Source organism: Treponema primitia ZAS-1, from assembly GCF_000297095.1.
Classification (GTDB): Bacteria; Spirochaetota; Spirochaetia; order Treponematales; family Breznakiellaceae; genus Termitinema; species Termitinema primitia_A.
This window is the reverse complement of the sequence record NZ_AEEA01000129.1, coordinates 1-46640: the sequence shown is the minus strand read 5'-3', so window position 1 is coordinate 46640 and position 46640 is coordinate 1. Positions and strand designations below refer to the sequence as shown.

Here is a 46640-nt window from a genome sequence, read left to right as displayed (position 1 = left end):
TATCAACCTGGACGCCTTAACCTATGCGGGAAACGCCGCAAGCCTTGCAGACATTGAACGGCAGTTCGGTGGCAGTAGATATCTTTTTGAACACGGTGATATCGGTGACCGTGCTTTGGTAGCATCGCTGTTTGTGAAATACGAAATTGATACGGTGGTGCATTTTGCCGCGGAAAGCCATGTAGACCGTTCCATCCTGGGCCCCGAGACCTTTGTGAAAACCAATGTGATGGGAACCTTCACCCTGCTGGATGCTGCGCGCGCCGCCTGGAAAACCGCCGATGGCGCCCTGCGGCAGGATGTACTGTTTCATCATATCAGTACGGACGAAGTGTACGGGTCCCTGGGGGAAACGGGGTATTTTATCGAGACGACCCCCTACGACCCCCGCTCCCCCTATTCGGCGAGCAAGGCGTCGAGTGACCACTTGGCCATGGCCTATGCCCACACCTACGGGCTGCCGGTAACCCTGTCCAACTGTTCGAACAACTACGGTCCCTACCAGTTTCCGGAGAAGCTTATCCCCCTGATGATATTGAACATGCTGGAGGGGAAGCCCCTGCCGGTGTACGGGGACGGGAAGAACATCCGGGACTGGGTGTATGTGGAGGACCACAACAATGCGGTGTGGTCCATCATGCAGAAGAGCGGGGTTGGGGAGAAGTGGAACATAGGCGGGGAGAATGAGTGGGAGAACATCACGCTCCTACAGTCGCTGATAGACATCGTGTCGGAAAAAGCGAAGCTGGACCCGGCGAAGGTACGGGGTACCATCACGTATGTAACAGACCGGCCGGGACATGACCGGCGGTACGCGATAGACTGTGGCAAGCTGAAGCGGGAGCTGGGCTGGAAGCAGGGGGTGAGTTTTGCCGAAGGGCTGGAACGAACCGTGGACTGGTACCTGGGGAATACCGCGTGGGTAGAGGGTATCAGGAGCGGGGAGTACCAGAACTGGATTAAGCAGAACTATGGGACGCGGTAGAATTGGTTGACAAAACATAACACAATATGTTATGTTTTGTCAACCAATTATGCAGTCCATACAACGATTAAAAAGTACCTTGGAATCTCTGGCAAGTGCGGAGCATTATCTTTTTTCTGCCAGTGATTTTTATCAGATTTTTCCTGAAATGACCGCCCCGGCTCTGCGGGTGTTGCTGGGAAGAGCGGCGAAATCGGGTGTGCTGATACGGATTTGCCGGGGGATGTACCTGTATCCAAAGGCAGGATACCCAAAGGGCTGCGAGCTGTATCATACCGCTTCGCGGCTGCGGGAAGAGAGCTTTTGTTATCTAAGCCTGGAAAGCGCCCTTAGCGAAGAAGGGATGATATCCCAAATACCCTTAGGGTGGATAAGTCTGGTAACCGGCGGACGTTCCGGCATTATTGCCTGCGGCAAATGGGGTTCCATAGAATTTGTTCACACAAAAAAACATTTTGATGATATAAGCGCCCTGCTTATCTATGACCGGAGGTATAGATTATGGCGGGCGTCGGCGCAGCTTGCGTTACAGGATATGCGGGCGGCAAAACGATCCATGGAACTGATTAATCGGGATGCGGTCCGTGAATTTATTTGATCGGACCGTTGAAATTGCGTTGGAAGCGGATGGAACCTATGCTACCCTTCGTCCGGTTGTGGAAAAAGAAATACTGCATCACGATATATTACGGGAGATGAATAAAGCCGGCTACCTTCGGGACCTGACCTTTATCGGCGGAACCTGCCTTCGGAATTGTTACGGCTCCGAACGGTTGAGCGAAGATCTTGATTTTACCGGCGGATTTAACTTTAAAAAAGAGGACTTAACCAGCCTTGGGCAGGTATTAAAGGACGGGTTACAAAAAAAATATGAATTGCCGGTGTCAGTTTCCGAGCCTACAAAGGAGCAGGGAAATACCGATACCTGGAAGATAAAGATACTTACCCGCCCCGAGCGCCCGGATTTTCCGGCACAACGAATCAATATTGATATCTGTATACTTCCAAGTTATGATCGTAAACCGGCGCTATTAAAGAATTATTACGGCATAGAACTGGGAACATCGGGGATGATTCTGTATGCAGAAAGTCTTCCGGAAATACTGACCGATAAAATAATTGCCCTTGCCCTACGGCCCAATAGGGTAAAGAACCGCGATTTATGGGATATTTTTTGGCTGACAAGCCGTACTATTGCATGGTCCCATGATTTACTGGAAAAAAAGCTTGCCGATCGAAAAATCGATCCGGCATTGTTTCTCTCAAAATACCGGCAGCGGGTTGAAAAACTTGAAACCGGGCAAAGAGATTTTTTAGCGGAAATGCGCCGCTTCCTTGCCCCCACTGCGTTTAAAGACGATTTTACCGGGTCCCTCTGGTGGGAATATCTTTTGTCGTTGTTGCGGGACAATATTCTTGACCAATTTGATCAACGGCGGAATTAATCCGGACGGGCAGTAGGCGGAAAGTAACAGGATGGCAAAGCCGATAGTAAAGTTACTCGCCCTGTTTACCAAGCAGGAGCGGCGGCGGCTTGTTCCCATAACCTTTGCCATCCTGAGCGTTTCAGTACTGGAGATTGCGGGTGTCGGCTCCTTAGGGCCGTTTATGGCGGTGATCGCCGATCAGACCGTCATCCACCGCCAGCCCGTGCTGGCGTTTTTTTATCAGCTTTGGAATTTCCAAAGCGACCGGGCCTTTGTTATATTCCTGGGTATCGCTGTTTTTACCGTAATATTGGTCTCCACGGCTTTCAGGATGATCGTTTTGTACGGGATGTCCCGGTTTGTGGCGAACCGGCGGTATACCCTGGGGGTGCGGCTGTTCCGGCAGTATCTGTACCAGCCCTATCAGTTTTTTCTGCACCATAACAGCGGCGAGCTGTCAAAAAACCTCCTGGCCGAGGTAGACTCGGTTATCAACGGGGTTATGCGGCCCATCATCAATATTTTTATCCACGGGGCTTTATCTCTTGCCATTTTTATTCTCCTGGTGGTCATTAACCCGGTGGTGGCGGTCGCCAGTTTTGGTATATTCGGCTTGGCCTACGCGTTGCTTTACGGGGTGATACGGAAGCGGCTTTCCCGGCACGGCAAGGAAGTGCGGGAGGCAAACCGGCTGCGGTTTAAAACCGCCAACGAAGCCTTTGGGGGCATTAAGGATGTGAAGATCCTGGGGAAGGAACCCTTCTTCTCCTATGCGTACAGTGTTGCTGCAAAGCGGTATGCGTCGACCCAGGCGGCGAATCAGATATTGTCTACCATTCCGAGTCAGGCTATACAGTCGCTGGCAACGGGGTTTGCGATTGCGCTGGTTATTATACTCCTGATAGTACATGGCACCGTTGCGGAAGTATTGCCGCTTATAACGGTCTATGCCTATGCCATCATGCGGATGATGCCGAATTTGCGGGAAATATTTCACGATGCGGTGCAGATGCGTTACCACAGTTTTACGGTGGACGCCCTATTCCAGGATATGACGACCCTGCCGCAGCCGCCGCAGATGCCGGACAAGAAGGCGATGAAGGCAGCGCCTGAGGTGCTGCCCTTTGCCCGTGGGATAGTTTTACAGCAGCTTGAATATTCCTATCCCACATCCCGGGAGCCGGTGTTAAAGCAGCTTAATCTGAGTATTAACCGGAACAGTTCGGTTGCCTTTGTGGGCGCCACGGGCTGTGGTAAGACCACCCTGGTGGACGTTATCATGGGGCTTTTAAAGCCCACCGGCGGGGCGATTCTTGCTGATGAAACGCCGGTAACGTCTTTAACGGATGAGGACACCCGGAAGCGGGTCGCCGCTTGGCAGCGGAATTTTGGATATGTGCCCCAGCAGATATTCTTAAGCGACGATACGGTAGCGGCGAATATTGCCTTTGGTCTGCCGCAGGATATGCGGGAGAGTGCATCGATTGAACGGGCTGCCCGTGCGGCGAATCTGCATGAGTTTATAACCACGGAGCTGCCCGAGGGTTATGACACGGTGGTGGGGGAGCGTGGTATTAGGCTGTCCGGGGGACAGCGGCAGCGGGTGGGGATAGCCCGGGCTTTGTACCATGACCCGAATATCCTGGTGATGGACGAGGCTACCAGCGCCCTGGACTCGCTGACTGAGGACGCGGTCATGGAGGCTATACGTAACCTGACCCATACCAAGACGATACTACTGATAGCCCACCGGCTTACCACGGTGCAGGGATGCGATGTGATTTATCTGATGGAGAAAGGGCGGATTATAGCGCAGGGGAACTACGGGGAGTTGCTGGAGAATAGTCCGCAGTTCAGGGCGATGGCGAAGGTCAAGTAAGTTTTTACATAAGAATGAAGATTGTAAAAAAGGATCCGGAATACATTGTATGATAACTTGTTTGCCCCCCTCCCCAATACGGACTTCTGCTAAATTTATTTATTATTCTTATTTTCATACAATTAAATATGTTGTTTTACAAATATTGCCTCCATTTTTTAGATATTTGTCTTTTAAAGTGTTATTAGGCTCTTTAGGTAAAAATTGTTTAATTGATTATACTGTTGATTTTCGGGGAACAAAAAGGATATTTATAGGAAACCATGTTAGCATTAATCATGGCTGTAGATTTTTTTGTTCCCTGAGAGATAAAAATAATAGTATAAAACTTGAAAATCATATCGCTATTGGCCCACAGGTTACTTTTTTTGCCGCAGGGCATGATATTCGTTATTTAAATTTGCCAAATACTATGGGAAACATAACAGTGAAAGATAATGTTTGGATTGGTGGAAGAAGTATTATTTTACAGGGAGTAACAATTGGGGAGGGAAGCATTATTGCGGCAGGGTCTGTTGTAACTAAAGATGTTCCTCCCTGGACTGTAGTTGGTGGTTGTCCCGCCAAATTTATCAAGAAAAGGCTAATTCAAGTTATATAAGATTTGAAGGATCGCAATGATACCCTTTAACAGGCCTCCGTGTCTTGGAACAGAGCTAGAATATATCCGGCAAGTTCTTGAAAGCCGCAAGTTATGCGGTGACGGTCCTTTTACTAAAAATTGTCACCAGTGGTTTGAAGAAAATACCGATACCAGTCGCGCATTGTTGACTACTTCCTGCACCCACGCTCTTGAGATGGCTGCCATTCTTGTGGATATTAAACCGGGCGATGAAGTAATCATGCCGTCCTATACTTTTGTTTCTACTGCAAATGCCTTTGTATTACGGGGAGCAAAAATTGTTTTCGTTGATATCCGTCCGGATACCATGAACATTGATGAAAACCTGATAGAGGACGCTGTAACCAAAAGGACCAAGGCTATAGTGGTTGTCCATTATGCGGGGGTTGCCTGCGAAATGGATACTATCCTTGCGATTGCCCATACATATAAGCTCTTCGTCATTGAAGACGCAGCCCAGGGAATAGGGGCAAAATATAAGAGCAGGTCCCTTGGAACTGTTGGGAATATGGGATGCTATTCGTTTCATGAAACAAAAAATGTATCCTGTGGTGAAGGGGGCGCCCTTTTAATCCAGGACGAAGAGTTGGTTGAACGTGCGGAAATTCTCCGGGAGAAGGGCACCAACCGGAGTAAATTCTGGAGAGGTCAGGTTGATAAATACACTTGGCTGGATATCGGTTCTTCCTATTTACCCAGTGAGTTAAACGCGGCCTATCTTTATGCTCAATTGCAGAGTATTGATAAAATTAATGCTGACCGATTAAAGACCTGGAATCGGTATTATGAAGGTTTAAAACCATTAGCGGAAAAAGGACATATAGATTTGCCTCATATCCCGCAAGAGTGTGAACATAATACCCATATATTTTATATCAAGGTGAAGGATATAGAGGAAAGAAATAAACTAATAGATTATTTGAATGCGGCCAGTATTTTATCGGTTTTTCATTATATTCCGTTGCATACTTCTCCGGCGGGTAAGCAGTTTGGGCGTTTTCAGGGCATTGATCGATGGACAACGAAGGAAAGTGAACGGTTGTTACGGTTGCCGATGTATTATGGGATGGAAGAAATGGATAGGGAAACAATTTTGAATAATATAAAGGCATTTTTTTATGGAAAATAAATTGCAAGGGAAGAAACTTTTGGTATTAGGCGATAAACATATCACTTCATATGACATTGTTGCTTATGCTAGAAGCAAGGGGGTTTATACAATAGTAACAGACTATCTGCCCATAGATAAATCTCTGGCAAAACAAATTGCCGATGAATATTGGAATATTAGCACCGCAGAAGTTGATACGCTGGTCCAATTGGCAAAAGAGAATCATATTGATGGTGTATTCGCTGGAGTACCTGATTTTAACATATATAGAGCGATGGAAATATGTGAACGCTTGGGGCTTCCATTTTATGCAACACGAGAACAGTTGGAGATTACAACGGATAAGTCCTTGTTTAAAAAAACATGTAGAAAATATAACGTTCCTGTGGCCGAAGATTACTCCGATTATTACCCTGAGAATTGTGACAAAATTGCATACCCAGTAATTGTTAAACCAGAAGATAGTCACAGTGCCAGAGGGATTTCTATTTGCAATAACTATGAAGAATTAAAAATTGCTAGTGAATTTGCATTGAGTAATTCACAAAAAAAAGGAAATGTTGTTATTGAACAATTTATTAAGGGTGATCAGATAGCCGTTCGTTATTCAATTGCGGATGGAATTTATAAAATTTCCAGTGTTACAGATTTTTATCTTGATATTCCAAAAAATGGAGAACCACCAATTCCTTATCTCCTTTTCTGTCCATCAAAATATATTGATAGATATATTCGTGAATGCCATACTAACGTCTCCGAAATGTTTAAAGAATTAGGTGTGAAAAATGGTTTTTTTTGGTTTCAAATAATGGTAAATGATAGTGGATTTTATTTTGTTGATCCTGCTTATCGTTTTTCAGGAGGCGCTTCCTATAAATTTACAAAATCATTTAATGGTATTAGTCATTTGGAAATGATGGTCAACTACGCATTAACCGGAGAAATGGGAGATGATATTAAGTTGGAAAATCCGTATTTCAAAAAGATAGGTTATCAATTTAATATTATTTCAAGCGGAGGAGTGATAGATAAAATAATTGGGTATGAAGAAGCTAAAAAATATCCCTTTGTGATCGACAGTGACAAGCAATATGATATAGGCGATTGTATTCCTAAAAGAAGTGGTATACATTCGATTGTTTCACGTTTTTATTTAGCTGCGGATACGATAAAAGAAATGCAAAAAGCAATTCACGATATTCAGGGTACAATTAAGGTTCTTGATAAATATGGTAAAAATATACTTATAGAACCCTTTGATGTGAGCAAGTTGAAATAATAGTCTATTTTAAGGAGGAAGACGTGAAAAGAAAATTCGGAGTATTTTTGATATTAATAGTTTTTTTTGCCCTAGGTGGTTGTGGTGGTTCACGCATTACATCGGCTGTGACATCCGGGACACTGCGTATCGCTCGTGGAGTTGCTCTTAATTACGCTTCAATTTATGTTATGGAAAGGAAGGGGCTCTTAGAAAAGTATCTACCAGGTATACGTATAGATTGGATTGAACTAGGTAGTCCCAGTGCCATGAGTGAAGCATTCGCTGCTAATCGACTCGATATAAGTGTTATGGGTATACCACAAACAGCTATCGCTTGGGATAAGGGACTTAATATTGGTATACTTTCAGGGAACGTCAGCTCCCCATCAGAATTGATAGTAAGAGACTCGCGTATTAAAAGTCTCGCAGATTTTACCTCCTCCGACAAGATAGCCGTGAATGGGCTTGGAGCTAACTATCAGATTATGCTTTCCATAGCTAGCGAAAGAGAATTGGGCGATCCCCATGCATTGGATAACAACCTGGTGGTTATGGCCAATCCTGATGCTACAACGGCCCTTATTAAAGGTGGTGGAATTTCCGCTCATTTTGTGCCATTACCATATCTTGCACAGGAGAAAAACCTTGGATTCAAAACGATCTTAACAGGACCAGAAGCTTTTGGTGGTGATTACTCTGCGAGTGTTATTGTTGCATCCAAGACTCTCCATGATGAAAACCCAGCTATTATGGCTGGTTTTCTGGCTGCATTAAGTGAATCGATATCCTCTATTAATCAACGCCATTCTGATGTTCTATCCATTATCGCGGAGACAGAAAAGATTACAGTCGAAGAAGTTCGGCAGTATTTAGATTGGGATGGTATGAATTTTACAACCGTTGTTTACGGTTTGGATGTGTTTACTGACTATATGTTCAAGGAAAATTATATATCCAAAAAACCCACATTGGAAGACATCCTTTGGGAGCCCGCCTTAGCGGCCATCGGTAAACGTTCCGGGGAACCAGGGATTCTTGAGGTGGCCCAGAAGCGTGTTGCCCCCCCCCCCCCCCCCCCCCCCCAGATAGGAATACTAGGAAATAGTTTAGCTTCCCTGAATTCATCATGCAACATTGAGAAGACGGTGTAGCATGAAAAATATTAAACTCCAATCAAAACTTATTGTTTTGGGTTTAATTATTGGGTTAACCCTGACCGGATGCAGTGACGGTGTGCGTAATACGAAGAGTGTTATTACCAGTAAGTTGCGGATTGCAGTACAATATGGCATAGGGTATGCACCTATTTATGTTATGGAGCGGAAAGGTCTTTTGGAAAAGTATCTCCCTGGTATGGTAGTCGAAAAAATTGTTCTAGGTAATGCCGCAGCTATATCAGAGGCCCTTGCATCAAACCGGCTTGATATTGGTGCTATAGGCATACCACAGGTGCTCATTGCCTGGGATAAGGGCATTGAAATTGGTATTCTTGCAGGGTTCCCCATTACAGGGCTTTCGGAGTTACATAGTCGTGATTATATTAAAAGTCTTGCTGATTTTACTCCTACTGATAAGATAGCTGTGCCTGGGCTAACAAATAGTCATGGCCTTCTTTTTTTAATGGCTTGTGAAAAGGAACTGGGTAATGCCCACGCTCTGGATAATAATGTAGTATCTATGCCCCATCCCGATGCTGTCATGGCGTTGATGAGTGGTAGCATTTCCGCCCATTTTACATCGTCTGTTTATGGTAAACAGGAGGAAAAATCTGGGTTTGCGACTATTCTGAATACCCATGATATCGTGGGCGGAGATGTGACTGGTGCTGTTTTAGTTGCGACAAAAAAACTTCACGACACAAACCCCATAGCAATGGCAGGTATCTTGGCAGCTTTTAGTGAGGCAATAATCCTTATTCAACAGCATGATCCGGCGGTATTTTCTATTATTGCTGAAACAGAAAAAATGACTGAGAAAGAAGTACTGGAAAATCTGGAAGACTATTTAAATTTTACTACAACTATTTATGGACTTGAATTTTATAATGACTTCATGCTTAAAGAAGGTATGATCTCCAAAAAACCCGCATTGGAGGATATCCTTTGGGAGCCCGCCTTAGCTACCATTGGTAAACGGTCTGGAGAACCAGGGATTCTTGAGGAAGCACAAAAACGAAAATGAAATGGTTGATAAAAAATAAATATACTAAAACCATTTTATTTCTGTTGATCCTTCTGGTCACTTGGGAGATAGTCGTCCGGGCAAAAATATTTTCTCCGGTTATCTTTCCACCTCTTCATAACATTGCTAATTCTCTCGTCAAAGAGATAATAAATGGTGAAATGTTTATAAAAACAGGCTATACTTTATATCTGGTTTTGCTTGGGATTGGTGTTTCCATATTTATAGCGGCAATTTTGACGGTACTTTCGAGCCTGAACCAAACTGCGCGGGACATTATTGATTCCATCACAGCGTTGGTGAATCCCATCCCCAGCATTGCGCTCCTGCCGTTGGCAATCCTCTGGTTCGGCATTGGGGAAGCATCCATGATTTTTGTTATTATACATGCCGTGCTTTGGCCTATACTTTTGAACATAACGGCAGGCTTCCGTTCTGTCCCTCCTATTTTCACCGACATCGGACGGAATATTGGTCTTTCCAGCAGCCGTTTGGCCCTGGGCGTATTTCTGCCCGCTTCATTCCCCCATATCTTTGTCGGTCTTCGCACCGGCTGGGCTCGGGCATGGCGTGCTGCAATCAGTGCGGAAATGGTTTTTGGCGCAGTCGGTATTGTAGGCGGTCTAGGGTGGGATATTTATAAGAAGCGCAGTTTTTTGGATGTGCCAGGAATGTATGCAACCCTTGTGGTGATTATGTTGATAGGTCTCCTTATAGAGGAAGGCTTGTTTAAGGTACTGGAAACAAAAACAGTAAAAAAATGGGGGATGGTACAGTGAGTGCCCTGCTTGAAGTGCGGGATATATCTAAAAGGTTTATTTCCAGTGACCATGAATTGAATGTTTTAAAGGATCTATCCTTATCAATTGAAAAAGGTGAATTCGTTACTATTCTGGGGACATCAGGATGCGGAAAAACGACCCTGTTGCGTTGTATAGGCGGATTTGATGCGCTCGATAACGGAGAAGTGCTGTTGGATGGAAATCCGGTAACGGCGCCTACCCCGGCTATTACTATGGTGTTTCAAACCTTTGACCAGCTTTTCCCCTGGAAGACTGTTCACCAAAATTTATCCTGGCCGTTGAGGATAAAGAACCCTCATGAATCCAAGACCTCTGTTAAAGAGACGGTAAATAACTATCTGGAGCTGGTGAATTTGATCCGCTTTGCCAATTATTATCCCCATCAACTTTCAGGGGGCATGAAGCAGCGGGTCGCCATTGCGCGGGCTTTGTCGCTTGGATCGGAGGTAATCCTCATGGATGAGCCTTTTGCCAGCCTTGATGAAGAGGCCAGAACTACCCTGCAAATTGAAGTGCTCAGATTGTGGAAGAAGACAGGGGTAACCGTATTATTCGTTACTCACAATATCTGGGAAGCCATTATATTAGGGACCAGGATAATTGTTTTGTCCTCCCCTCCTGAGAACGTGAAGCTGGACATAACAAACCCGGTACAGCATTACGAAGGAGAAATTAGAACACCTTCTGATACAGGATTTGCCGAATCATGGAAAATGTTAAAAAAAGAATTGCAGCGGGAAGATGTGATAAAAATGGATATTTTAAGTGTTGAAACAAAAGCATGAAAAGGGTAGCTGTACTTCAATCAAATTATCTGCCCTGGAAAGGGTATTTTGATATCATCCATGATGTAGATATATTTATTTTTTATGATGATTTACAATATACAAAAAATGATTGGAGAAATCGTAATAAGGTTGTAACACCAAATGGCTTGAAATGGCTTACAATTCCTGTTGGCACAAACAAACATCGTCTTGTTATTGACGTGGTATTTACCGATGGAAAGTGGCAAAAGGATCATTTTAATAAAATATGTACCTGTTATGAAAAAGCGCCTTTTTTTAAAACCTATGAGAATTTTTTTAAGGAAATATATCTTGGGACAAGCTGGAAGTACCTTTATGAATTAAATCGTTATTTAATAAAGCAAATTGCGTGTGAATTTCTTGGAATAAAAACCAAATTTGCTGATAGCCGTGATTTTGAGGCACATGGAATTAAGCACGAGAAGTTATTAAATTTATTGATATCAGCTGATTGTACGACCTATGTTTCTGGGCCAGCTGCAAAGAATTATATTATCGAAGAAGACTACAAGAATGTAGGAATAGAAATAGTTTGGAAAGATTATTCAGGGTACCCTGAATATCCGCAGATAGGGAAGACATTTGAACCGTATGTATCAATTATCGATTTGCTTTTTAATGTTGGACCCGCAGCGCCATATTATATTTGGGGGTGGCGAAACAATAATACTGATGCCCATTCGATATGAATTATAAATCCTTACTAGTACTTCATGGAATGTATCTTTTTCATTCTCTTGGTGGAATATTTACTAAATTTGCATCAAAGCAGCCGTTTTTTTCTTTGCCCTTTTGCATATTTTATGGTGTAGTGTTATTAATTCTATTAATCTATGCAATCTTGTGGCAACGAATATTAAAAAACTTTGCGTTAACAGTAGCGTATTTAAATAAGGGTGTTACCATTATATGGAGTATAATGTGGGGAATATTGGTCTTTCATGAAAGAATAAAACTTGCGATGATAATCGGCTTATTATTTATTTTGTCAGGTATATTTATTATTGGTACTGGTAATAGTGAACATAAAATATAGTATACTCTACATATTAGGGGTATTTATAGCCGCGTATTCCCAAATACTTTTGAAAAAAAGTGCGGTGAATAATAAAAATACAGGCATCAGATTTTATTTAAATTTTTTTGTTCTATTTGCATATTTTTTATTTTTTGGTTGTACCCTGCTTTCAATAGTGGCATTGCGGGTTATTCCTTTGTCTTTAGGCGCATTTTATGGTGCCTTGGGGTATGTTTTTGTTCCTGTTTTAAGTTTTTTTCTTTTAAAAGAGTCATTAACAAAAAAACAGCTATTCGGTATAGGATTTATAATTACCGGTGTTATAATTACTTCGGTTTTTTAAGAGTGCCATGGAAATTATTTCTTTTATAATACCCTGTTACCGCTCAGAATTTACTATTGAACAGGTAGTGTCAGAAATTATCAGTCAATTTTCTGGTAAACAAGATTTTGATTATCAGATCATTTTGGTATGTGATGGATCGCCGGACAATACTTTTGGGGTCATCCGTGCCCTCTGTAAAAATGATGGGAAAATAATAGGTCTCAATCTCTCCCGTAATTTTGGTGGGGGATCAGCTAGAATGGCCGCATTGCCCTATGTGAAGGGTGCATATGTAGTCTATATGGACGATGATGGTCAGCATCCGGCGGAAGGTATTTTTCCTCTTATAGAAAAACTAAAAGAGGGATATGATATGGTTTATGCTCATTTCAAACATAAAAAGCATACACTTTTAAAACGTTTTGGCAGCTATGTAAATCGGGTGATGACTGAAATTCTTATTGGAAAACCCCGCCATATATTTATCTCTTCTTTTAATGCAAAGACTGCATTTGTGTCTCGGGAATTACAACGCTATAGCAGTCCGTCCCCGTATGGATTGGGATATTTGATGCAAATTACCCGGAATATCGCGAACGTAGAAATGGAGCACCGTACCCGCATCGCGGGGAAAAGTGGTTATACTTTTATAAAATCATTGCGCCTATGGATGAATGGGTTTGCGAGTTTTTCTGTTGTCCCCCTACGGATTTTTTCAATTTTTGGAAGCTTCTGTTCATTATTCGGTTTCATTTTTGGCATAGTTCTTATCATACAAAAGATATTGAATCCCCACATTGCCGCCGGTTATACCTCAACAATGGCATCATTATTTTTTATTGGTGGTGTACTTATGATGATGCTGGGGCTTCTTGGCGAATATGTGGGACGTATGTTTATGGTACTTAATAATCTGCCCCAGTATGTTGTTCGGGAAGTAATAAATAATGAAAATTAAAATAGCATTTTTTTTGATATTCCCACTCATTTTTATACTGCCGTTAATTATTTTTGGTGAAAATTCAATTATTACTGTCTTTGATAACCTTGATTCGAATATCCCTTTTAGCAAAATGATACGAGATAATCATTTGTTTTTCAAACTTGATGCCCCGACAAAAATTCTTGATGGGATGTCTTCTCAGTATTTAAGTCATAGTTTTTCATTTAAAGGCCTGACTTATTATCTTTTTGATACGTATGTCGCCTATGTAATCAATGCGTACCTGGGAACCGCATTAAGTCTTATATCAATGTATTTGCTTTTAAAAAGGCTTATTGGTATCCCAACCTCTTTATCTATACTTGTTTCTGCATGTTATTCAATTATACCGATTTTTCCTGGATGGAATATTGCAATCGGTGTTCTACCTTTAATAATACTGATCTTTCATTATTTTTCAAAGAACTATGAATTTTCATGGAAATCATTACTATTGTTATTCTTTCCTCTTTTTTCGTCATTTGTAGGTGTTGGCTGGTTTATTTTGGCTCTATGGTTTATGGCAACAATTATATTTTGTGTTAAAGATAAAAGAATAAACTTAAACTTACTTATAGGATTTATAGTACTCTGTATTGGATATATTTTGGTAGATTTTCGTCTTTTTTACCTTATGTTTGTTATAAAGGAACCTTTAAATCGTGTTGTTTGGGGCAATCGTTATCATACTGCCGATCTCATCCCCAGGTTTAAGATATTTATACGAAATATAAAAAGAATTTGTATTTCATCCGGTAACCCCATTGAGGCGCCTGCAATGCAACATGTTATTATTCTTCCAGTTGCCTTTTTGACAACATTAGTTTTTCTGGTTAAATATTTTGTTTCAATAAAAAAACGACCAAAAAAATTAATAACAAAATGAAATTAATTCGAATGGATAATAAAATAAAATTACTATTTGTTTTTGAAATATTTGTTTTTTTGATTGCTATTATTATTGCCTTATACCTTTCTGGTATCTTAAATGATTTCATTAAGAAGTTTGTACCCTTCTTAAGAGGATTCAATTTCAGCCGTGCGGTGATATTTAATCGTATTTTATGGTATACCATTTTTGCACTTTGTTTAAATATTATTTTAAAAGGAACTTTTTCGTATAAAAAAATCGGCAGAATACTTATTTCTATAATTATATTTCTACAGGTAATATATATTATAACATATCATATAAATTCAAGAACCATTTTCAATGATTCTGTGAAAACATGGTATAATGAAATAGTCCTAAAAAGGAATAACTCAGAGAAAATAAGATCGGAAGAAAAATATGATAAGTATATTTCATATAATGAATTTTTTTCGCCTTATTTATTCAACAGAATAAAAGAAGACATAGCATATACTGACGAAAAAGTTGTCGCATATGGTTATCACACTGGGGTACTTGTGTATAATGGATTTAATTGTATTGATGGTTATGTTGCCGCGTATCCTTTAAATTATTTTATAAAATTCAGTTTGTTAATTAAGCCAGAATTAGAACAGAATAAAAAGATAAATGATTATTTTATGAAAGCACCACGGCGGTTGTATTTGTATGGTTCTGAATTAAGTTTTGAAATAACTCGTAAAAAAGATTCGCCCCCTGCTGAACTACATATTGATATGGATATTTTTAAAAATGTTTTCGATGGGAAATATATTTTATCACGAGCTGAGATTTCTAATGCTGGTGAGCTTGGGTTGAACTTACTGAATATATATTATGATGACAAGAGTATTTATACAATTTATCTTTATGGTGTTTGAGACTCTTTAAATTCAAAATAGTATAGTGTTTTTATGAGGCAGTAAAAAATGACATTGCTGCCGTAGGTCAATTGGATTTTGAACCCTTGCCGAAAATTATATCGGTATTCTTGATTCTAGAATTATTGTAGATCATAATGATAACACACGTTCAAAGAATGTTTCAAAAAACAAGCGTGGGTTAAACATTGTAATCTATGACAGGGGTCCTCAATAGTGCAATAGATTCGGTCGTTTTTGATATTTATGCATCAAATGCAATGTTATCGTTAGTTTCTTTATTCCTATAAGGGAATGATAGGAAGGAGATGATGATTTATGTGTACTCCCCCATTCTTTTATAACTTAGGAAGTGTCAAAAAAAAAGTTAAGAAAATTTATACAAATATTATTTATTGTGGCAGAAATCGATATTGCCCTATATGTGGTAAACATTCACGCATATTTAGAGAATATGGAGTAATACCACGCAAAGATGCTCAATGTATATTTTGTGGTTCCCGTGAACGGCATCGGTTATTGTGGCTTTTTCTTCAAAGAAAGACCAATCTCTTTACTTCTGAATGTAAAAATAAGAAGATGCTTCATATAGCACCTGAGAAATATTTTAAGAATAAATTTAGGTTACTGCTAGGTGAAAACTATATAACCGCTGATTTATATAAGTCTAGCGCTATGGTTAAGATGGATATAACAAATATTGAATATCCTGAAAAATCTTTTGACATCATAGTTTGTAATCATGTGCTAGAACATGTTCTTGACGATATAAAGGCGATAAAAGAGTTTTTTCGGGTTCTTAAAGATGATGGTTGGGCTATTTTACTTGTTCCAATTACGAGTGAAAAGACGATAGAAGATCCCTTAATTGTATCACCACAAGAACGATTTAGAATTTTCGGTCAAAAAGATCATGTTAGGCGTTATGGTAAAGATTACATCGAACGGTTACGTTCTGCAGGGTTTCAAGTTGCCGTTACAAAGGCGAGCGAGATAGCTTCTGATAATGAAATAATTAAAATGGGATTAAGTGAATCGCCGGAAAGCGAATTTGAAGCAACCGAAATATATTGTTGTACCAAATAAATATATTGAAGGTATATTCAATATAACGGCTTGGATCGGCTTAAAGGATTTATGATACAATTTACAATAATAATTCCACATAAAATCATTCGCAACGCTGTTTGGATTCCATCCATCGCATTGAGAAAGAATTGCCTGAGTATTTATATCCCTTTGAAAATTATAAAGGTGTGAAAACACATCAAGGCAAAATATTTTTAGGAAAATCCCCGCTAAATAAAGGTTTATTATAATAGTGGATAAAACAATAGGTGTTTGTGGATTTATTTCGACCGGTTCAAGTGCGGTTAGTGATCTTTTAAAGGAATTTGATGAAAATATTGTATTGGATAAATTAGAATTTGAAATATCTTTTATTCCGGATGGTTTAGAGGATTTAGCCTATCATCTCCATGAAGGATCTTCAAAGATATTAAGCAGTTATATTGCAATAGAGCGATTTAAGAAATTATGTGATAGCGCACTTCTGAATAAACTTGAACGCAGTACAAACTATAAATTTAGGTCTTTGACTAAGAAATATCTCGAAGATATAATTCAATTAGAGTATTATGGAAAATTAGGAACAGATTATAAATATCCCTATTTGAGTAAAAATAGAGTAACAAGAAAGCTGACGAATTATTTGGTAAAGATGGTTGTAAAATTAGAAAAAAGATTCCATAAGCAAATTTATTTCTATCCTGCGCATAAAATATATTTTTCTTCTTTCCCGGAAAACTTTTATAATATTACGCGAAAGTACATAGATGAAATTTTAGTATCAATGGGAAAACGAGAAAATAAAAACATTGTACTCGATCAACCTTTCGCTGGCAATAATCCTGTGAAGAGTTTCAATTTTTTCAATAACCCAAAAGCGATAGTAGTAGATAGGGATCCCCGGGATCATTATTTGTTTTCAAAAGTATTTTTGCGGTCTAAAGGTATAAGTTATGTACCAACCAATAGGGTTGAAGATTATGTCATTTATTATAGAGAATCAAGGAAAGGGATGCCCTATTTGCAGCCGAATCAGGATATTTTGAATATTCGATTTGAAGATATGATATATGAATATGATAAAAGTATTCAGGAAATAATTAATTTCTTGGATTTAAAAAAGCATTCCAGGCCAAAAAGTATTTTTGATCCATTGCTCTCTATTAGTAATACCCAGATTTTTAAGGTTTATTCTGAATATAGAAATGATATTGAATATATCGAAAAAGAACTACCTGACTATTTATACCCTTTTGAAAATTATAAAGGTGTGAAAATTCATCAGGGTAAAATGTTTTCAGGAAAATCGCCATTAAATAAAAGTTTATAATAAAATGGATAAAATAATCGGATATACCAGTGGAGTATTTGATCTTTTTCATATAGGACATTTAAATATATTGAAAAGAGCGAAAGAACAGTGCGCTTATTTGATAGTTGCAGTAAGTACAGATGAATTGGTACAATCCTATAAAAATAAATTACCAGTTATTCCATTTAATGAACGGAAATCTATAGTTGAGTCGATAAAACATGTGGATAAAGTTGTTGCACAGGAAACAAGGAACAAAATAGAAGCATGGGTTAAATATAAATTTAATATAATGTTTGTTGGTGATGATTGGAAAGACAATGAATTATTTGTTGAAACAGAAAAAAGATTTAAGGAATTTGGTGTTAAAGTTATTTATTTACCATATACAAAAAATACATCATCAACGTTAATTAAAAAATATTTAGAAGATGAAACCCACGGATGATACAATTTTCGATAATCATTCCACACAAGAATACACCATTGTTATTGCGGCGTTGTCTTGATTCAATTCCCCGCAGGGAAGATATACAAATAATCGTGGTTGATGATAACAGCAGCCAGGATCAAGTCGATTTTGAACATTTTCCCGGATTAAATGATCCGTATGTTGAAATAGTCTTTACAAAAGAGGGGAAAGGCGCTGGGTATGCACGAAACATTGGCTTGAGTAAAGCAAAAGGGAAATGGCTTTTGTTTGCCGATGCAGATGATTTCTTTACCGAAAATGCGTTTGGCTATTTATTCGATTACATTGATTCTCCTCATGACATTGTTTTTTTTCAAGCGGTTAGTTGTCATTCTGAAACTTATGAACCTGCTAACAGAGCAAATCGTTATAATCGATTGGTGGATAATTTTCTAAAAAATGTCATAGATGCAGAAGATACACTTCGCTTCACATGGTGGGTCCCATGGGGTAAGATGATACGGGCGGAATTTATACAGAAGGAAAACATTCTTTTTGATGAAGTTATAGCAAGTAATGATGTAATGTTTTCAGCTATAACTGGTTTTTTTGCCAAGTCAATAGATGCGGTAGATTGTGTTATTTATTGTATAACATCAAGAATGGGTAGTCTTATAAAAACAAAAAGCGCGGAATACTTGACTAGCAGATATATTGTCCGTTTGTGGTATAATGCGTTTTTAAAGAAGATTAATAAAAAACATTTTCAATTTGCTAATATACGTTATTTGTATTTATCGTTAGTAAACTATGGTGCAAAATTGTTCTTTAATTTTTTTTATTTGGCTATAATATATCATGATAATCTATTTAGTGCAAAAAACAGGCTAATTTTGAAAAAAGCGTTTTTTGAAAAGACAAAGTCGTAAGTGCTATAACCCATGTTACAAGGATATTAAGTAATTATATTGTATTTGATAGTTGTAGTAAGCACAATGAAACTAAATAATGATACAATTTACAATACTAATACCACATAAAAACATTCCCCGTCTATTGCAGCGTTGTCTTGATTCAATTCCCCGCAGGGAAGATATACAAATAATTGTGATTGATGATAATAGCAGCCAGGATCAAGTCGATTTTGAACATTTTCCCGGATTAAATGATCCGTATGTTGAAATAGTCTTTACAAAAGAGGGGAAAGGCGCTGGGTATGCACGAAATATTGGCCTGAGTAAAGCAAAGGGTAAATGGCTTTTATTTGCCGATGCGGATGATTTCTATAATCCTTGTCTTGGAGATATATTATCAGAATATAAAGAAAATCCCGCTGATATCATTTATTTTAAAAATGATATAGTGAATACCATTACCTGTTCTTCTGTTAATTTTCAGAATAATTGGCGTAATAAACGAAATAATTATATTGACCTGTATAAGAGAAAACCAAGAAAAGCACAATTATTATTGAGATACCAGGCAGGTATGCCGTGGGGAAAAATAATAAAAAGGGAACTTGTAGAAAGGCATGAAATAAAATTTGATACGACAAGTGTTTGGAATGACGTCCGTTTTGGATATTTGACTGGTTTTTATGCATCGAATATAGCTGTAGATGAAAGGACAATTTATACGGTAACAATACGCGAGGGCAGTATCCAGAATAGTGAACTTAATATCGAAAAGAGGTTGGATTATATTTTTGTTGCCGGAAATTTAGGGATATTTTTAAAGGAACATCATATTCCAATTTTAATGACAAAGCATTTTGAGCAATTGCTCTGGATAAATATTCATAATAAGCCAGATTATTTTCGAGCAAAAAATGTTTTGTTTGATTTGGGTTATTGTAATGAAGAAATAATAGTACATTTACTAAAAATGAAAATAAAAGCAATGGAACGGAATATAAAAAAACGTCTTCTTTTTTATATTCCCCCGGTAATAATTAGTAATTACAGAAGATTCAAGCATATGCTCTTTGGATTATTGGCTTTATAGGTTTCAATATGCCCGGCATATCAATAATTATTCCTGTGTATAATATGGAGAAGTATTTACATAAATGTGTTGATAGTATTCTTGTACAAACATTTATGGATTTTGAGTGTATTCTTATTGATGATGGTTCTACCGATATTTGTCCTGAAATATGCGATGATTATGCCTTAAAAGATTGTCGTATAGTTATTATTCATCAGAAAAATGCGGGTGTTTCTGCGGCAAGAAATGCCGGATTAGAAATTGCTCGGGGAGAATGGATAGGATTTGTTGATAGTGACGATTGGTGTGATCCCGGTATGTTTGAATTTCTTATTAACAACGCTAGAGTGAATAATGCTGATATTTCTATTTGTGGTGCACGTAAAATCAATGAAAGTGGGAATGCATATTCGGTATTTAAAAAACATCCTGATCTTGTAATGAATAGTAATGAAGCCATCTTGAAAATGTTTTCCTTAACATATTTTGAAGGATATTCATGGAATAAACTTATTAATAGACGATGTTTTGAAAAAGATGAAAAAAAGATACGATTTGATGAATCCATAAAATATATGGAAGATAACCTTATTTTTTTTTATTTATTCAAAAATGCAAAAGTAATAATATATTCTTCAACACCATTTTATAATTATTTACATCGTGTTGATTCAGTGACAAAGACACCGCAAAAGAAGGGCATAACCGATGCTGCTTTGACCGTCTTTATAGCCTTTAAGAAAATGTTAGAGGAAGAAACCGATACTGGAGTAAGAAATAAATTAATGTCAGCTGAGGGTAATAAGGCAGTTTATTTTTGTTTGTATCATATAAAAAATGATATTACAGCATACGACGATAATTTTCAATTTTTGAAAAAAATAGTAAAAAAAACATTTGTTTTATAATAGCAGATAGATCTATTGCTATAAAAAGAAAAATATTTAGTTTTCTAATCTTTTTCCCGCCTATTATTTCGCAATACTATAAAATGAAGAGTTGCTTAAAAAGGTATAGAAGAAACTAAAGTCATGAATATAGATTTTGTAGTACCTTGGGTAGATGGATCTGATCCTGAATGGATAAATTTATTCAATAAATATTCTGAAAAAAAAATTATAAGCCCTAATAGCGCAATAGATACAAGCAAAAAACGATATACTGACAACGGCCTATTGCGTTATTGGTTTCGCGGTATTGAGGCAAATGCCCCATGGGTACGAAAGATATTTTTTATAACCAATGGGCAGAAACCTTCGTGGCTTAATACTAACCATGAAAAAATATGCTGGGTGAAGCATGAGGATTACATCCCCCAGGAATACCTTCCTGTTTTTAGTTCTCACCCAATTGAAATGCATTTACATCGTATAAAAGATCTTTCAAATACATTTGTTTACTTTAATGACGATACTTATTTAGTCAATCCAATAAAAGAATCCTTCTTTTTTAAACGCGGTTTGCCAACTGATTTTGCAATATTAAACACCTTAGCGCCGCGTTTTTGGGGGCATATTCTTATGAATAATATTATTGAAATCAACAGGCACTTTAATATGTATACGGTAATATGCAAGAATATAAGCAAATGGTTTAATATAAAATATGGAATAAATGGTATTCGAACTATGCTGCTGTTTCCCTGGAGAAAATTTAGTGGTTTTTTGGTTTCGCATTTACCGCAGGCGTATTTAAAAAAGACGTTTCTGGAAGTCTGGGAGTGCTGCGGCGAAACCCTGCGTAATACTTCAACCCATAGGTTTCGGAATATCGGCGATGTAAATCAATATATATTCCGTTATTGGCACCTTGTAAAAGGTGAATTTGCACCACACTCTCCGACCTATCGAAAGATGCATTCAGGAATTCAAAAAGAGGCCATAGGAAAAATACGGAAAGCGATTTTAAATACAACAATAAAAGAAATATGTCTTAATGACGGAGATGATTCGTATTTATATTATAACGAGATTCGGAATATTTTCGAACAGAAATTCCCGCAGAAATCAAGCTTTGAATTATCATGAAACGGATAATCACCTATGGGACTTTTGATCTTCTCCATTATGGGCACATCAATCTGTTAAAACGCGCCAAGTCGCTGGGCGATTATCTTATTGTGGCCTTATCCACCGATGAATTTAATCAATATGAAAAAAATAAACGGTGTTATTTCCCCTATGAAATTAGGAAGCAGTTTATAGAGTCCATACGGTATGTTGATCTGGTAATACCGGAAACCACATGGAAGCAAAAAGAAACAGATATAGCTGATTACAAGGTTGATGTTTTTGTTATGGGTGATGATTGGGATGGCAAATTTGATTATTTAAAGAACCTATGCGAAGTAGTCTATTTTGCAAGAACTCCGGAAATTTCGACTACCCAAATAAAAGAGGATGTGTATAGGTTAAAAAATGACTTTGCGTGACATCCAGCTTATTGAGCTTGCAATATTAAAACAAGTCTTAGCGATAATAAAAAGCAATAATTTAACTTATTTTCTGTTGGGTGGAACTTTGCTTGGCGCGGTACGGCACCAGGGATTTATACCCTGGGATGACGACATTGACATTGGCATGCCAAGGCCGGATTATGAAAAATTTATTGAGGTTGTCAATAAACTATTGCCCGGAAATTTACAATTAAAGCATTTTAAACTTGATGAAAAGTATAAAAAATATCCTATAAGGATTGAAGATATTCGATATCAGGTGCAACGGAATGACGCGATACAAAAAAGCATCTATAATGTTTGGATTGATATTTTCCCCCTTGATGGCATGCCCGGCAATCCTCTTGGGCGCTCAATCCATAAATTGAGGCTATTATTTAGAAGATTATTATTACAATATTCAAAATTTAACGATCAGGTTAATATTAAAAAAAAAGGAATTCTTTTATAGAATATGTGTTAATTATGATGGGATATCCGATTTCAAAAATAGTTAAAATTAACACACAAAAGCAATTAAATAAGATTGATGCGTTATTGAAAAAATATTCCTACAGTGAATCAAAATATGTAGTTAATTTTATGGGCGCGTATAAATTTAAAGAGATGTTTCCTAAGGACTATTATCTAGATTCTAAAACATATGAATTTGAAGACAGTGTTTTATGGGGTCCCCGGAATTATGATGCTGTTCTGACTCAGATATACGGGAATTATATGGCAGCGCCCCCTCTGAGCGAACGATTTAGCCATTCGATGGTTCTAGTGGAATAATATCCTATATGAGACTGTCAACCAATGGACGGCGGCTCCTTTTATTGATTACATCAGCTCCTTTCTTCTTAATTTCATTGTTTATAAAACGAAACGCCAATATAATATTCAGTGCGTTTCTCAATACAAGATTTAGTTCAAATTCAAAATATCTTTTTCTATGGTTTATTGAAAATATAAATGCGCGTAAATCATTCTTTGTCATTAATGACGATTGCTTGCGGGAAAAACTAAATTCCGATATAGGTAATTATTTTATTGAGACAAAAACGATAAAGGGGAAGGTGTTCGCATTACGAGCTTCAACTTGGTTTATTTCTTCGTTAGAAATGCCGGTTAATGGATTGTTTTTAAAATATAAAAGAACTATTATCCATTTAGGCCATGGGACGCCGCTAAAGAATATTGGATTATTGGAAAAGAATATTTCTTTGTTGAAAAAGATCTATTATGACATATTGCAAACAAATATTTCATATTCCATTGCCTCTTCTCCATTTTTTCAGGAGATAATTGCGAGTTTTCTTGGGATTCCAAGTAACCGTGTGTTGATTGCGGGTCAGGCAAGAAACGATCAATTATTAGTTCATTCAGAATCGCCTTTTCGAAATAATGAAAATATTGATGGATCTATAAACATCTTGTATGCGCCAACTTGGCGGCCATCAGGGAACATCGCATTATTCCCATTTGAAGATTTTTCAAGTCAGCTCTTATCAGAGTTCCTAATAGAAAAAAAAGTCAACATACATATAAGGGTCCACCCCTATGTGGAGGAGCAAATTGACAAAAGGCTTTTAGAGATTGGCCATGTCTTTCTTTTTCCTGAAGGCATGTATCCCGAGATAATGGATTCCCTGAATCAATTTGATATGTTAATAACTGATTATTCAAGCATTTATTTTGATTATCTGATCCTTAATCGCCCGATAATCTTTATCCCGTATGATTATGATAGATATAAGAAGGAAATAGGATTTACAGTACTGTACCATGATTTTACGCCGGGATATAAAGTGGCAACTCAGAAAGACCTTCTTAAAGCAATCGGCGGTTTGCTGCAAAATGATCCGCATACGTCTGAACGGGATCGGCTAAATAGCCTTTGTAATGTGTATCAAAAAGATAATTGCAAAGAGTTCGCAAGCCTTTTGTCTGAAATTGGTGTTTTGTAGACAACAATATGAAAATATCGCGGAAGAAACGGCAATTATTAATAGCGCTTATAGATATCATCCTGCTTATCGCAGCGATATATTTGGCTTTGCTGATACGGGACTGGAAAATACCCTCTTCCCACCGGTTCCAGCGTCACTTTGGTTATTTTATCCCGATTATTGCAGCCTGGGTTATCAGTCTGTATACCGCCGGGCTCTATTCACTAGAAGTGCCCTATACTGGATACCGGGCCTTATCTCGTATCGCCCTGTGCGCGCTTTTATGCCTCTTAATCGGTTTTGCATTCTTTTATCTGAATCTGCAGGCTCGGGTTGTGCCAAAAACAATTTTGGCAATTTATTCCACGGTTGCCTTTTTTCTTCTTGCAGTATGGCGCTGGATTTTCAACAAAGTTACGCTTACCTATTTTTCCAGCACTGACATTGCCTTTGCCGGCATAAATGATTCGGTAATTGATGTGCTGAACAATTCCCATAATTTTTCATACATGAGTTATACGGCGCGTTTTTTTTATGACGAAAATTACCCCGAAGACCGGTTCTGTAATGTTCCGGTTATACGGGACCCTGCAGTATTTGTCAGCAATATTAAGGAATATAAGATACAGACCGTGGTTATTCTTAATGAGAAGAATATATCATCGTCCATCCAAACTATCCTGTTTGATCTTTTGCAGCATCATATTACGTTTATCAGCCTGCCTGATTTTTATGAGTTGTATCTGCGGCGGATTCCGGTTGGCGCCATAAATGAGCTATGGTTTTTAAAAAGCATTGATTTTAACGCCAAGAATATATACCAATTTATTAAGCGGCTGGGTGATATTTTTTTAGCCCTTTGTCTGCTGACCGTTTCCCTGCCGTTCTGGCCATTCATTATGCTCATAATAAAACTTGAAAGCCCCGGTCCGGTATTTTTCAAGCAGACCCGTACGGGCTATTTGGGCAGGCAGTTTGGTATTGTGAAGTTCCGTACCATGAGCGTGGCCGATAACACCCACGAACCCACCAAGCGAAATGATTTGCGGGTAACCGTATTTGGCAGATTCCTGAGAAGAACGCGGATAGATGAAATCCCGCAGTTTTTCAACATATTAAAAGGTGAGATGAGCTTTATTGGCCCCCGCCCTGAGCGGCCGGAATTGATTGCGGAATTAGAGCAGGAAATACCGTTTTATCGCCAGCGTTTGTTGGTCAAACCGGGAGTGTCAGGGTGGGATCAGGTGTCCGGAGAATATCATTCGCCATCTAAAGGGGATACCTACAAAAAGCTGCAATACGACTTGTATTACATCAAAAATGTATCGTTCTTCCTGGATGTATCTATCTTCTTTAAAACATTGGTAATTGTGTGTGTCCAAGCGGGCGTATAAAGGGAAACTTGTCCCGGATCCTCCCCTATCAGATACTGTGTAATATTTAGATTATATTTTCGACGAGTTCCGCACTTATCCGTGATGCCTAAAAATAAAACCTAGCCGAAAAGCCGGATGCCTAAAAACTAAAAATCTAGCCCAAACTATAATTGCACCACCAAGAAGGTGGGGCTGGGTGAGGATAGATATGCATAGCAGACAAGAGGTGGTACGGGGAAGTTACCAGGAGTACCAGAAGGCAAGCAAGAAAGGGAAGAAGGAGTTGCTGGACCGGCTGATGGCCGTGACGGGGTTGAACCGGGACTACTTGGCGCATGCCCTGACCGGTGAAGCTGAAGGCCGCCGGAAAGAGGAAAACGCGGGAAGCGGGGAGGCCGACCGTCCGAGTATGGCACGGAGCCCTTTGTGAAGGCGCTGGCAGCCATCTGGGAGGATCACGGGTGGATGTGCGGGAAACTGCTGGCACCCCTGATCCGGTCAATGATTGAGTTTTTGGCGGCGTCGATAAAGCCGGACTACGGGATAAGCGAAGAGATTCGGGGGATGCTGTTGCGGGTAAGCCCGGCGGAAGTGGACATACTGCTGAAACCGGCGCGGAAGGCGCGGGAGATAAAGGGCATCAGCACGACTGAACAGCGGGCTTAACGAAGCGGTTGAACGGCTCTTGCACCTCAACCGGGGAAAAGTTTACGCTCAAGACGCCCCCTGTCAGGAGGCTGGTCAGGCCGGTGTGGTCTGATTTCGGCTAGGTTTTAGTTCCTGGGCAATCAGCCCTTTTCGGCTAGAAAATTTTTTAGGCAATGCGTTATCTTGACAAAAGGAAAATTTTTTGCATAATGAATCCAACAACAGCCAACAGTTTAGAAAGACAATCTAATTTTGAACTATTGAGATTATTATGCATGTTTTTTATACTCTTTTTACATGTATTTGGAGGAGCATTAGATATTGTAGGAACTTCCATCAGTGCAACAATTTTTGAAAGTTTTTTTGTTGTTGCAGTAAATTGTTTCGTACTTATTTCCGGATATTTTTCAATAAAAGCTAGTTGGAAAGGCTTTATTCACCTATATATATTTTGTACATCTTATTATTTAGGTTTTGGGATATTGGATTCATTAAATATAATTAATCCTCATTCATTTGGAATTGTTGAATTAAAAAGAATAATCATATCATTTTTCCCATTTACACATTCAGGAAATTGGTTTTTACAAGTATATTTTTGCCTTTTTGTAATATCTCCCTTATTGAATAAACTTATAAGTTTATTCAATAAATATAAGCACATTTCATGTTTAGTAATATTAACCATTGTAAATATATGGGTAGGTTTTTATGCCATTAATCCAATGCCTAACAATTCAAATCCGAATGCTAATGGATATAATATTATGCATTTTGTATATTTATATTTCATTGGAAGGTATATATATTTGTATTTATCAACTGAATACAAAATAAAATCATATTTACTAATTTATATTTTACTTTCATTGATATTGTCCGCCTTAATTTTATTAGTGAGCAAATTGGAAATTAATGATTGGTATGTTTTAAAATTAAATTCATTAAATTATAACAACCCTCTGATACTTTTATCTTCTATTTCATTATTTCTGGTATTTAGAAAATTTAAAGTAATGAATAAAAAAATAAATTGGTTGGCTAAATCTGCTTTAGCTGTGTTTATAATTCATACATCTATTCCCTATGGAAATATTTTTCAATATTTAAATAGTAAGTTTGGTTTAAATTGGTATAAATGGTTATTATATTTTTTAGCAGTGATAGTAGTATTTTTTATGTGTTTGCTTATTGATAAAATTAGAATGTTAATAACAAATCCAATTGAAAATATTTTGTCTAAGATAAACGTAGCTAAATATTACGACTTTTTTTTAAGAGGTTAAAATATTAATAAAGTATCGTGTACTAATGGAATGTTATATGAATAATCATTTAGTAGAAAATCCTAAAATAATAGAATTACCCAAAGTACTAGATAAACGTGGGAATCTATCGTTTTTTGAAAATGTCAATCAAATCCCCTTTGCAATAAAGAGAACTTATTGGATATACGATGTTCCCGGGGGAGAATCACGTGGCGGACATGCATATCACGAAAACGAAGAATTTATCGTAGCCCTATCAGGGAGTTTTGATGTTATTCTTGACGATGGAATTGAAAAGGAAACATACAGCCTGAACAGATCCTATTATGGATTATATGTTCCCCAATTATACTGGCGGGAAATGAATAATTTTTCAACTAATTCTTTAGCATTAATTGTGTCAAATACGCAATTTGAGGAAAACGATTATATCCGTGATTATGAAGTGTTCCTTCTAATAAAAAATGATAAATAAAGCCAATGTATACGATTGTTCGATTGTTGAACTACCGGTTAATCATCGGGAAAAAGGTAATTTAACTGTAATCGAAAATGTAAAAGATGTCCCTTTTGAAGTACAGCGAGTGTATTATTTATATGATATCCCCGGTGGGGAATCTCGTGGGGGTCATGCCCATAAAGAATTGCGGCAATTAATTGTCGCGGCATCCGGTAGTTTTGATGTCATATTAAATGATGGTAAGATAAAACGTATCTTTACATTGAATAGGCCATATCAGGGATTGTTGGTTTTTCCTGGAATCTGGCGGGAGCTTGATAATTTTTCATCCGGTTCTGTGTGCCTTGTCCTGGCATCACAAGTATATGATGAAATGGATTATCTGCGGGATTATGATCTTTTTTTAAAATGGAAATTTGAATGATACATTCTCTTGCGGACGTAAAAGCAACCAAAATCGGTATTAATACAAATATCTGGCAATTCTGTGTAATATTAGCCGGTGCAGAAATTGGAGAGAATTGCAATATATGCGCCCAGGTTTTGATAGAGAATGAAGTAAGAATTGGGAATAATGTTACGGTTAAATCGGGTGTGCAGCTTTGGAATGGTGTAATAATTGAGAATGATGTATTTGTAGGTCCAAATGTAACATTTACCAATGATTTAATACCAAGATCCAAACAATATCCGGAAACCTTTTTAAAAACTATTCTGAAGCAAGGGTGTTCAATAAGTGCAAATAGCACAATTATAGCTGGTCATACAGTAGGCGAATATGCTCTTGTCGGCGCAGGCAGTGTTGTGACAAAAGATATCCCTGCATATACGGTATGGTATGGAAACCCTGCTATTCAGAAAGGGTTTATTACTAAATCCGGTATATTAATTGATGAATGGTTTTATGATAACCTGGGTAAAAAATATAGCTTAGAGGAATAATATTTATGACAGTTTCATTTCTATCATTAAAAGATATAACAGATAAGTATTCTAAAGAAATTCATGGTGCAGTAACCCGTGTTATAGACTCCGGTTGGTATTTACAGGGTGAAGAAAACAAACTCTTTGAAACGAATTATTCTCAATACATCGGGACACAATATACTATCGGTGTTGCCAATGGACTCGATGCACTTATCTGGATATTGCGGGCATATATCGAGCTGGGTGTAATATCTCCCGATGATGAAGTAATTGTCCCGGCAAATACCTATATCGCTTCGATTTTGGCGATCACCGAGAACCGGCTTGTACCTATTTTGGTAGAGCCGGATATAAATACCTATCAAATTGACGATGCAAAAATAGAGGCTGCGATAACTAAAAGAACAAAGGCAATCATGATTGTGCACTTATATGGCCGTTGCGCGTATACCGAGAAGATAGGACAGCTTTGTAAACAGTATAATCTAAAGCTGATAGAAGATAATGCTCAATCTCATGGGTGCTTATATAATGGACAGAAAACCGGCTCTCTTGGAGATGCCGCAGGACATAGCTTTTATCCCGGAAAGAACCTTGGAGCTCTTGGGGATGGAGGCGCAGTAACGACTGACGATAAAGAACTTGCCGATACGATTCGGTCTCTTGCAAATTATGGTTCATCAAAAAAATATGTTTTTAAATACCAGGGAAGTAATAGCCGTCTTGATGAAATCCAGGCTGCAGTACTTACGGTTAAATTAAAATATCTTGATGAAGATAATAAATTACGAAAAGAAGTAGCTAGGAAATATATAGAAGGTATTAGGAATTCAAATGTAATACTTCCAAATGTTTTTGACTATAACAATAATGTATTCCATATATTCCCAATTCGGGTAAAAAAAAGGACTGAATTACAGAACTACCTTACAGAAAATGGACTACAAACAATAATTCATTACCCCATACCGCCCCATAGACAGGAATGTTATAAGGAATGGAATAATTTATCGTTCCCTATAACGGAACAAATCCATGATGAAGAGTTGAGTTTACCTATGAGTCCGGTATTAATAGACGATCAGATACATTATACAATTGATGTTATTAATAAATGGAATAATTAAATGGCAATTAAAGAATTTTTGGTGAAATTAAAAATCAAATGGAAAAAGCAAGAGCTATTATCGGCCTTATTTATTCGACTTAAAAAACCTTTTGTATATATCGTTGCAATGATTAAATATAATAAAGTTCAAAAACATTACATTGAAGTTATAAGTATTGTGCATGAGAAAGTTAAGTCAGAACGGAAGATAGTTGCTGGATTTTATGTAATATATGATTCAACTTTCTCTGCAAAACCTCTATTTGAACGGATGTTGCACGACGATCTGTTTGATCCCTACATCGTGGTAACTCCTGATACTCATAGGGGTAATGACAATATGTTAACCCAGTTACATAAAACATATAGTACATTTCTATCTTTGTATGATGAGAAAAAAATATTTTTTGGGTATAACGAAGATATAAATAAGTTTATCGATTATTCAGATAAATTCGACATTGTATGTTTTTTGAATCCTTACGATGAAATGACCCATAAATTTTTTAAGATGGAATATTATAAAGATAAAAATGTATTAACGATCCATGTTAACTATGGATTTTTATCATCAGAGAATTATTCCAAAAAAAATATAATTAATTTGCCATCAATGAATATGTTTTGGAAAGTATTCTCGGAAACTAAATTTTCATATAAGGAATACCAACGATATCAAGACATTAAAGGAAAGAATGTCAGCTTAACTGGGTATTGTAAAATGGATGATTTTGCAATACAACAAAAGTTGGAATTTTCACGTAAGCGTATTATTCTTGCACCTCATCATACAATAGCTAAAGATATACCGGATTATTTGCAATTTTCTAATTTTTTTCGATATGCTGATTTTTTTCAGGCATTACCTCTAAAATACCCTGATATTGATTTCATTTTTCGTCCGCACCCCCTATTGTTTGTCACTTTATCTAAAGAAGAAATATGGGGAGAGAAAAAAGCAAATGAATATCTAGAGAAATTGACTGTAAATCAAAATGTTATTTATTCTAGCGGAGGAACGTATTTTGATGTTTTTGTAAATTCCGATGCAATTATTCACGATTGCAGTTCATTTTTAGTGGAATATTTGTTTACCGGTAATCCATGTTGCTATATGTTAAAAAGTTATAAACAAATGAATACAATATTTACGAAATTTGGTAAAGAGTGTTTAGATGTTTATTATAAAGCATTTAGTGAAAAAGAAATATTAAATTTTATTGACGCTGTTGTAATTCCAAATAACGATGAATTGAAAAAAAATCGTGATGAATATGCTAATAGAAAACTTAAAATTAATTATCCCCATGTTGCGGATACTATATTAAAAGAAATAAAGGTGGCAATAGGTTATGAATACAAATAAAGCGGGCAATGTCTTTACTGCTGGGGTATTTGACCTTTTTCACGCTGGACATATGGAAAGCATAATAAAGATACTTGATTCATTTCCCGATCAAAATTTGATCGTTGGAGTTGCCACAGATAAATATACAGAATCTTTTAAGAGAACACCAATACAGTCATGCCTGGATCGTATAAAAACAATAGAAACAATATTTAAGTCAAATAAACGGGTAACGGTTATAGAAGATCCCTTGGAAACATATGTTGAAAATTACAAGCAATGGTTTTATGAAAAGTATAGTATAACTGACCATTGTCAAGGAACCGATTTTGACGAAAATCCAAAAGTATATGAATATATAAAATCAGTAAATGGATTTCATGTAATGGGCCGCAGTAGTCTTATGTCCACAACGGAATTGATTAACAAATTAACACCATCACATGCAATCAAATTGGGAGGTGACACCAATTTTAATATAAAACTTGGTAATATTGTTATTAAAAAAGTAGTTCATGGGGATATTAATTTTATTGACGATGCATATACTCAGTTGCTTGAAAGAAAATTGTTTGGGATCACAAGTTATCAGCGATTTGATAATATTGTATTGCTTCCCTATATTGAAGGATCTGTTACTGCACAAATAACAGCTAAAGAAATAGTAGATTTATCTGAAAAAATTAACAGATCAGGATTAAAACCAACAATTTCTATTCTTAATGTTTTTAAAAAATATGATTATTCTCCAGATGGTGGTCTGTATAAAGATTTGCTTAATGATATAAAATATGTAAGTCATGGTGACATGGCATATACAAATATTGTTAAAGGACAGAATGGCTTGGTCCCAATTGATTGGGAATTTCTTTGTTATTCAGTAAGATATTGGGATTTAGGCTGTTTCTTCGCTTCCCTATATATATATAAGCACGCCGATTGTATAGAAATTACTGAGAAACTTTCAGAAATACCTGATAAAAGACTTGCCACATTGGCGACTATGTTATTATGTGATTATTGGATCGCGTGGAGTATTTCAACAAACTATGATTTTTTTTCAAAAGAATTAAAAGAATTACGATCATATTTAAGTAATATATTGAAGGGATTGAATTAAATGGATATTAACGAAACCCAAGAAAAAAAACAGTTATCATATGCAAGAAAGGGAATTATTTGGGGATTAATTGGAGGTGCGCTTTATGGTTTTGTTTCTTTATTTCAAACTTTGGGAAGTTCAACCGAACCACTAAATTCCAGTATCGGATTAGGATTATTTGTCGTTCCCTTTGTCATAGGTTGCTTACAAGATACTATGGCAAGTATATGGATGCTTCTTATGAATCTGAAAAAAGGAAAAGGGAAGGAATATTTTAGAGTTCTCAGAACGAAGCCTGGAAGGTTAATTATTGTGGCATCTATATTTGGAGGAATGCTAGCGACTGCTTCCTTTGCGACAGGTGTATTTCTAGCAGGTCCTATATATCCTGTTGCAATAAGTGCTACCTGTCCGGCAGTAGGTGCAATATTATCCAGAACCTTTTTAAAAGAAAAAATATCTTTACGAGGGTGGATAGGAGTTTTTGTATGTGTGGCAGGAGCTATTATAATTAGCTGGATGATTACTCCAGGGGAATCGTATCCGCATTTTTATCTTGGTATTATAGCAGCTGGTGTTTCCTCTCTTGCTTGGGCACTTGAAGGGAATCTTGCCTGTTCTTGCATGGATTTTATTGATCCCGATATAGCGGTTGGTATTCGACAGTTTGTTTCTGCAATTATATTCTTTATAACTCTTTTATTCATTTCTGGTTATAACTTAAGTGCAATAAAATTACTAATAGCCACAATCCCTACAAGCGGTTTTTTATTCCTATGTGCTTCTGGTTTTGCATCAGGCTTTTCATGCCTCTATTATTATAAATCAAACTATGCTTGTGGAACTGCACGCGGTATGGCTTTGAATGTTACATATACCCTTGTTGCAGCGGTTATTGCGTTTTTATTTCTTGGCAGTAAATTAACTATAAATTTTATTATTGGTCTTATAACTTTGATTTTCGGTGTTGTCTTAATAGCTGGTAACCCTAAAGAGCTTTTTTCATTACGCAATATTATCAAATGAATATTGACTAATAAAGGAAAATAATATGGATGAATCTAATATTCCTATGCGTTATAATATTATACGGGTACTATTTCATCAAGAAGGCGGAATGACTGCACAAGAAATATATAAAAATTTTTTTAATATATATCAAGGAGAAATACAATGTAATATCAACGAAATAGATAAGCAATTAATGTCGCTTACAACGGTAGGTATATTAGAGGTATATGAAGAGGCTTTTGTTTTTAAATATAGGATTACAGAGTATGGAAGAAAAAGAGCAGATAAAAACATATCAAAATATTTGTAATATTCGGAAATTAAATAAGTGAAAAATTTTATTAAATCAAAAACAATCATTGGAATGTTATGGAATTTTTTTGAAAAAGCTTCAACGCAGATAGTTAGCTTTGTTATCGGGATTATATTAGCGCGCCTGTTATCACCGGATGATTATGGTATAATCGCGATGTTAACAATATTTATTGCACTATCACAAATTTTCATTGACAGCGGATTTTCAAATGCATTAATTCAACGCCAGGATCGAACGGAGACAGATTTTTCCACTGTATTTTTTTTCAATTTTGTAATTAGTATTGTTATTTATGTTATCTTATTTTTGTTTGCTCCTCTTATCGCGCACTTTTACCGCACTCCGATTCTTCTACAGTTAACAAGGGTTTTATTTCTCATAATTATTTTTAATTCGTTCACTGTTGTACAAAATGCACGCTTAATGATTGCCGTTGATTTTAAAAAAATTGCCCTGGTAAATTTTGTTTCTGTTGTAATTTCCGGTGTTATTGGGATTATCTCCGCTTATAATAATTACGGTGTATGGTCATTAGTTATTCAGTCGTTAGTTCGTTCTATTGTTAGTATGGTTTTGTTTTGGATTGTCGGGTGTTGGCGGCCAACACAAAAAATTTCTTTTCAATCCTTTAAAAGGCTTTTTAGTTTTGGTTCTAAGTTATTATTAGCGGGTACGTTAGCAACAATATTTAACAATATTTATTCTATCGTGATCGGAAAAATATACCAGTCAAAGCAACTAGGATTTTATACTCGGGCGCAACAATTCGCTCAATTACCATCGGGTCTAATTGCAAGTGTATTACAAACATCAACGTTTCCCTTACTAACATCATTACAAAATGATCGATCTAAACTACTGGAAGTATATAAAAGACTATTGAGGATAACCGCCATATTTGTTTTCCCGATCATGACCGGAATTGCTTTATTATCAAAGCACATTATTATCGTCCTTTTGACTGATAAATGGCTTCCAAGTGCTGATTTGTTGTTTTGGGCAGCATTAACCTATTTATTTTATCCATTAAGTGCCCTCAATCTAAATTTGGCAAATGCGATAGGAAGTTCCGGCCTTTTTTTAAAGTTGGATATGAGTAAAATGCCAATGATTTTAATAGCAATGATTATTACGTTTCCAATAAGTATAAAGGCAATAGTTATTGGAAATTTTATTACAGCTTTTATTTCTTATTTAATTAATGCTTATGTGCCGAAGTGCATATTTAGTTATGGAGTGTTGAAACAAACATTTGATGAAAAAAATATTATAATTTCTACATTTATTATGGCAGTATTTTTAATAATTTTTGTTAGAATGATAAGATCAAATATACTTGTACTTGTTTTTGGTATACCCTTGGGTATGTTTGTTTATGGTATAAGTCTCTTTTTATTAAAAGAAGAAGAAATGTGTAATATTATTACAAAATTTAATAAAAAAGATAGAGTATAGATATTGTTAAAAGAATGATAGGTCTTTCCACTAATGCCTTAGTGAATATTATAAAGACTGAAGAGATTGTTATTGAATTAATATTACGAATGATTTTCATGAAGAATCATGTTGTATATATCACAACTAAAATAATGATGAAAATTATTTATATTCAATCTGAAGAAGTAAAATGGATCAATTCTCTTTAGTTTCAATAGTTATTATTACATTTAATTCGTCTGAATATATTTCTGAAACTTTGGAAAGTGTAAAAGAACAAACTTATCAAAATATTGAATTAGTAATTTCAGATGACCATTCTTCTGATGACACTGTAGATATTTGCAATAAGTGGCTTGAAGAAAACAGAAAACTATTTAAAAATGTAAAAATAATTGTTCCAAATAAGAATACAGGTACTGCAATAAATCTCAATCGAGGTATTAATGCTTCAACCGGACAATGGATAAAAATATTAGCGGGGGATGATAAATTATTTCCTTTTTCTATAAATGAATTTGTAAATTTTGTTGCTATTAATAATTGTAATATTTGTTGTTGCAAATTGAAACTTTTTGGTGAAGATAGAGAGTTAATAGAAAAAGAAGAAAGTTCTTATGAAAAATGTTATAAAGAAATTAATACTGATTTAAAATGCCAAAAAAAAATGATTTTGAGGTGGTTATTTGTTCCAGGTCCTGGTTTGTTCTTTTCAAAAGAATTATTTAACTCGGTAGGTGGATATAATGAAGACTATCCATTTGCTGACGAATGGCCATTTACGACTAGTATAATAACTACTGGAAATAAAATATTTCTTGTAGATAAAGAGTTGTATTATTATCGAATACATTCTGGTTCTTTATGCCGTGATGAATTAGGAATGAATGAGCGAGTTTTTCATGACATGAGAAAATATTTTTACAAGGAAGGATTTTATAAATTAGTAAGAAATGGTGATTTATTTTATGCATGGCATTTATACTTAAATTATATTTTGTTAACACTAAATTATAAATCAAATAAAAGAGTTTTTTTAAAGTATTTTAAATTGATAATGATATTTTCACCAATGACATACCTAAATTTAATAAAAAAAGTTATTAAATTTATAAATTTGGGCATCGCTAGAAATCCAAACAAAACAAAGTAGATATGATTTGTTTATGAAGCAGAAATATCATTTGATGAGACACGGTCATTGGCAGATTTTATAGTAAGGAACGTAAAGATATCAATGAAATAATAAAACGATGTTATTTTTATCTAAGTATATATCCAATAACTGGCGGGCTAACAGTCAATTGGCTAAAAAAATGTTGTAATAAATAATTTGTATAAAAAACAATAAGCATTAAATGGCAAGAAATCGCAATTACATTTTTAATTTAAATATGATCAAATATTTATATCGCCATGTAATAAATAAAATGAAACTATTACTATTTATTGCAAAATGGCGAAAATTAAACAAACTAAATTTAACAATCCCTGTATGTATTTTTCCTATAGAAAATGTAAAAATAGGCGAAAAAACGTACGGAAAATTAAATGTTCAAATTGCGTCTAAAACAACGACTAAACTAATAATTGGCTCTTATTGTTCAATAGGTGATGACTCGAAATTTCTTTTATGTGTAGATCATGACATAGCTAAATTATCTTCGTATCCTGTAAATAGCCTTTTATTGAATTCCGGATACGATGCTATAAGTAAGGGTGATATTATAATCAAAGATGATGTTTGGATTGGTTCTAACGTAATTCTTTTATCTGGTCTCACCATAGGCCAAGGGGCAGTGTTAGCTACTGGCGCAGTAATTACAAAAGATGTACCACCGTATGCCATAGTTGGAGGAGTTCCTGCAAGAATAATCAAATATAGATTTACAAAAGAAATTATAGAAAAATTATTAAGATTAGAAATTAATCAAATTATGGGCAGTATTTCATCTAAAGAAAGATGGCAAACAATCAATAAGGAATATTTATTTTAGAATATGAGAACAAATATTATAAAAGAGGTCTTCTGTTACCCCATAACATTTGAAACAAAATGTTATGAAAAAGATTGGGAATATTTATTAAAAACAAATTATTTAAATAATATGATTAATAATTGTAATTATAACTTTAAGTTTAAACAATTGATTATAAATAATGTAGATAATCCAGAAAAAGTAAAAATATTTGCACAAAAAAAGATTGATAAAGGTATAATAGACGCATATTATTTTGTAGATGATTATATCGACGAGGCTCTGAAATGTTTTGATATTAAAAAAGAATCGTTTGGAACAGGATATTATTATTCGAGTGCTGAATTAGTTGGTATATATTTATCTAAAACCAAATACCATCTCCATTTCTCTAGTGATGCATTTATGAATAAAAAAAATAAAAATAGTCGATGGATACATGATGCCTGTGAGATTTTAAATAGTGAAAGTAAATATTTTGTAGCTAATCCGATGTGGGATTATAGTTATAATACTATATGTATGAACTTTGATGATAAGCGTCCAGAAAATTTTTTTGTTGGATATGGGTTTTCTGATCAATGCTATTTAATACGAACAGATGATTTTAAAAAAGATATTTATAACTATTCACATCCAGCTTCGAAAAGATATCCAAAGTATGGGGGTGAGCTCTTTGAGAAAAGAGTTGATTCTTATATGCAAACAAAGGGTTTACTTAGATTGATTGCGCGTCATGAAAGTTATATACATAGAAATTTTTCTAAATCTAAATACTTGAAACTAATTATACTTATATTAATAAGATGTGATTTATATTTTCCTATTAGAAATTTAGTAATTATTTTAAAAAATACTTTGTATAGGATAAAGCTCTAATTATATTATTGTATATATTCCTATAAATATCTATTCAGGTGTTAGATGAGTTCGGCCATTATTTTATTTTATTCTATTTATTCCTTTCTGTTTATTGAATTAGCAAATAAAATAAAGGGTAGATATATCGTAATCATACTTTTTATACTACCTTTTATCATTTTGATAGCTTTAAGATCAAGCATGGTACCTGATACGTTAATATATATAAGATATTATCTTGTATCAAATACAAATTTATTTGATACAAGTAGTAACCTGCGTTTTGAAATTGGCTATCAAATAATAAATAAAATAATTAAAATATTTGTGCATGATAATTTTAGACTATTCTTTGCTATTATAACGTTTTTTAATTTATTTTTAGTTATGTGTGTTCAAAAGAACTTATCTATACAAAGTGGTTACTTAAATGATAATTATTCATCATTATTATTATTACTTCTTTATATTCCATTCTGGGGAATTTATCATAATGCTGTAATATTACGCGAAGGACTATCAATATCATTTTTATTGCTTTTATCGGTATATTGTATAAAAAATAAAAAAATAAAAAGGATATTGTCTTTATTGTTATATTATATATCGTATCGGGAACTTTTCATATTGCAGCCTGGCTCTTTGGTATTATAATTATTTTGATAATTAATTTGTCAAAACGATCTAAAAGCAATATCTATTATATTTATTGGTTTATTATTGGATCAATTTATTTTTCAGATATATCTTATCAAATTGTGAATTATATAACTCAAAATGATTTTATTAGTTTATCGCAGAATAATATAAATCGACTTGTTTCTATGTTATTACATTATATGGAATCTCAGTATTTTTTTGGATCATCAAGGGTATCATTGAAATTTTTATTTTTTTGGATGAGTGCACTTTTATTTATAGACGGTGTTAGAAGTAATAATTCATTGTATTATTTCAAATATTTAAATGTTTATTTATTTGGATTAATGATATTTGCATTAGGTAGAAGTATTTTATTAATTGAACGAGTTACAGATTATTTTTTAATATATTCAATTATACTTTTTTGGTATAATTTTAAGGGGAAAAAAATATTTGATGATAGTAGTAATTATTATTTTATTCTATTATTATCCATGCTTGCTCAAAATATTTTTTTTATAAGAATTATTAATAAATAATGGTTTTGAAATGAAAAAAATATCTATTATAATAGTCACATTCAACTCAAGTAATATAATAAAAAAATGTTTAGATTCTATTATTAATAATAATGATATAGGTGAAAAATTAGAAATAATAATTGTTGATAACAATAGCGATGATGTTGAATGTGTATCTAGTATAATAAAAGAATATTATCAAGGAAAAATAGTTTTCGTAAAAAATAATAAAAATGGTGGCTACGGGTATGGGAATAACATTGGAATAAAAATATCTTCTGCTCCAATTATTTTGATAATGAATCCTGATGTTATATTAAATAAGCCTATTTTTCAAGAATTATATAGTAGTTTTACTAATCACAATGTTGTAATTGTTGGATTACAGCAATATGAGAATGAACATAGGAAAGGCCGATCTTTTTTAATGTTGAATACTAGTATTTTTGAATTAATATTTTATAAAATATATAAATTGTTAAATATTTATAATCAAAAACATTGTTGTTTTAGTGGAGCTTGTTTTGCAATTAGAAAAGAAATAATAGAAAATATAGGTTATTTTAATGAAAATATATTTTTATATGGTGAAGAAAAATATATTCACTTGTCAATTGCTTGTAAGATAAAGAAATGTAAATTCTTATATAACAAGAATATTTCATATATTCATCCTATTGAGAACAGGGTGAATTCTGATAAACAGGTGATAATGGGTTTACAATCAAGTGAATATATTCATAAGGTATTTGGATTAAATTATAAAAGATCTTATAGGCAAATGATAAATATGTATAAATTTATGAAAATCATTTCCCTAGTACGGAATAATTTTAAAAAGTTGAAATTAATAGAAAATACTTTGAATATTTTGTATACACATTTTCCTGATTAGGAATGTATACTTTTTCGAACAATAATATTGAGAGGGGATCCTAAAGAATTTATAGATCTCATCAGGTATAGTTCTGTTATAAATAATGAAATTCTAAAAAAATATTAATATTTTTTAATATTAAGTTGATAAAAATTATAACTTTACTAAAGAAAATGCTTACTGGAATATTCGTGTTCAATATTTAATAGATTCTCTGCAAAAATATGAATATGTAATTTAAAAGAGAATGTTAAAGATACATAATTGTATTTATACTCTGACATATGGTGAGCTATTTTGAAAATTAATATCATATATCTTTATACAGAAATTCAACCCTATAATATAGCAATATTTCATGAGCTGTTGAAACGGAAAAATGTTGCTATTCATGTTTTTCACTGGGACAAAAAAATCTTAACTCCTTATATCCCTCCGGAAATTGAGAATGTATATTATTATAAAAAGTCTGATTTCAAGACAGTAAATGAATTATTTTTAACGATTAAAAATTTGGATCCAACAATAATATATACTTCTGGTTGGATAGATAAAGATTATATGTCTGTATGTCGAAAAACTAGAAAATATTTATCTATTCCGGTAGTTTCTGGTTCTGATACTTATTGGCGTGGTGGTAAACAATGGCTTAATATCATAGCGTCGCCTTTCTGGCATAGAAAATGTTTTTCGCACATTCAAGTATCTGGTTTATGGCAATTTGAATATGCTCACCGACTGGGTTTTCATGCTCAAAATATTTTAATGCATAATCTTTCAGCTGATACAGAACTTTTTAGAAAAATAAGCATAGTGCAAAAAGAGAGATCATACCCCAAAAATATACTTTATATAGGTAGGTTTTCTCCGGAAAAGGGGTTAAAATATTTAATAGAAGCCTGGAATGCAATAAGCGATAGAAAATCATGGCGATTGATTTTAATAGGTAATGGACCCGAAAAGAATGTGTTAATAAAAAATAAGAATGTTGAGATAAAAGATTATGCAAATCAAGAAGTATTAACAAAATACATTCAAAATGCAGGATGTTTTGTCCTGCCATCCATAAAAGAGCAATGGTCCTTGGTATTACATGAGGCTGCCACCGGCGGATTACCGATATTAGCATCGGACATATGTGGTGCTGTGCCATATTTTGTTATAAATAACTATAATGGTTATACTTTTAAACCAGGCAATGTTTCTGAAATACAGTTAGCAATTGAAAAAATAATAGATGCCAGTGAAAAAAGACTTGTAGAAATGTCATATAATAGTCGAAAATTATCTGAAAAAATTACACCAGAAATTGTAGCAAATACTTTCTTGAGCGTTTTGCCTTAAAGTATTTATAATAAAAGGAAATTTTTATGGAAATAAATGAAAATATATCAAAAAGAATAATTGCATTACGATTTATTCTTGTATTTTTTATTTTACTAATACACAATAATATAACGGAATTACATTTTGTTGACAATCTTGCGATGAACGAATATCAACATATTATAATACTCAAAATACAGCAATTAATAGGGATAATTGTTTATACGACTATCCTTCCAACTTATTTTTTATTATCTGGTTATTTAATATATGCCAAAGAAATAAAATTTATTATTGTAGTTAAAAAAAAATGCCGCTCTATTTTATTGCCATATTTTATCTGGACTTTATTAGCCATTTTGTTCTTTTATATAGCTCAAAGTTTCTCATTTACAAAAATATATTTTACAACACCTAGAACTTTAATTCGTCAATTTGGAGTACTTGATTGGATAGATGTGTTTTGGGGAAAACTCACACCGATGGCACAAGGCTATCCACTTGTTGGTCAGTTTTGGTTTCTAAGAGATTTATTTATTCTGGATCTGTTATTTTTAGTGATAAAAAAATTGATCGATTTGTTTCCATTAGGAACATTCATATTTTTTTTTATAATATGGTTAACCGATATAAATATTTATATAGTATCAACTAGTGGATTATTGTTTTTTTCATTGGGTTATTATATTGTAAAATATTCATTAAATGAAGGAAAAATCGATAAAATAAATATAATAGAATTAGCCGTTGTCTGCTTGTTAACATTATGTATTGAATTATTTTTTAATAAGCATGTCCCACAAATTCATACTATTAATACTTTCCTTGGATGTATATTCTTAATAAGATTATCTTGGTTTCTTGTAAGAAAAAAATATCTATATGAGTTTCTTAAAAAATTGGAGAAATACTCGTTTTTTGTTTTTGCTATTCATTTACCCTATTTGCTTGTGTTGAATAAACTTTATATGCGAATTATTCCAATATCCGGATTGGCCGGTGTATTGTTACAATATTTCTGTATTGCGATATTTGGAACAACACTGTTTTTAACTATTGGCGTAATAATTCGAAAAAAATTACCAAAAATATTTGCTTTGGTAACTGGAAATAGGCTCTGACACAATAATTAGTTATATGAAAATAATCATTATCGGTTCAAAAGGTTTTATTGGTTCTCATTGCGTTTCTTATTTTTCAAAACAAAATAATGATGTTTGGGAGTCAGATATAGTTGTTGATTCCAAAAATAATAATAAGTATTATTCAATAGACACAATAAGCCCAGATTTTTCAGTAATATTTAAGGCGCAGCAATTTGATGTTTGTGTTAATTGTTCTGGTGCTGCAAACGTTCCCGAATCATTTGTTAATCCATTGAAGGATTATCATCTTAATACCGTTAATGTTTTTAGGATACTTAACTCTTTACGGCAATTTAATTCTAAATGTAAGTTTATAAATTTATCGTCGGCTGCTGTCTATGGTAGTCCTAAAAAATTGCCTATAAGCGAAGATATGATGATGAACCCAATCTCTCCATATGGGTGGCATAAACAGCAGGCAGAGATTATAAGCAAAGAATTCTTTTTATTATATGGGATTCAAACCATAAATTTACGTATATTCTCTGTTTATGGCGTGGGTTTAAGGAAACAAATATTCTGGGATATATTTCAAAAGGTGAAAAATAGTGATAATATAGAATTATTTGGCACGGGAAATGAATCTAGAGATTTCATCTATATAGAAGATTTGGTAAGAGCCATTGATCATATTATAAAATTCGCAGAATTTAACAGTGAAGCAATAAATATATCGTCAGGAATAGAGACTACTATTAAAGAAGCAGCTACATTGTTATGTAAAAATATCAGGGATAATATCAATATTATTTTTAACCAACAAATTAGAGAAGGTGATCCTATAAATTGGCGATCTGATATAAATAAATTAACCTCCTATGGGTTTGTTAATAATTACAGTCTGGAAATGGGAATAAAAGAGTTGGCAAAGTGGCTGAAAGAAAACATTTAACATTACTTTATAATTTTGATGAAACTTGGATAGGAGGTACTTATTATGTTCTTAATATAATAAAGGCATTAAATAGCCTATCGGATAATGGAGTGAAACCAAAGATAACGATTATTCATCAATATAAAATTGGATTAGATGCTATTAAAGCGATTAATTATCCTTATATAGAATTTTTAGAAACCAATATTAAATTATCATTTTTAAAGAAAATAATAAATATTATAAGTGATTTATTTTTTTATCGTGGTCTTTTTGAAATTAAATTACCTTTAGAAAAAATAGACTTTGTTTATCCGTTTGCTACACATATTAATACAAACAATATAAAATCTGCATATTATTGGATCCCAGATTTTCAAGATCGATATTTACCGCATTTTTTTCGAGTATTTGAATGTACTTTACGTCACTGGAATAGGTTATTGATGATCCGAAAAGGATATCCAATTATTTTTAGCAGCTCTACTGCACTGGCAGATTTTAAGATGTTTTACCCCCGGGCTAAAAATAAAACAGAAATTATTTCTTTTGTCAGTATAATAGGGGATCAATATAAAACAGTAGATTTCTTTGCTTTAAAAATAAAATATAATTTGCCTCAATTATATTTTATATCACCCAACCAATTTTGGAGGCATAAGAATCAGGTTATTGTTTTACAAGCAATTGATATATTGAAGAGGAATGGTATTGAACTAAAGGTTATTTTTACCGGCAAAGAATATGATAATAGAAACCCCGAATATTTTACCATGTTGCAAAACTTTGTCGAAGAAAAGGATATTGATAGTTCTGTATCATTTTTAGGTTTTATTGATCGTGATGAACAACTGCAGATAATGAATAATGCTGTGTGTATAATTCAGCCTTCATTGTTTGAGGGTTGGAGTACTGTTGTTGAAGATGCAAAAGCTTTAAATAAATATATTTTAGTTTCAGATATACCTTTACATAGGGAGCAGATAATTAATAATTGCTCTTTTTTTAACCCTAAAGATCCTGATGATCTAGCTAATAAAATGTTATCTTGCCTTTGCAATATGAAAGACGTTGTTTCCCATAACTATAACAGTAATATTCATAAATTTGCAATGGAAATAATTAATTTAATAAGCAATAAGACATAAATGAAAATATCAATAGTAACTGTTTGTTATAATAGCGTTATAACAATGCGTAATACGATTAAATCTGCGCTATCTCAAGTTGATGTTAATTTAGAATATATTATTGTAGATGGCGCTTCAGTAGATGGTACTTTGGATATAATTAAAGAATATGCGGAGAAATACCCTAAAATAATTAAATATATTTCTTCGCCTGATGCCGGTATATATGATGCGATGAATAAGGGTATTGAAATTGCAACTGGTACTATTATTGGGATATTAAATAGTGATGATTGTTATTCAGCTAATGATGTTTTATATTTCATAAGCAGAGAATTTGATAAAACTGGAAGCGATGCTGTATATGGAGATTTGCTTTATGTAAAGAATAATAAACCCTATCGTTATTGGAAATCAGGAGAACGAAAATCATTTAAATCCGGATGGATGATACCTCACCCGTCTTTCTTTGTTAAAAAAGAAATCTATATAAAATATGGTAATTTTCGCCTTGATTGCGGCAGTGCTGCCGACTACGAAATATTATTACGTCTTCTTGAAAAATATTCTATTTCTATATCTTATTTACCTAAAGTTCTTGTTTATATGAGAATAGGTGGTGTGAGCAATTCGGGGATAAAATCAAGAATTAATGCTCTAATTGAAGATAAACATGCTTGGGAAGTTAACAGTTTAGAGCCATTGAAATTCACAATATTTTTGAAAAAAATATATAAATTATCTCAGTTTATTAGAGCAAAAACATATAAGTCTCCTTGTAATCCATCGCTTTTATCTGTAGATAATTTTTCAGGATATTGATTTTAATAAAAATCGTCCCCATCACCAAGTCCTGTTTAATTAATTAAGTGAGAAAGGAATTTATTAATGAAAACGGCCCTCATCACCGGTGTGACCGGACAAGACGGAGCGTATCTGTCAGAATTTCTCTTGAAGAAAGGCTATGAGGTCCACGGCATCAAACGCCGCTCTTCCAGCTTCAATACCCAGCGTGTTGACCACCTCTACCAGGACCCCCATGTCAAGAATAAACATTTTATCCTTCATTACGGGGACCTGACCGACACTTCAAACCTAATACGTATTATCCAGTACGTCCAACCCGATGAAATCTACAACCTGGGCGCCCAAAGCCATGTGCAGGTTTCTTTTGAAGTACCCGAGTATACCGCGGACGATGACGGCATCGGTACCCTCCGCCTGCTGGAGGCAATCCGGATTCTTGGCCTGGAAAAGAAGGTCCGGTTTTATCAGGCCTCAACCTCGGAGTTATACGGCAAGGTCCAGGAAATTCCCCAAAAGGAAACCACCCCCTTCTATCCCCGAAGCCCTTATGCCTGTGCAAAGCTCTACGCCTATTGGATAACCGTCAATTACCGGGAGAGCTACGGGATGCACGCCAGCAACGGCATTCTCTTTAATCATGAAAGCCCCCTTAGGGGGGAAACCTTTGTGACCCGCAAGGTCACCCGTGCCGCCGCCCGCATCAAACTGGGACTGCAGGACCGGCTCTTTATGGGTAACCTCGACTCCAAGCGGGACTGGGGCTTTGCGGGGGATTATGTGGAGCTTATGTGGCTTATGCTGCAGCAGGAAGAGCCGGATGACTATGTGATGGCAACCGGAGTAACCACAACGGTCCGTGATTTTATCAGCATGGCGTTTAAGGAAGCGGGAATTGTTTTAAAGTGGGAAGGTAACGGCGTTGAGGAAAAAGGGATAGACGCCAGTTCAGGAACGGTATTGGTAGAAATTGATCCCCGTTATTTCCGACCGGCGGAGGTTGAGTTGCTTATTGGGGATCCTTCCAAGGCAAAGGCAAAGCTCGGCTGGGAACCGAAGGTGCAGCTTCCGGAGTTAGTTAAGATGATGGTAGCAAACGACATTCAATTGGCGGAGCGGGAAGTCCACCTGAAAGAGGGT

General features: G+C 35.1%; 52 protein-coding genes. All 52 read left to right on the top strand.

The window, feature by feature from the left end:
* Positions 1-985: dTDP-glucose 4,6-dehydratase (gene rfbB / locus TPRIMZ1_RS0115845; protein ID WP_010262517.1), on the top strand; the 985-nt coding region annotated here is incomplete at its 5' end.
* A 49-nt stretch (positions 986-1034) separates the two neighbouring features.
* Positions 1035-1583 (top strand): type IV toxin-antitoxin system AbiEi family antitoxin, encoded by a 549-nt coding sequence (abiEi, locus tag TPRIMZ1_RS0115840; RefSeq protein WP_038079128.1) that lies wholly within the window; start codon positions 1035-1037, stop codon positions 1581-1583.
* Complete coding sequence (locus tag TPRIMZ1_RS0115835; RefSeq protein WP_010262511.1) at positions 1570-2430, top strand: nucleotidyl transferase AbiEii/AbiGii toxin family protein; 861 nt, start codon at positions 1570-1572, stop codon at positions 2428-2430. The genes abiEi and TPRIMZ1_RS0115835 overlap by 14 nt, the downstream gene beginning before the upstream one ends.
* A 31-nt stretch (positions 2431-2461) precedes the next feature.
* The gene (locus TPRIMZ1_RS0115830) at positions 2462-4291 is read left to right on the top strand and encodes an ABC transporter ATP-binding protein (protein WP_010262506.1); all 1830 of its coding nucleotides are present in this window, start codon (positions 2462-2464) and stop codon (positions 4289-4291) included.
* 49 nt (positions 4292-4340) lie between these two features.
* Positions 4341-4892, top strand: a complete 552-nt coding sequence (locus TPRIMZ1_RS21030) for an acyltransferase (RefSeq protein ID WP_081503688.1) — start codon at positions 4341-4343, stop codon at positions 4890-4892.
* Positions 4893-4908: 16 nt separating this feature from the next.
* Positions 4909-6042 carry a dTDP-4-amino-4,6-dideoxygalactose transaminase gene (rffA, locus tag TPRIMZ1_RS0115820; protein ID WP_010262500.1) on the top strand — a complete coding sequence of 378 codons (1134 nt, stop codon included), beginning with the start codon at positions 4909-4911 and terminating at the stop codon, positions 6040-6042.
* A complete protein-coding gene (locus TPRIMZ1_RS0115815; protein WP_010262496.1) occupies positions 6032-7303 on the top strand; it encodes an ATP-grasp domain-containing protein in 1272 nt (423 codons plus the stop codon). Before rffA ends, TPRIMZ1_RS0115815 begins: the two co-directional genes overlap by 11 nt.
* Before the next feature lie 23 nt (positions 7304-7326).
* Positions 7327-8436 carry an ABC transporter substrate-binding protein gene (locus TPRIMZ1_RS19360; protein WP_010262493.1) on the top strand — a complete coding sequence of 370 codons (1110 nt, stop codon included), beginning with the start codon at positions 7327-7329 and terminating at the stop codon, positions 8434-8436.
* Between the two features lies 1 nt (position 8437).
* On the top strand, positions 8438-9466 hold the full coding sequence (locus TPRIMZ1_RS0115805) for an ABC transporter substrate-binding protein (protein WP_010262489.1): 1029 nt from the start codon (positions 8438-8440) through the stop codon (positions 9464-9466).
* Positions 9463-10245, top strand: coding sequence for an ABC transporter permease (locus tag TPRIMZ1_RS0115800; protein WP_010262486.1), 783 nt, complete (start codon positions 9463-9465; stop codon positions 10243-10245). Before TPRIMZ1_RS0115805 ends, TPRIMZ1_RS0115800 begins: the two co-directional genes overlap by 4 nt.
* Complete coding sequence (locus TPRIMZ1_RS0115795; RefSeq protein WP_010262483.1) at positions 10242-11054, top strand: ABC transporter ATP-binding protein; 813 nt, start codon at positions 10242-10244, stop codon at positions 11052-11054. Before TPRIMZ1_RS0115800 ends, TPRIMZ1_RS0115795 begins: the two co-directional genes overlap by 4 nt.
* A complete protein-coding gene (locus TPRIMZ1_RS0115790) occupies positions 11051-11767 on the top strand; it encodes a WbqC family protein (RefSeq protein WP_010262480.1) in 717 nt (238 codons plus the stop codon). Before TPRIMZ1_RS0115795 ends, TPRIMZ1_RS0115790 begins: the two co-directional genes overlap by 4 nt.
* A gap of 396 nt (positions 11768-12163) precedes the next feature.
* Complete coding sequence (locus tag TPRIMZ1_RS0115780; protein ID WP_232616852.1) at positions 12164-12439, top strand: EamA family transporter; 276 nt, start codon at positions 12164-12166, stop codon at positions 12437-12439.
* Positions 12440-12446: 7 nt separating this feature from the next.
* Entirely contained in the window at positions 12447-13379 is a 933-nt protein-coding gene (locus TPRIMZ1_RS0115775) for a glycosyltransferase (RefSeq protein WP_010262470.1), read from the top strand.
* Positions 13369-14289, top strand: a complete 921-nt coding sequence (locus TPRIMZ1_RS0115770; protein ID WP_010262466.1) for a DUF6044 family protein — start codon at positions 13369-13371, stop codon at positions 14287-14289. Before TPRIMZ1_RS0115775 ends, TPRIMZ1_RS0115770 begins: the two co-directional genes overlap by 11 nt.
* An 11-nt stretch (positions 14290-14300) precedes the next feature.
* Positions 14301-15176, top strand: coding sequence for a DUF6044 family protein (locus TPRIMZ1_RS0115765; protein ID WP_010262462.1), 876 nt, complete (start codon positions 14301-14303; stop codon positions 15174-15176).
* 318 nt (positions 15177-15494) lie between these two features.
* Positions 15495-16262, top strand: a complete 768-nt coding sequence (locus TPRIMZ1_RS0115760; RefSeq protein WP_026043759.1) for a class I SAM-dependent methyltransferase — start codon at positions 15495-15497, stop codon at positions 16260-16262.
* Positions 16263-16497: 235 nt separating this feature from the next.
* The gene (locus TPRIMZ1_RS0115755; RefSeq protein ID WP_010262456.1) at positions 16498-17574 is read left to right on the top strand and encodes a sulfotransferase domain-containing protein; all 1077 of its coding nucleotides are present in this window, start codon (positions 16498-16500) and stop codon (positions 17572-17574) included.
* A gap of 4 nt (positions 17575-17578) precedes the next feature.
* A complete protein-coding gene (locus TPRIMZ1_RS0115750) occupies positions 17579-18004 on the top strand; it encodes an adenylyltransferase/cytidyltransferase family protein (protein WP_010262454.1) in 426 nt (141 codons plus the stop codon).
* Positions 18001-18897, top strand: coding sequence for a glycosyltransferase family 2 protein (locus tag TPRIMZ1_RS0115745; protein ID WP_010262451.1), 897 nt, complete (start codon positions 18001-18003; stop codon positions 18895-18897). Before TPRIMZ1_RS0115750 ends, TPRIMZ1_RS0115745 begins: the two co-directional genes overlap by 4 nt.
* A 79-nt stretch (positions 18898-18976) precedes the next feature.
* Positions 18977-19972, top strand: coding sequence for a glycosyltransferase family 2 protein (locus TPRIMZ1_RS19355; protein WP_010262448.1), 996 nt, complete (start codon positions 18977-18979; stop codon positions 19970-19972).
* 8 nt (positions 19973-19980) lie between these two features.
* Entirely contained in the window at positions 19981-20862 is an 882-nt protein-coding gene (locus TPRIMZ1_RS19350) for a glycosyltransferase family 2 protein (RefSeq protein ID WP_010262444.1), read from the top strand.
* Positions 20863-20985: 123 nt separating this feature from the next.
* Positions 20986-21981: a Stealth CR1 domain-containing protein gene (locus TPRIMZ1_RS0115730; RefSeq protein ID WP_010262442.1), complete on the top strand. Its 996-nt coding sequence runs from the start codon at positions 20986-20988 to the stop codon at positions 21979-21981.
* The gene (gene tagD / locus TPRIMZ1_RS0115725; RefSeq protein WP_010262439.1) at positions 21978-22385 is read left to right on the top strand and encodes a glycerol-3-phosphate cytidylyltransferase; all 408 of its coding nucleotides are present in this window, start codon (positions 21978-21980) and stop codon (positions 22383-22385) included. The genes TPRIMZ1_RS0115730 and tagD overlap by 4 nt, the downstream gene beginning before the upstream one ends.
* A complete protein-coding gene (locus TPRIMZ1_RS19910) occupies positions 22372-22860 on the top strand; it encodes a LicD family protein (protein WP_051004336.1) in 489 nt (162 codons plus the stop codon). Before tagD ends, TPRIMZ1_RS19910 begins: the two co-directional genes overlap by 14 nt.
* Before the next feature lie 14 nt (positions 22861-22874).
* Positions 22875-23183 carry a LicD family protein gene (locus TPRIMZ1_RS21180; protein ID WP_051004335.1) on the top strand — a complete coding sequence of 103 codons (309 nt, stop codon included), beginning with the start codon at positions 22875-22877 and terminating at the stop codon, positions 23181-23183.
* Between the two features lie 44 nt (positions 23184-23227).
* Entirely contained in the window at positions 23228-24358 is a 1131-nt protein-coding gene (locus TPRIMZ1_RS0115715; protein ID WP_198429947.1) for a CDP-glycerol glycerophosphotransferase family protein, read from the top strand.
* A gap of 8 nt (positions 24359-24366) precedes the next feature.
* Complete coding sequence (locus TPRIMZ1_RS0115710) at positions 24367-25734, top strand: sugar transferase (protein ID WP_010262432.1); 1368 nt, start codon at positions 24367-24369, stop codon at positions 25732-25734.
* Positions 25735-25924: 190 nt separating this feature from the next.
* Positions 25925-26146 carry a hypothetical protein gene (locus TPRIMZ1_RS0115705; protein ID WP_026043758.1) on the top strand — a complete coding sequence of 74 codons (222 nt, stop codon included), beginning with the start codon at positions 25925-25927 and terminating at the stop codon, positions 26144-26146.
* Positions 26143-26382, top strand: a complete 240-nt coding sequence (locus TPRIMZ1_RS0115700; protein WP_010262427.1) for a hypothetical protein — start codon at positions 26143-26145, stop codon at positions 26380-26382. Before TPRIMZ1_RS0115705 ends, TPRIMZ1_RS0115700 begins: the two co-directional genes overlap by 4 nt.
* Before the next feature lie 191 nt (positions 26383-26573).
* Entirely contained in the window at positions 26574-27650 is a 1077-nt protein-coding gene (locus tag TPRIMZ1_RS20140) for an acyltransferase family protein (protein WP_157784290.1), read from the top strand.
* Positions 27651-27687: 37 nt separating this feature from the next.
* Positions 27688-28107 (top strand): sugar 3,4-ketoisomerase, encoded by a 420-nt coding sequence (locus TPRIMZ1_RS0115690; RefSeq protein ID WP_010262420.1) that lies wholly within the window; start codon positions 27688-27690, stop codon positions 28105-28107.
* Entirely contained in the window at positions 28097-28516 is a 420-nt protein-coding gene (locus TPRIMZ1_RS0115685) for a sugar 3,4-ketoisomerase (protein WP_010262417.1), read from the top strand. Before TPRIMZ1_RS0115690 ends, TPRIMZ1_RS0115685 begins: the two co-directional genes overlap by 11 nt.
* Complete coding sequence (locus TPRIMZ1_RS0115680; protein WP_010262414.1) at positions 28513-29034, top strand: acyltransferase; 522 nt, start codon at positions 28513-28515, stop codon at positions 29032-29034. Before TPRIMZ1_RS0115685 ends, TPRIMZ1_RS0115680 begins: the two co-directional genes overlap by 4 nt.
* 5 nt (positions 29035-29039) lie before the next feature.
* Positions 29040-30146, top strand: a complete 1107-nt coding sequence (locus tag TPRIMZ1_RS0115675; protein ID WP_010262411.1) for a DegT/DnrJ/EryC1/StrS family aminotransferase — start codon at positions 29040-29042, stop codon at positions 30144-30146.
* Positions 30147-31493, top strand: a complete 1347-nt coding sequence (locus TPRIMZ1_RS19340; RefSeq protein ID WP_010262409.1) for a hypothetical protein — start codon at positions 30147-30149, stop codon at positions 31491-31493.
* Entirely contained in the window at positions 31480-32595 is a 1116-nt protein-coding gene (locus TPRIMZ1_RS19335; RefSeq protein ID WP_010262406.1) for an adenylyltransferase/cytidyltransferase family protein, read from the top strand. The genes TPRIMZ1_RS19340 and TPRIMZ1_RS19335 overlap by 14 nt, the downstream gene beginning before the upstream one ends.
* Complete coding sequence (locus tag TPRIMZ1_RS0115660; RefSeq protein WP_010262405.1) at positions 32596-33603, top strand: DMT family transporter; 1008 nt, start codon at positions 32596-32598, stop codon at positions 33601-33603.
* A 25-nt stretch (positions 33604-33628) separates the two neighbouring features.
* Positions 33629-33898: a hypothetical protein gene (locus TPRIMZ1_RS0115655; RefSeq protein ID WP_010262403.1), complete on the top strand. Its 270-nt coding sequence runs from the start codon at positions 33629-33631 to the stop codon at positions 33896-33898.
* An 18-nt stretch (positions 33899-33916) separates the two neighbouring features.
* A complete protein-coding gene (locus tag TPRIMZ1_RS0115650; RefSeq protein WP_010262402.1) occupies positions 33917-35359 on the top strand; it encodes a lipopolysaccharide biosynthesis protein in 1443 nt (480 codons plus the stop codon).
* Positions 35360-35531: 172 nt separating this feature from the next.
* Positions 35532-36494 (top strand): glycosyltransferase family 2 protein, encoded by a 963-nt coding sequence (locus TPRIMZ1_RS19900; RefSeq protein WP_010262401.1) that lies wholly within the window; start codon positions 35532-35534, stop codon positions 36492-36494.
* Positions 36495-36699: 205 nt separating this feature from the next.
* Positions 36700-37338: a CatB-related O-acetyltransferase gene (locus TPRIMZ1_RS19325; protein ID WP_010262398.1), complete on the top strand. Its 639-nt coding sequence runs from the start codon at positions 36700-36702 to the stop codon at positions 37336-37338.
* Between the two features lie 3 nt (positions 37339-37341).
* The gene (locus TPRIMZ1_RS0115630) at positions 37342-38199 is read left to right on the top strand and encodes a hypothetical protein (protein WP_010262395.1); all 858 of its coding nucleotides are present in this window, start codon (positions 37342-37344) and stop codon (positions 38197-38199) included.
* 45 nt (positions 38200-38244) lie between these two features.
* The gene (locus TPRIMZ1_RS21175; protein ID WP_081503686.1) at positions 38245-38835 is read left to right on the top strand and encodes an EpsG family protein; all 591 of its coding nucleotides are present in this window, start codon (positions 38245-38247) and stop codon (positions 38833-38835) included.
* The gene (locus tag TPRIMZ1_RS21170; RefSeq protein WP_081503685.1) at positions 38763-39362 is read left to right on the top strand and encodes an EpsG family protein; all 600 of its coding nucleotides are present in this window, start codon (positions 38763-38765) and stop codon (positions 39360-39362) included. The genes TPRIMZ1_RS21175 and TPRIMZ1_RS21170 overlap by 73 nt, the downstream gene beginning before the upstream one ends.
* Positions 39363-39372: 10 nt before the next feature.
* Positions 39373-40239 (top strand): glycosyltransferase, encoded by an 867-nt coding sequence (locus tag TPRIMZ1_RS0115625; RefSeq protein WP_010262392.1) that lies wholly within the window; start codon positions 39373-39375, stop codon positions 40237-40239.
* A 279-nt stretch (positions 40240-40518) separates the two neighbouring features.
* Positions 40519-41565 (top strand): glycosyltransferase family 4 protein, encoded by a 1047-nt coding sequence (locus tag TPRIMZ1_RS0115620; RefSeq protein ID WP_010262389.1) that lies wholly within the window; start codon positions 40519-40521, stop codon positions 41563-41565.
* A gap of 26 nt (positions 41566-41591) precedes the next feature.
* Positions 41592-42668 carry an acyltransferase family protein gene (locus TPRIMZ1_RS0115615; RefSeq protein ID WP_010262386.1) on the top strand — a complete coding sequence of 359 codons (1077 nt, stop codon included), beginning with the start codon at positions 41592-41594 and terminating at the stop codon, positions 42666-42668.
* A gap of 16 nt (positions 42669-42684) precedes the next feature.
* On the top strand, positions 42685-43584 hold the full coding sequence (locus TPRIMZ1_RS0115610; protein WP_010262384.1) for an NAD-dependent epimerase/dehydratase family protein: 900 nt from the start codon (positions 42685-42687) through the stop codon (positions 43582-43584).
* Complete coding sequence (locus tag TPRIMZ1_RS0115605) at positions 43563-44714, top strand: glycosyltransferase (protein ID WP_010262381.1); 1152 nt, start codon at positions 43563-43565, stop codon at positions 44712-44714. Before TPRIMZ1_RS0115610 ends, TPRIMZ1_RS0115605 begins: the two co-directional genes overlap by 22 nt.
* Positions 44715-45518 carry a glycosyltransferase family 2 protein gene (locus TPRIMZ1_RS0115600; RefSeq protein ID WP_010262378.1) on the top strand — a complete coding sequence of 268 codons (804 nt, stop codon included), beginning with the start codon at positions 44715-44717 and terminating at the stop codon, positions 45516-45518.
* Positions 45519-45584: 66 nt separating this feature from the next.
* On the top strand, positions 45585-46640 hold a 1056-nt coding region (gene gmd, locus TPRIMZ1_RS0115595; RefSeq protein ID WP_010262375.1), incomplete at its 3' end, for a GDP-mannose 4,6-dehydratase.

What these genes read in the sequence shown, in the direction of transcription:
- abiEi (WP_038079128.1), top strand. Translation starts at nt 1,035, where the DNA reads ATGCAGTCCATACAACGATTAAAAAGTACCTTGGAATCTCTGGCAAGT.
- TPRIMZ1_RS0115830 (WP_010262506.1), top strand. Translation starts at nt 2,462, where the DNA reads ATGGCAAAGCCGATAGTAAAGTTACTCGCCCTGTTTACCAAGCAGGAG.
- TPRIMZ1_RS21030 (WP_081503688.1), top strand. Translation starts at nt 4,341, where the DNA reads ATGATAACTTGTTTGCCCCCCTCCCCAATACGGACTTCTGCTAAATTT.
- rffA (WP_010262500.1), top strand. Translation starts at nt 4,909, where the DNA reads ATGATACCCTTTAACAGGCCTCCGTGTCTTGGAACAGAGCTAGAATAT.
- TPRIMZ1_RS0115815 (WP_010262496.1), top strand. Translation starts at nt 6,032, where the DNA reads ATGGAAAATAAATTGCAAGGGAAGAAACTTTTGGTATTAGGCGATAAA.
- TPRIMZ1_RS0115805 (WP_010262489.1), top strand. Translation starts at nt 8,438, where the DNA reads ATGAAAAATATTAAACTCCAATCAAAACTTATTGTTTTGGGTTTAATT.
- TPRIMZ1_RS0115800 (WP_010262486.1), top strand. Translation starts at nt 9,463, where the DNA reads ATGAAATGGTTGATAAAAAATAAATATACTAAAACCATTTTATTTCTG.
- TPRIMZ1_RS0115790 (WP_010262480.1), top strand. Translation starts at nt 11,051, where the DNA reads ATGAAAAGGGTAGCTGTACTTCAATCAAATTATCTGCCCTGGAAAGGG.
- TPRIMZ1_RS0115775 (WP_010262470.1), top strand. Translation starts at nt 12,447, where the DNA reads ATGGAAATTATTTCTTTTATAATACCCTGTTACCGCTCAGAATTTACT.
- TPRIMZ1_RS0115770 (WP_010262466.1), top strand. Translation starts at nt 13,369, where the DNA reads ATGAAAATTAAAATAGCATTTTTTTTGATATTCCCACTCATTTTTATA.
- TPRIMZ1_RS0115765 (WP_010262462.1), top strand. Translation starts at nt 14,301, where the DNA reads ATGGATAATAAAATAAAATTACTATTTGTTTTTGAAATATTTGTTTTT.
- TPRIMZ1_RS0115760 (WP_026043759.1), top strand. Translation starts at nt 15,495, where the DNA reads ATGTGTACTCCCCCATTCTTTTATAACTTAGGAAGTGTCAAAAAAAAA.
- TPRIMZ1_RS0115750 (WP_010262454.1), top strand. Translation starts at nt 17,579, where the DNA reads ATGGATAAAATAATCGGATATACCAGTGGAGTATTTGATCTTTTTCAT.
- TPRIMZ1_RS0115745 (WP_010262451.1), top strand. Translation starts at nt 18,001, where the DNA reads ATGATACAATTTTCGATAATCATTCCACACAAGAATACACCATTGTTA.
- TPRIMZ1_RS19355 (WP_010262448.1), top strand. Translation starts at nt 18,977, where the DNA reads ATGATACAATTTACAATACTAATACCACATAAAAACATTCCCCGTCTA.
- TPRIMZ1_RS19350 (WP_010262444.1), top strand. Translation starts at nt 19,981, where the DNA reads ATGCCCGGCATATCAATAATTATTCCTGTGTATAATATGGAGAAGTAT.
- TPRIMZ1_RS0115730 (WP_010262442.1), top strand. Translation starts at nt 20,986, where the DNA reads ATGAATATAGATTTTGTAGTACCTTGGGTAGATGGATCTGATCCTGAA.
- tagD (WP_010262439.1), top strand. Translation starts at nt 21,978, where the DNA reads ATGAAACGGATAATCACCTATGGGACTTTTGATCTTCTCCATTATGGG.
- TPRIMZ1_RS19910 (WP_051004336.1), top strand. Translation starts at nt 22,372, where the DNA reads ATGACTTTGCGTGACATCCAGCTTATTGAGCTTGCAATATTAAAACAA.
- TPRIMZ1_RS21180 (WP_051004335.1), top strand. Translation starts at nt 22,875, where the DNA reads ATGATGGGATATCCGATTTCAAAAATAGTTAAAATTAACACACAAAAG.
- TPRIMZ1_RS0115710 (WP_010262432.1), top strand. Translation starts at nt 24,367, where the DNA reads ATGAAAATATCGCGGAAGAAACGGCAATTATTAATAGCGCTTATAGAT.
- TPRIMZ1_RS0115705 (WP_026043758.1), top strand. Translation starts at nt 25,925, where the DNA reads ATGCATAGCAGACAAGAGGTGGTACGGGGAAGTTACCAGGAGTACCAG.
- TPRIMZ1_RS20140 (WP_157784290.1), top strand. Translation starts at nt 26,574, where the DNA reads ATGAATCCAACAACAGCCAACAGTTTAGAAAGACAATCTAATTTTGAA.
- TPRIMZ1_RS0115690 (WP_010262420.1), top strand. Translation starts at nt 27,688, where the DNA reads ATGAATAATCATTTAGTAGAAAATCCTAAAATAATAGAATTACCCAAA.
- TPRIMZ1_RS0115685 (WP_010262417.1), top strand. Translation starts at nt 28,097, where the DNA reads ATGATAAATAAAGCCAATGTATACGATTGTTCGATTGTTGAACTACCG.
- TPRIMZ1_RS0115680 (WP_010262414.1), top strand. Translation starts at nt 28,513, where the DNA reads ATGATACATTCTCTTGCGGACGTAAAAGCAACCAAAATCGGTATTAAT.
- TPRIMZ1_RS0115675 (WP_010262411.1), top strand. Translation starts at nt 29,040, where the DNA reads ATGACAGTTTCATTTCTATCATTAAAAGATATAACAGATAAGTATTCT.
- TPRIMZ1_RS19340 (WP_010262409.1), top strand. Translation starts at nt 30,147, where the DNA reads ATGGCAATTAAAGAATTTTTGGTGAAATTAAAAATCAAATGGAAAAAG.
- TPRIMZ1_RS19335 (WP_010262406.1), top strand. Translation starts at nt 31,480, where the DNA reads ATGAATACAAATAAAGCGGGCAATGTCTTTACTGCTGGGGTATTTGAC.
- TPRIMZ1_RS0115660 (WP_010262405.1), top strand. Translation starts at nt 32,596, where the DNA reads ATGGATATTAACGAAACCCAAGAAAAAAAACAGTTATCATATGCAAGA.
- TPRIMZ1_RS0115655 (WP_010262403.1), top strand. Translation starts at nt 33,629, where the DNA reads ATGGATGAATCTAATATTCCTATGCGTTATAATATTATACGGGTACTA.
- TPRIMZ1_RS19900 (WP_010262401.1), top strand. Translation starts at nt 35,532, where the DNA reads ATGGATCAATTCTCTTTAGTTTCAATAGTTATTATTACATTTAATTCG.
- TPRIMZ1_RS19325 (WP_010262398.1), top strand. Translation starts at nt 36,700, where the DNA reads ATGGCAAGAAATCGCAATTACATTTTTAATTTAAATATGATCAAATAT.
- TPRIMZ1_RS0115630 (WP_010262395.1), top strand. Translation starts at nt 37,342, where the DNA reads ATGAGAACAAATATTATAAAAGAGGTCTTCTGTTACCCCATAACATTT.
- TPRIMZ1_RS21175 (WP_081503686.1), top strand. Translation starts at nt 38,245, where the DNA reads ATGAGTTCGGCCATTATTTTATTTTATTCTATTTATTCCTTTCTGTTT.
- TPRIMZ1_RS0115625 (WP_010262392.1), top strand. Translation starts at nt 39,373, where the DNA reads ATGAAAAAAATATCTATTATAATAGTCACATTCAACTCAAGTAATATA.
- TPRIMZ1_RS0115615 (WP_010262386.1), top strand. Translation starts at nt 41,592, where the DNA reads ATGGAAATAAATGAAAATATATCAAAAAGAATAATTGCATTACGATTT.
- TPRIMZ1_RS0115610 (WP_010262384.1), top strand. Translation starts at nt 42,685, where the DNA reads ATGAAAATAATCATTATCGGTTCAAAAGGTTTTATTGGTTCTCATTGC.
- TPRIMZ1_RS0115600 (WP_010262378.1), top strand. Translation starts at nt 44,715, where the DNA reads ATGAAAATATCAATAGTAACTGTTTGTTATAATAGCGTTATAACAATG.